We start from the raw sequence: 55719 nt of genomic DNA on the forward strand, positions 1-55719 counted from the left end.
AACGCAGCCGCCAGTTGCACTGACACGAGCAACAACACCCTGGCCTGGACCGTATTCTGAGGAGCCCCCATGAGTCGGATCACTGAGGCAGACTTCGTCGACCTCTACCTGGGCGAAGGCTTCAGCGACGTTAAAGGGTTGGACGGAGCTGAGACCAAAAGGGTCGAGGCTCCAGCGGACTGGACCGAAGACCTCGCTCGTTTGAAAGCTCAATGCTCCGCTTACTTTGCTGAGTTTCAGGATCCGGAGTTTTCGCTGATCGAGGATGGTGTGGTGCTACGTGTCACACAGATCGTAGATTCGATGGGTAAGGAGGTGTTTGCGATATCGAAAGCAAAACCGACAATCCTGCGATTTGACTTACTTGGCTTCCCTGACGATTTGGTCGCCACTTTGTTGAATGATACTTCCAGGGGGTTAGTTATTTTCTGCGGTGAAATGGGCGCCGGTAAAACATCTAGCGCCGCTTCCCTAGTGGTGGCGCGATTGGTGGAGTGTGGTGGGATCGCGTTCGCTATCGAGGATCCACACGAAACCAACCTCAACGGCAAGCATGGCCAGGGACGATGTATTCAAATACAGGTTTCCCGGCGTACAGGTGGTTATGAAGAAGCCTTCCTCCGTGCATTACGTACTCGCGCCGATTTGCTGTTTGTCGGAGAGATTCGTGATGCACATACCGCTGCCTTGGTTGTGCAAGCCTCAATCAACGGTCATTTCATCGTCACGACTACGCATTCCGGGTCACCCTCACAGGCAATTGAGTACATTGCAGCTCTCGCTCAGCCGAAAATCAGTAATGCCCGGGAGATTCTTGCTCAGGGATTGCTGGCCGTTGTTTTTCAGACCCTAGAAAAGGATCGTGGAAGATCGACGCTCAAGGTCAGAAGCCTACTGTTCACAGGTGAGGACGGCCCGGGAATTCGCGAAAAAATCCGAACGGGACACGTAAATCAAGTGGACCAGGACGTGGCGAACCAATCTCAGAGGGGGGTATGGGGATGAACACCAAGCTGAGCTGGCAGAAACAGCAACGGGGTTACGTTGCGATTGAGTTTCTATTCGCGATCATCGTTTTCAGCCTGATGAGTGCGATCGGCGCCAATCTACTCAGTCAGCGGATGGACTCGCAGAACTACCAGATCGCGGCTCAGCAGCAACAGGCAGTGGCCGACGCTGCCGCGAAATACCTGAAGGACAACTTCAGCGCAGTGCTTGCCTTGGCCACCCCCACCGTCCCGGCCCAAATCACCGTCGCAATGCTACGCAGCACGAACTACCTGCCAGCAGGCTTCAGCGACACCAACGCTTTCGGGCAGACCCTCCTTGTGCTCGCTCGTGCCCCAGCGCCTAACCAGCTCGAGTCAATCGTGATCACCACAGGTGGCGAAACGATCGATGAAATCGGCACTCGTGAGATCGCTGAAAATCTGGGAGGAACGGGAGGATTCATCCCCGTCAGCAACGCGAGCATCGTCCAGGGTGTGCGAGGAGGATGGCAGATCACGCTCAGCAACTACGGTATGAACCCGGGCGTCGGGCACACCGCGAGTGCACTGTTCCTACAGGACGGCTCGCTGGCCAACGACTATCTCTACCGCAATGCGGTACCTGGTAAGCCCGAGCTCAACCGGATGAAAACCGCGCTGGACATGGGAACCAACGACATCAACAACGCTGCAAACGTTACAGCCTCCGGGACTGTGACTGCCGGTGGAGACGTCAACGCTGCCGGCACCGTAACGGGGGCCACTGCGAGGATCTCGGGAGAAACCTACACAGGAAATTGGTTTCGCACTCAAGGAGACACGGGCTGGTACAGCGAAAAGTGGGGAGGTGGCTGGTACATGTCGGACTCAAACTGGATCCGTGCATACGGCAACAAAGGGGTCTACACACCTGGTCAACTCCGCGGGGGAACGGTCACGTCCGAAGGGCGGACGGAGGTTGGCGAATATCTGCAGTTAGACGGCGTCGCCGTCGAGGGCACCCCTTGCGGCGATATACGCCTCATGGCCAAGAACGCCGTTGGTACACCACTGTCTTGCGAACCTGGAGGATGGACGGCCGGCAGCGGATTTGGCGGTACCTTTGCAACCAACATTTACACGGGTTGTTTTATTTCTAACACAAAGACCGGCGGGTGCTCTTGCCCTGGCGGAACAACGGCAAGGCCTACTGGGCAGTTCTCGGCATTTACAGGATCTGACTCTAACGGATACATCTGCTGGTAACTATCACACCTACCAAAACCTAAAAATCCGAACTAGGGGAAACCAAACCTTGTGTGACTTAAACAGCAAAATCACCCTGGGAGTTTCAGCAGCCGCAATCTTAATTTCTATTTTTGCACTTCTGAAACGGGTCTCAAACAGCACCAAGGCAGAGGACGGTTACAGCTGTGACTGCGTTAACTGCAAGAGACTGCGAAAGCAATCAGCCTGAACTAAATCCCCATCGCATTTGAGGTATTCACCATGCCCCTTCTCTGGGTCATATTGCTGGTAGCAGGCTTCGTATTAGGCACATCGAATGATCTTTTATACCGAGCCGAAGAGTCCTCCCAGCAAGCTGAGGAAACCTCAATTGCATACAACCTGCTAGCGTACAGGAATGCGTTGGCAAACTACGCTCAAGCCAACACTGGAATCACTGGCCGAGTTGCCGACGCCTCTCTATCACTCCCTTCGTGGTTCATACATCTACCGGGCGTCGATGGCTACATCGTCGCCGGCAACAGCTACGCATTCTATGCATCACCGCCTGCCGGCCTGGTTGCAGAGCTTGCAGTGCTGACAGATGCCTCAACCTCTGTGGGCTATGTTTCGGCAGGGCGCTTGATCAGCCCCGCTGCCGGGGCCACGGCGATCATGATTCCACCCACCATCCCCGACGGTGCGGCAGTGGCCTACAGATAGCTGCGTCATCGCCTTGCTCGGGCTCTCTGGCAGCGCGTAACACGTTGTGCCACAATGTCTACAGTAACAGTTCCACCCCGCTGGCTACTGACGGTCATCAGTAGTGCCCGGTGATGCGGTTCGCCCATCACCAACCCAATAAGCACGCATAGCTCCGGGAAGGGCGTGCGGACCTGGTTGAGGATCTTCCCTGTGTCTCCCTGTTCCAGCCAGACACGCAGCCGTCAACTCGTGAATAGCGAGCTCAAAGGCACATAGGGTTCTCTTGAGGTTCGAAGCATCGTAATCCAAGGGCCACACCGGTGTTGTGGCCCACACTTTTTAAAGCTCACACAATGGGTAGCCTGATGGTCTTGTTCCAGGATCATCAGGCTACCTTTTGGTAGCCGCTTTTCCCTGCCGGTGGCCCACCGGCGATAAAAAGGGCTCCCTTTGTGCGCGGATGCGTGCCTTATGTTTGCTGGCCTCAGCCACGATAATCGGCCAGGTGAAGAAAATGAGACGTCCAGATCACAGCCCAGGGATCAATGACGCTTCAACCTCTCACAGGTGGCATTATTCTCTACATTTTTAATATCACCAAAGCCGAGAGTGACTGCTGACCCAGTTGCCTCGGTAGATTCTCCTTTTGGCTTATTTCTGCATCATCCCCCCGTAATTCCCCTCCCCTGCTTGACACATCCCATTCCCTATTTGAGTATATGGACGTGCCCTGCTGACGTCGTCAGCAACATGCCCAGACAGTCAGGACCTTAAAGACTGTGACACGATGTTTGTGTTTGATCCGCCCAAGGCCGCTTAGCTTCTGGTAGCGCGACCAGTCGACAACCGTCGATAGAAGCATCTGACGCAACTCACCTCGCGGGGAATCACTTCCCCGACAGGGCCAGTGCTTTCTCCGCATCTCAACCTGCAGGAGAAACACCATGTCCAAAGTCACCTTCAACATCGGTTACGCAATCGGCACCGTCGCCCGGGAATTCCTGCGTACACTGAAAACAACCAGCGCATCGCCCGTCCCCCAGGCCAAGGCTGTTCCTTGCGTTCAACTACCGCCGCCCTGTGTTCCAGACAACGTCCTGCGTGACATGGATCGCCAGCCGGCAATGCTTCGGGCATATGACGGTATCGATCTAAATCTCTGGTATGAGGCGAACACCCGAGTGGTCCAAAAGGCCCCCCGTAAACGCCGTTCCAGGAAAACAGATGCTGACCAAGTAAATACAGCTCTCGTTGGCTCACTGACACCAGCTGCTTGCTGAGTTGGTGCCACTCACCCCAGCCGGGAACCTTCCCGCTGGGGAGGCTTCCCTGGCAGTTTTTTTGCTGCAAAGGCTTGACAATCGATAGCGGCATTTCCATTCTGTGTACATGTATCGCTGACGTCGTCAGCAACATGCCCAGGTAGTCAGGATCCTCAAGACTACGATGCGGTTTACCGCATTGATCTCCCCTTAGATCGCCACAGCTTCCGGTAGCGCGATCAGTCGACTTCAGTCGATGGAAGCACCTTATCCCACCCACGACGGGCCTTTCCCGTCTGGGCAGGCCTCTCAGATTTTTTGGAGGTCTGATGAAAACCGAACTGGCTCTCTACCAAGCATTGATCTCGATCAATGTTCCGGAGCAGAAAGCTAACGCAGTCATTGATGCTTTGGAGAACGACATGCATTCGCTACTCGCGACCAAGGCTGATATTGCGAACCTTCGTACTGAAATCAAGACTGATATTTCGGCACTCGAAGTCAAACTGACTCTGCGTATGGGCGTCATGCTGTCAGCTGCCGTTGGCGTGCTGATCGCTGCAATGAAGCTCGTACACTAAGCAACACATTCAAGCTCTACCCACCCTCGCGGGGAATACTTTCCCCCAAGGGCGAAGTGTTTCTCCGCTTTCTGCTTTTTCGAAATTGGAGATTCACCATGAGCAACCAAACCAACGAAACCAAGTTCTTCGACCTGCACACTACTGGCATCGGTTACCTCAACCGGATTCGTGAAGTGTCGGTTCGAAAAGGTAAGCCATTTATGGCTGTCACTGTTGCAGCCTTGCGGGGTTCCTCTGATGAAGTGGAATATACCTATATTGACTGCAACGTGGTCGGTGAAGAAGCAGAAAGGCTAATTCGCCGTTGCCAAGATGCAGTTACTAATAAAGGCCAAAAGGTCCTCGTGAGCTTTCGTATCGGCGATATCTGGCCTGACACCTTCACTTACGACAAGGGCGATAAAAAAGGACAAACAGGAATATCCCTCAAGGGGCGCCTCCTTTTTATCGGCTGGATCAAAGTAGATGGAAAAACAGTCTACGAAGCCAAACCTCGTGAAGTAGCACCAGTTACTGATCAAGGTCAGGACCAAGTCCCTCTTGAAGCACCACTCGAAAGCAGCGATGCTCCCGAGCCGGTCGTAGAAGAACAGGTCAAGCCAGCGCCTGCCAAACGGCAGCGGAGAGCTTCCTAATTTACTTAAACAAACTGCAAGGCACCTTCGGGTGCCTTTCATCATTATTTACAAAAGGACTTTCACTCAGCGACGGAGTGGTTGGCTGACAACAGGCATCGAGTTATTGCCTGGGAACTCATCGATGAGGCCACTGACGACGTCGTAGCTAATGGTCGTAACCGACCTATTGGTTAGACCAAAGCCCAACTGAAAGATTCTCGTCTAAAAAAGACATACATGAAGGGAACACCACCCTTCGGGAGCTGGTGACTTCCGTTATTTGGAGACTCACCATGCTGCATAACCCACATCGCTTGCCGTTGATTATTAATATCGGCCTCTTAACTGCACAAGCAAACGTTCACAGAAGGTTGGACGCAAAATTTCCTATCATCGGAGATTCCTCTCATGAACACCCACACTACTGTCTGCAAGAGGATCTTTGGGCGTCAGTTCATGATTTGCTCACTGACCTGGCGTTGATGGATCACCAAAACGGTTTTTCTCCCGATGCCAGCGCCAGCCCGCTCTTAACCGAGTACGGCTTGTTGCAGGAGTACTGGGACATACGAAACCGCTACGAACCTGCACTCGAAGATTACGATTGGCCTTGATAGCGTAATTTTCTAACACCTGTCGTCTTGGATGAAAGGCAACAACAACCACATAACTGACAAACCGTATCGGGAAACCACCTCCCGGACGGGCCAGGTGTTTCCCATACCTGGAGAACACTCATGTCGAACACACCTAAGCAGTCCGCAAGCTACTACAAGTTCCCTGTCGTTTTGACCCCTGCTGCATGGCTCGAATCGGTACACGTCGAAGAGCCGCGACACGACTCTGAAAGCAGCAGTCGGCTCGCAGAGGTGGTCATGGCTGCTTACAAGGAACTGCACTTACAGCCCGATGCCGAACATATCAATTTCGGCCTGTATCGGTTTCCCCCCAAAGGCGACCGTTTTGAAAGGGTCTGGCTGGATCTCACTCTGCGCTTGGTCGTCGCAACGACGGGCATGATCTACATACACATCGCTCTCAAAGATGAAAAGTCAGAACTCTGGATCTGACGCCACACCCCACCATCCTCTCTGAGCCCGACATCGTCGGGCTCTTTTTCTCCCTGCGAATACCCGCCTCACGGCGGTTACTCGCTGCGATACGGAGTACCCCATGATCAATATCCCGGGCCAGCTGGCCATCCGGACCATTACCGGTCGCAACGGAGACTTCAACGTCGGGCGCCTCTCAACCTCTATCGGCGAGTTCGTGATCAAAGACGCACTCTTGGAACAATACAGCGAAGGCAAGTACCGGGGCGATTTCGCGATTAGGGGAATTCAGCCTGCACACTACTCAGCAGGCGGTCGCCTAGTTGTCGAGATACGAGCAGTGCTTGCAGGTATGTCACTTGACGATGTGGACAAGCTGACGATTGAAGACACTGCTCGACTGACCACCAATGAACCGGACCCACTGGACGAAGAAACACCGCGTTCCAGCACAACACAACAGCCTCGAAAACACCGCCCGGCCGCACCGGCCACAAGCATTCAACCATCTGCTGATGACGCGCCATTCGGCATTGAGTCGTCAAGCACGACCGCCATCGACGATGACACCGAACTCTTCGGCACCATCTGGCCGCTCGGAAAAACCGTCAGGCTGGACACCACCGTCGATCGTCAGCGCCTGCGCGCCCAATGCACCCGCCTGGGTGAGCTGGGCTACGTCCACGACTTCAAGCAGCAATCCTGGAACTGCCAATCTCCGACATAGAGGAAACCTCATGAATAACCGCTACCACACCCCTGATGTATCTGATGCACTCTTGCTGACCTGCTCTGCTCTGAGGGAAGTTGGATTTGACGAAGTTGCCGATCTTTTCCGAGAGGCACTCTTTGATCGTCAACTCGTAGATCTGGCGCTGGAGGCACTGCAAACGCTCGTTAAGAACGCCTCAAACGCTGATGACGGCCAGTTCGCAAATGAAACAGCCTACCGGCTGTATCAAAGACTTAACCGTCAGGGGCTCTCTGCACAGAAGCCCCAGCACCAAGGAAGTACTCCATGAATCTGATCTTCTCCGATATCGGCGAGCACATCCTGCTGACCGTCGAAGACCAACTGACCAACAACGAAGTGTCCGATGATGATGAGATGCGCGAGCACTTTATCGAAATCGGGCTGACCGAAGCACAGGCTGACGCGGCCTTGCAACTGCGCTCCCTGTATCAGGTCAACCTCTACATGATTGGTCAGTCACCTCTGTTCCAGGGTGACACAACCACTTGCTTTGACCCACACACCCGCTCATTCAAGCGCGATCGATAACCGACCATCTATTCACCCCGAGGGGCAGCCTCCTGCCCTTCCGGGGCGGGGCTGCCCTCCGATCCGGAGACTGCTCAATGCCCACCCCATCACCCACACGGCTGTATCAGGTCGACGAATGTCCTGACCTGTACGTCGATGCATGCGTCTGCGATGAACAGCGCAACCTGGTCTTCTTCTCCGCCTGGGGCCGCGACACGGCCCTGCAGGAGTTCCTGGCCAGGCTGACACTCGGCTCAGCCGAAAACGGTCTGGATCAGTTCCACATCGTTGTCGACGACCGAAGCCTTCCGGTCTTTCCCAACACCGATCTGCTGGAAAAACGCACCACTCGCCAATTCCGCGGAACGTTGTTCGGCAGCCTCCTGCATCTATGGCTATTCGACCGGCGCTGCGCCCAGCCCGATCGTGCCAATCACTTCGCCTACGCCCTCCTCGAGGATGGCCAGGCACCTCAACAACGGCTCTGGCCACTGGTCACCGAAACTTGCCCGTTACCTCTACTCCAACACTGGCGCGAGCCCGTGCTGGACGCCCTGACTCGACACGGCATGTTGCAACCACTACCCAAAGGACAGGGCTCGATCAGGGCCTGGCGTCTGTCACTGCAACTCGACGTGCTCGAACCCGCCTTGGGCGATCTGATTCGCCAAGGGCAACTCACCACCGAAGCCCGGAATTAATCCCGGGCCACACCTAACTCAAGGAGGTCTCAATGGCTTTGATGTTCCCACGCCTGGCGCGCAACTTCGCCCGCAATGGCTACTACCCCACCGACGAAGTCACCCTGGAGCGAACGCTGCAGGCCCTGGCCCCCTCTTCCACCGGCAGAATGCGGATCTTCGATCCCTGTGCCGGCGAAGGTGTGGCCCTGGCCGAAGCTGCGCATGCCCTCGGGCGTGACAACGTGGAGACCTACGCTATCGAATACGACCGAGAGCGTGCCGATCACTCCAGGACACTGCTCGATCGCGTGCTGCACAGCGATCTGATGGACACCATGATCTCGCGCCAGGCCTTCGGCCTGCTCTGGCTCAATCCACCCTATGGAGATCTGGTGGCCGACCACTCCGGTGCTTCGCAGTATCAGGGCAACGGTCGTCGTCGACTAGAGAAGGCCTTCTACCAACGGGCACTTCCTCTGCTGCAGTACGGAGGCGTCCTGGTATTCATCGTTCCGCACTATGTCCTGGACGAGGAACTCTGTGGCTGGCTGTGCAATCACTTCACTGAACTGCGGATCTACGCTGGATCAGACCCGACCTTCAAGCAGGTGGTGATCTTCGGTATCCGTGTCCGACGCCAGGATCTGGCCCGGCCGCGGGAGGTTACCCTGGTGCGTGAACGTCTTCTGACGATCGGCGCCGACCTGCGGAACGCCGAGACGCTCCCGGTCATTTGGCCATGGGAACCGTATCGGGTGCTGCCGGCATCGACCGACCTCGAGCACTTCTACCGAATGACGCTCGAACCGGACCAATTCCAGCAGGAGGTCACACGGTTGAAAGGCCTTTGGCCCGACTTCACCTTGCATTTCGGTCAAAACGGAGTCCCATCAAGGCCTCCCGTACGAGCCCTATCACGTTGGCACCTGGCCTTAGCGCTGGCTGCCGGCGCGATATCCGGTGTAGTGCGATCGAAGTCCGGACGTACCTTGGTACTGAAGGGCGACACCTACAAGGATAAGGTCCGCAAGACCGAGTTCACCGAGGACGAGGACGGTAACGTCTCTGAGGTACGGATCCTGACCGACCGCTTTGTGCCCATCATTCGGGCATGGGATATGACGCCAGGCTCCTGCAACCATGGCCATGTACTGACCATCAGCTCGTCCCCGAGCACCGTGGCCGATCCAGATACGCCTGCAGCGATTCCAGAACCTCCAGCCTACACAGGCTCGCTGTTCGCCCCAGGCCAACTGGCACTGGCTCGGTCCGTGCAACACCTGGTGGAGCACGGTGCACTCGACCCTACTTCCTACCTTCGGCGTCATTTGACGGGGGATTGGGGGGAATTAAGCGACGAAGACTGGAACAGCAACCAACAAGCACTGAACACAGGCGATCGACTGTTCTCCGCCTATGACATCGACACCGCCGATGAAAACAGGCTCTGGATCATCACCGAATCAGATCGCAGCGTGACCACCATCCTGCTGCCTTCCGACTACTAACTCACCCATACGCCACCCAGGCGTTTCCTCTACCAACCCGCAGGGTATGCACATACCCGCCGGGGTGTCGTGCATGCCCTGTTTCCGCCTCCCAGGAGAAACACCATGAACGATCTGTCCCAAGGCTCTCAAGCCCCTCTTTCACCCCTGACCATTGGCCTGACTGAATTCATTGATGAATTCGGCGACGAGCTGCTGGACTCCCTCAACCGCTCCAATCCACCGGTTTATGCCGGGAACCTAAACGCCAATCGCCAGCTGGTGATGGACGGACTCAAACGCCGTCCCTTCCCGGCCCAAGCTGATGTCGTGCAAGCGGTCTCCGCGTTACTGCTCGATCGCAACGAACAGGCCGCCATCATCAACGCCGAGATGGGCACCGGGAAAACCATGATGGCCATCGCCGTGGCGGCGGTCATGCACAACGCCGGCTACCGCAGAACCTTGGTCATATCACCGCCACATTTGGGCTACAAATGGCGACGGGAGATCCTCGAAACCCTACCGAACGCCCGTGTCTGGGTGCTCAACGGACCTGACACCCTGGTCAAACTGCTGAAGCTGCGTGACCAACTGGGCGATGCCTATGACGGACGACCGGAATTCTTCATCCTTGGGCGCGTGCGGATGCGGATGGGGTTTCACTGGCGCCTGGCATGCTGGCCACGTCGGTCTACCGGCGGACGCCTGCTGGCCGGCTGCCCCGATTGCGGCCAGGTCCTGGAGGACCTGGAGGGCAATCTGATCACACTGGATGAATTTCACCGAGAAGAACGCCGGCGAACCTGCCCACGCTGCGCCGGCCCACTCTGGACACTGATACGCCCCGGGAAAGCGGACACCGGTTCCCGGCGCTCCATCATCCTGAAGTCAATGTGTCGGATCCCGACCATCGGCCCAGTGCGTGCAGAACGGTTGCTGAGCGACTTCGGGGAGGACTTCCTCGCATCGATGCTGATGGATAACGTCAGCGAGTTCATCAACCTTATGGACGCCAAGGGCAACTTCATCTTCACCGACCGCCAAGCCAAGCGCATGGAGCGCGCGATGGCCAACATCGAGTTTGGCTTTGGCGAAGGGGGTTACCAACCGACGGAATTCATCAAACGCTACCTGCCTGATGGATTTTTCGACCTGCTGGTAGTGGACGAAGGGCATGAGTACAAGAACAGCGGATCGGCCCAGGGCCAGGCCATGGGGGTGTTGGCAGCGAAAGCGCGGAAAACCGTGCTGCTGACCGGCACCTTGATGGGCGGTTACGCCGATGATCTGTTTTATCTCCTGTTCCGGATCCTCACCCGAAGCATGATCGAGGATGGCTACCGACCGAACGCCCGGGGCAGCATGGCTCCAGCGGCCATGTCGTTCATGCGTGATCACGGCGTGCTGAAGGACATTTACACCGAGCGGGACAACGAGTCGCACAAGACCGCCAAGGGCAAGAAGCTCTCGGTTCGAACGGTGAAAGCTCCGGGCTTCGGCCCGAAAGGTATTCATCGTTTCGTGCTGCCTTACACCGTATTCCTGAAACTGAAGGATATCGGCGGCAACGTGTTGCCGGCATACCAGGAAGAGTTCGTCGACATCACCATGTCTGCAGAGCAGGCCTCGGCCTATCAGCAACTGGCCGGAAAGCTGACACAGGCGCTTCGCCAGGCTTTGGCCCGACGAGACACCACGCTGATGGGCGTGGTGCTCAACGTGCTGCTGGCATGGCCGGACTGCTGCTTCCGGCCGGAGATGGTCAAACATCCGCGCTCCAGGGAGACATTGGCGCTCGTCCCTCCGATTTTCGGGGATGACGATCTGATGCCCAAAGAACAGGCGCTGGTTGACCTGTGCCTTGCGGAGAAAGCCAAAGGCCGCAAGGTGTTGGCCTACACGGTTTACAGCGGAACACGCGACACCACCTCTCGGCTGAAACGGCTGCTGGACCAGACCGGTTTGAAGGTGGTGGTGTTGAGGGCTTCAGTGGACACCATGCGGCGCGAGGATTGGATTCTCGACCAGGTTGACCGTGGGATCGATGTGCTGATCACCAACCCGGAGCTGGTAAAGACCGGGCTGGATCTGCTCGACTTTCCGACCATTGTGTTCCTACAGACGGGGTACAACGTGTACACCCTTCAGCAAGCAGCGCGGCGGTCGTGGCGGATTGGACAGAAGCAGCCGGTTCGGGTGGTGTTCTTCGGCTATGCAGGCAGCTCGCAGATTACCTGCCTGCAGCTTATGGCCGCGAAGATCGCGGTGGCTCAAAGCACGTCAGGAGACGTACCGGAGTCTGGGCTTGATTCGTTGAACCAGGATGGGGATTCGGTTGAGATGGCGCTGGCAAGGCAACTCATAGCTGCATGACATAGAGGCCACCTGACGGTGGCCTCTTCTCAATTAATTGTTTCTGATGGTATACCTGGCGCTCATCAAGAAAGAGCAACTGCTAAAGGCTCACTAATTTCACTCAAACGACGCACAGTCATGATTGAAAAATATCGTCGAAATAGAACCAAAGTATCTTTAGATAAATCACCGGCGGCCTGGACCCCTGAAACAAACCCGTCAGCAATGGCACCAGCAATTTTGACTTCTAGATCGTTCGAAGCCATATAGATGGCGCTTTCACGCAAGTCTGCTTCTGCACGCACCGATGCGGGAAGAGAAAGATTATCCAAACTACCTGGATCATCCTCTGCATGAAGATTCTCTGCTGCGTTAAAAGAGGACCATACATTAGCCGACTCAGGTAGAAGACTCATTTACATTGACTTCCCACTACAAAAAAATGATTGACCTAAAACCATCCAACTAGAAGAAACATACATTTCAAAAGCCAACACTAGATACTCTGGGAGACATGGCTTTAAGTGCCTTTAGAAAAACCAAGCAGCTCGAGTACGAAGATGGTCGAATGAAACACTGAAACGGTAGCAACCCTCGGCGCTTTGGATGACCCAGTCTTGATACCCAGCAGGACTATCCTCCTATCAGACTACTCACCCCATGACGCCATCCTTGAAAATCGGTCGTGTCTGCAAAGTATTTTTCAGATGGTGGCAAAATGCAAGCATAGATTAGCCTGAACCAGGCTCTAACCACCTTAAAAAAAACACATCGATTGGAAAAAGTATTTCCTACTGCACCATTTAAAACGATTTGAGAGGGTGTCCATGTTTCCGCGCGAGGACGCCCATGAACCTACCACGCCCTACTCGTACCACCCTGATTCTCAGTCTCTGCCTCATCGTCCTGGCAGGCCTGCTGGGCTACGAGCACCATCAACTATCCAAACTCAACAACAGCCTGGCCGCCACCGCCGACAAGGATTCGCTCGATGCCATCCTGACACGACTGGGCAAGGTCGACGAACGACTGGACACCGTTGACGGCAAGCACCTGGTCTCCAACGATGACTTTCGTTCGGGTCAACAGGCGCTCTCCAACCGCATCGACGCCGCTCAGGCCTATGCAAAACAAGCGACTGAGACAGCCCAGGACCTCTCTCGTAACGCGGCATCTGCGGGCGAGCTCGTAATGCTCAAGGCCAGCATCGAAACCGTCGATAGCCGCCTCCAGGAACTGAGCAAATCCCAGATAAAGCCTCCCCCTGATGCTGCCCTCAAACCGAAGGCCGTTGCTCGGAAAGCACCTCCAGCGCCAAAGCCCAGCTCCAGCGCCGTCACGCCACAGGCTCCGCCTTTCACCGTGGTCGGCATCGAATACAGGGGCGGTGAAAGATTTCTGTCCGTAGCCCCACCAGGTAGCACGCAGTTGAGTCAGATCTACCTGATCCGGCCAGGCGATGCCGTGGCGGGTACTTCCTGGCGGCTCAACGCTCTGGATGGAAAATCCGCACGCTTCGACGTCGCCGGCACTCCGCAAACTGTAACCGTTGCGCAATAGGACCTCGACATGCACATCGCCATCACTCTCCGCAGAAATATGAATCCTCTGACCGCAACACGATTCCTTACCGGTTTGGCTGCTCTCGCATTTGCCTATGGCTGCCATGCTGCTCCAGCCCCTGCGACATCAACCGTACAGGCCTCCATCGAGTCCAAGAGCACACTCGAAAGCCCCCACCAGACAGAACTGGCCCGCGAATGGGGTCTGACACCTCAGGAGTGGAGCCGCTACCAGACCGTCATGGAGGGCCCGCGCGGCATCTATTCGCCAGGCCTCGACCCGCTGACAGCACTCGGTATAGAAGCCTCCAGCGCTGAAGAGCGCCGACGATATGCCGAACTGCAGGTACGGGCAGAGCGTCAGCGTATCGACAAGGAGTTGGCCTATCAGCGGGCCTATGACCAAGCATTCGCACGGCTGTACCCCAGCGAGAAGGTCATCCAGATCTCCTCGCTCCCAAAAGCGTCTCCTGCAGGTGGTCAGCCGGTACTGAAGAGCGATGGGCGCCTGGCGATATTTGTGCAGGAAAACTGCACAAGCTGTATCGCACGAGTGAAAGATCTCCAGGCACAGAAGCAGTCCTTCGACCTCTACTTCGTCGGCAGTCAGGGCGATGACGAGAGGATTCGCCGCTGGGCGATCCTCGCCGGCGTCGAACCCACCAACGTCCGCAATCGGCAGATCACCCTGAACCACGATGCCGGTCGTTGGCTCGGTCTCGGCCTCGGCGGCGATCTTCCGGCAGTCGTTCGCGAGGTGAATGGACAATGGCAACGACAGTAGCCCGGACAGCTATGGCCGGCAGCCTACTGCTGGCCAGCGCACTCGCCAGTGCGTTCGAAATACCACCACCGGCCTATCAGCTGATAGCCCGGCCTGCTGGCGTCCCATCTGAGGTTTTGTATTCGGTCGCGCTCCAGGAAAGCGGCACTCGTATCCGTGGCCAGATTGTCCCCTGGCCTTGGACACTGAACGTCGCCGGCGCCGGATACCGCTTCGCCACCCGGAGCGATGCCTGCCGGGCGTTGATCATTGCAATCCAGACCGCCGGCCCCAGCCGGGTCGACGTCGGTCTGGGGCAAACCAACGTCGGAGCCAACGGCCACCGCTACAGCAGCCCCTGCGAGGGGCTCGATCCATACAAAAACCTTTCAGTGACCGCGCAGATCCTCGCCGAGCAGAAATCCAAAGGCGGCGACTGGATCACTGCGGCCGGACGCTATCACCGCCCTGCCGGCGGCGAGCCAGCAGCACGGTATCGCCGTGAATTTGCCAAACACCTCAGCCGCGTTACCGGCATCAACCTAATGGCGAACAACCCATGAAGCGACTGCTGAACGTCACAATTTTGCTATGTCTGACCTCGCCCTTGGCAGCTAATGCGGGCTCTCTGACCGTTGTCGAAGATCGAGGCGGTGTTTCCGCGCTGCCCTATTACCAGGATCTGGTGCCAGAACCCGATACCCAATCCGCGCCACCACCGAACCCTGGCGTCCGCGGTGCAGGCGCCTTTCCCGTGCGCTCCCCTCAACTGACACCCGGCGAAGCGCAGGGACGCGTGATCAATGCACCAGGGCTTCAACCTATGTTTCTTGTAGGGGATGACGAGCGCTCCAAGGCTTGGCTGTCGCAACGTCACAATCAACTGCAGCAAATGCAGGCCGTGGGCCTGGTAGTCAACGTAGAGAGCGCTAAGCGCTTTAACGAAGTACGGCGCTGGGCAGGTGATCTCCAGGTAGTGCCAACGCCGGCGGATGACCTGGCTGGACGCCTCGGCATCCACCACTACCCATTGCTGATCACTGCCACAGCCATTCAGCAGTAGGAGCGCCTGATGCCACCTCGGAGTCTCACCATGGTGATCCGACAGCCTGAAGATCCGCGAGCTTGCCAGCTTCTCCTGGAGCAAGTGGCTCACGTGGTCTGGCTCTACGGTGGCCGCGTGACCTCGACTGAGCACGGAGACGCCATCGCGCTCCGTCTGAAGCTGGCAGAGAAGCTACCAGCTCATGAGGCCGAACAGGCCAGGCAGGAGCTGGCCAACCAGTTCCCTAAACGAATTCGACAACCGTAAGGATATGGAACCATGGCCAGCACCTTCACCATCGAAGCGCTGCTTAGACCCGCCGTTGAGCTCTACACGGTACTTGTCTGCGTTACTGCAGCCCTGCTGTGTGTCTTCGCTCCCTGGACAATTGCCCTGACGCCGTTGTTCGGAGCGGTCGCCGCCGCGGGCTTCCTGCTACTTGGCTATATCCGTCTGAGACAGGCCCTGCTTGTGCTGCGCTATCGAAGAAACATCCGTCGCCTGCCGCACTACAAGATGACAAGCAAGGACATACCGGTCAGCAACGAGCGCCTGTTCATCGGGAAGGGCTTCCGCTGGACGCAGAAACATACCCAGCGCTTGATGGACACCTATCTGCCCAAATACGCCGAGTACGTAGAACCGACACCGCTGTACCAGATGGCTCGTCGTATTGAAGAGCGGCTTGAGTTCGCGCCCTTCCCACTCAAGCTGCTGAGCAAGGCCACCGCCTGGGATGTTGCGCTGAACCCTGTCCGCCCGCTCCCGCAGGTTGGCGGATTGCCCCGCCTGCACGGTATTGAACCCTACGAAGCAGACGTCAGCCTGCCTCTGGGCGAACGTGTCGGGCATTCCCTCGTGCTGGGCACTACACGGGTGGGTAAAACCCGTCTGGCGGAACTCTTCATCACTCAGGACATTCGACGCACTCGGCAGCGATCAAGACCACGAGTCCGGATGGGACGCCGCGTACAGCCTGTTCATCGCAGAACGAAGCAGAACACGGAAATGAACCTCGATCGTGAGGTGGTTATTGTCTTCGATCCCAAGGGCGATGCCGATCTCCTGAAACGCATGTACATCGAGTGCAAGCGCGCTGGCCGACTGGACGAGTTCTACGTGTTCCACCTCGGATGGCCGGATCACTCCGCGCGCTACAACGCCGTCGGCCGCTTCGGCCGAATTTCCGAAGTTGCGACACGAATCGCTGGCCAGCTCTCCGGAGAAGGTAACTCAGCAGCTTTCCGCGAATTCGCATGGCGGTTCGTGAACATCATCGCCCGCGCCTTGGTGGCCCTCGGTCGCCGGCCGGACTACGAGCAGATCCGCCAGCACGTAATCAATATCGACGCGTTGTTCGAAGAGTACGCCCAGCAATACTTCGCTGAGCACGATCCCAAAGCCTGGGAAACCATTGTTGCGCTTGAGGGAAAGATCGATCGCAAGCAACTCAGCTTCGCAATGAAAGATCGGCCGCTGCGCGTGATTGCGATCGACATGTACGTCACACAAAAGCGCATCGCCGACCCGGTTATGGAAGGCCTGCGCTCGGCAGTTCGGTACGACAAGACATACTTCGACAAGATCGTCGCGAGTCTGCTCCCTCTCTTGGAGAAGCTGACCACGGGCCGTATCGCGGAACTGCTCTCTCCCGACTACATGGACCTGGAGGACCCGCGCCCGATCTTCGATTGGATGCAGGTCATCCGAAAACGCGCAGTGGTCTATATCGGCCTGGACGCTCTCTCCGACACCGAAGTGGCCGCTGCCGTGGGCAACTCCATGTTCAGTGACCTGGTGTCGGTCGCTGGCCACATCTACAAATTCGGTATCGACGACGGCCTGCCCGGGGCCACGAGCGGCAAGGTGGCGATCAACGTCCATGCAGATGAGTTCAACGAGCTCATGGGCGAGGAATTCATCCCGATGATTAACAAGGGCGGGGGTGCCGGCATGCAGGTCACCGCGTACACCCAGACCATGAGCGACATCGAGGCGAAGATCGGCAGCCGCGCGAAAGCTGGCCAGGTGATCGGTAACTTTAACAACCTGTTCATGCTCAGGGTCAGGGAGACCGCAACCGCCGAGCTGCTGACCAATCAGTTGCCGAAAGTTCAGGTGTTCACCAGCACGCTGGCGAGCAGCGCCAATGACGCGATCAACGGGAAGGCAGCATTCACTTCAAACACACACGACCAGGTCCAGAGCGTCAGCGTTCCGATGCTCGAGCCCGCGCACGTCGTCGGGCTGCCCAAGGGGCAATGCTTTGCGCTCATCGAAGGTGGCAACCTTTGGAAGATTCGCATGCCGTTGCCGGCGAACGACCCTGATGAGGTCATGCCCAAGGACCTCCAGGCCTTGGTCGAGGGCATGCGCAACAAAGGGGCAGGAACAAATAGCGAATGGTGGCAAGCACCAGGCTATCAGTCGCTGAGCGAGTCGCTACCCGATGATCTGGTGGACGACTTCCGGCAGATGGCCAACGGTGAACGAGCCGCATAAGCAAGCAAACGACTCTTGGAGAAACGCGATGAAATTGACGTTTTGGGATGTAGTGTTCGGATGCCTGTTCGCAACACTGAGCGTCGGAGGATGGAATCTGTACCACGATGTGGCCCTTGATGTGGTTGCCAAACAGGAAGGAGCATGGGTGCTGTTGTGCGCTGTTTGCCTCGGTCTGTGGGCCACCTTCAAAGCACGCATGACCCACCAACAAGTAGCACCGACCGATACTAAACCCGATCACCTGACCCGGCCGCTGCGCGCCTACTCGGTCGGCGAGGAGGATATATGGGCCGCCGAAGATGAGGCTCAGGCGCTGCGCTTGGCCAACGACCTGCAAACACGCTTGCAGGAGAGGGAGGGTCGGATCAATGAATTGCAGGCTCGTTTGCTTGATTCGGAATTAGCCCTGCACAACTTTGTGAATGCACACCGGAGCAAGCTTGAGGCGGCCTCTGTCTTCTGTTCGGCTGGGGAGGCTGCATATGCTCATACGGTTGATTTTGAAGAGTCCAGCCAGGATTGGGCTAATGCCAATCAGGATCTATGGGAAGAGGCGGCTTGCGGGGCGATCCTTTACGGCAATCAGTATGCCGCACATGCGCAAATCGCCTTCTTCAAACAAGGAGCGCGTGTTCCCTACTACATAGGTGAAGGTGAAGCAGAAGGGAAAGTCTTCACAGCACATCTCACTTCCCCTGATTCAGGAGGCGTGACTATCAGCGTCGATGGGGAAGAAGTGAGGCATCTCCAGACTGAAAATCTAGAGCATGCAATTCGCTGGTTCACGAACGTCGTTAAAGCCCCTCCCGGATGGATCATTTTTTGATCCGTCTGACCATCACGAAAAAAAAGTCGCGACCGGCCAGAGTGGCCATCCGTAGTGTTTAAAGGACAACGCCATGGCCGACATCGCCGAGAAAGCCCAACAGCAGCAGGAAGGTCAGAAAACAGTCCTGGGCATGTTGTTCTCGTTGCCCTTCCAGTTCATCGGGGTCATGTTCGGCTCATTGATGGGAGCGATCCTGGTCGAGTGGATATGCCTCTACTTATTCTGGCCAGATGCAGGCTGGCAGCATGCCCAGCAGATGTTCGAGCACGAACTGAGCTGGCTGTCCCAGGACTTGCTGCACAGCGTCGTCGTCCAAGAGCCTGGCCGAACCGCAACCTGGCTGGCTCAACGGGTGTATGACTGGTTGATGGTGAAAACGGGGCTGCAGGACAACATCAATGCGCTGACACAGTATGCCCGCACCACTTCTTCACAGAAGGTGGGCTACTTCGACCTCCGCTACGAAATCGGCTGGGCGATGATCAAGTTTCAGGACTACGGCCTCGCAGCGCTTTATACCGTGCTGACCTTCTGCATTCGCATGGTGATCCTGACGCTTACGATCCCGCTCTTTTTAATGGCCGCGTTCACCGGCCTGGTAGACGGGCTGGTCAGGCGGGATCTGCGTAAATTCGGCTCAGGGCGAGAGTCCAGTTACCTCTATCACAAAGCACGCGGAACGATCATCCCGATGGCCATCGTGCCGTGGACGATGTACCTAGCCATCCCCGTTAGCATCAGCCCACTGCTGATCCTGTTGCCGTGCGCCGTCCTACTTGGCGTGTCCATCTACATCACTGTTTCAAGCTTCAAGAAATACCTTTAGGAGTTGCAAATGCAGTGGACTCAAGAGCAGCAGCCCATTATCCATTCGAACAGCGACAAGCTGCTGGTCCAGGCATTTGCCGGTACCGGGAAAACCACCACGTTGGTGGGCTACGCCAATCACCATGCGTCAGTGAAAATGCTGTACCTCTGCTACAACAAGTCCGTCGAGTTGGCAGCCAAAGGGCGCTTTCCACGCAACGTCATCTGCAAGACAGCCCATGGCCTGGCCTATGCGGTCTACGGCAGCCAATACGCCGCCAAACAGGCGAATAACCTGCGCCTCACTGATATTGCCCGGGCAATCAACAGCCAGGACTGGGAATTGGTCCGCGACGTGCTCAGCACGCTGAACAACTTTATGGCCAGCGCCGACATGGAACTGAGCAGCGCACACTTCCCTCGATTCCAAGAACAACGAATGCTGACCAGCGCCCAGCAACGTTTCCTGACCAGCGCCCTGGGCGTTGCCCAGTCCATCTGGAGCCGGATGATTGACCTACAGGACACAAGCGTCGCGATTACACATGACGGTTACCTGAAGCTGTACCAGTTGAGCAAACCGGACCTAAGTGAACGCTTTCAGGCAGTGCTCCTGGATGAAGGCCAGGACGTGAACCCGGTGATTGCGGACCTCGTGAAAACGCAGCGCATCCGCAAAGTGACGGTTGGAGATCCTCATCAGCAGATCTACCGTTTCCGCGGCGCCGAGGACGCGCTCAACAGCGACTGGATGGCCGACGCGGAACGCCATTACCTGACCCAGAGCTTCCGCTTCGGCCCTGGGGTTGCCCACGTGGCCAACGTCATCCTCTCTTATAAGGGGGAAGCCCGGAAACTGGAGGGCCTTGGCCCCAACACGCGAGTCAAACGCGCACTGCCGGAGGATCTCCCCCACCGCACCTTCATCCATCGCACTGTCACTGGCGTAATCGAGAACGCGTTACGGCTGGTCACCAGCCAGCCGAAAATCTTCTGGGTCGGGGGAATCAACAGCTACTCGCTACGCGACCTCGAGGACCTGTACTTCTTCAGCCGAGGCCGCAATCAGGACGTCCAGAACAAGAAACTGTTGCGTGATTACCGGGACTTCACCCAGTACGAAGAGATCGCGGAGGTCAGCCAAGACAGCGAGATGCTCCGATCGATCAAGATCATCGCTGCTTACCCGGACCTGCCTCAGCGCATCCAGACCCTGCGTTCCCGCTCAGTGGATAACGAACTGGACGCGACCGTGACCCTCACCACCGGGCACAAGGCCAAGGGCCTCGAATGGGACTTCGTCAGCCTCTACGACGACTTCACGGCGGACCCGCTCGCCCCCGATATCGATCGGGGCCGTCGGGATGACGAACTTAATCTGCTGTATGTTGCCGTGACCCGAGGAATGAAGATCCTGGCATTGAACTCCATGGTCTTGTCGATCATGCAGCGCTACGTCGATGCTCGTGCCACTCCGCAGAAATCCAGGGCATAGCGACCACCTATTTTCGATTGCCCGCACGCCCACCGCGCTGAAAGTCTGTCGACTCCGAACATTGAGGTTGTTGACATGAGCCACCAGGCATTCGAATACCACTCTGAATTCGCTCCCCTTCTCTACCGCGTGCATACCAAAAGCTTCCTGATGTTCAAAACTGAAGAGCCGACAACCGAGCCAGACATCCAGGCCTTTCTGCAAGACTCGGAGCACAAGGAACGTCTTACCCGACTGGGTCGCGAGGGCTGGGAGCTGGTCAGCGTCCAGCCGGTGGTCAAGGGAGAAATCAAGATCGGCAACCACAATGCGCAAGGGTGGGCATATGGGATCGCCCTGCCCACCGGCTACCTGCTGTTCTTCAAACGCCCAATTCATGGAGATTGAGAGACTCGACACCGCATGAAGAAATACATGACGAGCCGGTTATGTATTTCTTGCGGCTAGCGCCTGGCTGAACCCGGCAAGCTGTTGGCAACAGGAATTACCAGAGCCCAGCCGTGAACCCGTATCAGTCCCTCACTGCACTCACTAACCGCCTTGCCCGGGCAGGCCTGATCGTACTGTTTAGCTACGGCTTGCATATGCCCCAGGCGTCTGCAGCCTCTGCGTCAGAACAGGCCAACCTGGAAGTGATGATCCGCCAGCTGAATGCGCTGGAGGACACTGCCCGCCGAAGCGCTCAAGTCGCCGATGAACCTGGCAAGCGCTACTTCTTCGATTACCAGCGCTTCGCCGGTGACATTGAGCACATCCGCCACGGCCTGGAAGGCTACTTGACCCCAAGTCGAGCCCAGCCACGTGACCCTGCCGAGCTTTCTGGCAATTACACGAAGCAAGGACGTAAGCCATGAGCATGAGCGGCGCCCAGTCCTCGGCCTTTCAGGCTGCCGGCGGCTTCTCGGCATCTACCAGCTACACCCTTTTCGTTGGCGTTGCTGTGGCCGCTACGTTTCTTTGGGGCGCCTGGGCGATCTACAGCTGCTACCGAGGCTGGGCCACCAACAACCTCGATAGATCAATCGCAGCCCCCTCAGTGATCCGCATCCTCGTGCTCTGCATGCTCATCACTGTTTTCGTACTCAGCTAACCCCCAACTGGAGTTCAACCATGTCTCGACTCAAACAACCCTTCTGCGCCGTTGCAGGGATGATCACGCTCCCGCAACTGGCCGTGGCGGCGCTTCCGCAAGCTCAGACGCCCACTCGTGGTGAGGGCAACAATATTCTTCAAACCATCCAGAACTGGGGCTTCGACGGTTTCATGCTGATGGGTTTGATCATTTTGGCAATGATGTTCCTGGGCGTAGCCTGGCACGCTTTCGGCGTGTATCACGAGATTCACGATGGCAAGAAGAAATGGCGAGATCTCGGGGGCACAGCCACTGCCGGGGTAGCCATCATCGGTGTCGGGATCTATCTGGTCACCAAAGCCACCGGCATCTTGTAACGGGAGCTGGATATGGCAGACGTACTTGATGACGGGACCTTGAGTTTCCTGCCAGTCCGGCTGAACAACCAGCCGGTGGTGATGGGTGGACTCACAGCCGACGAAATGTGGGCAACCATTTTGTTCAGTGGTATCGCCGGATTAGTCCTTGGCATTCCCATGGCGATCCTGACCCATGTTTGGGCACTCATCATCGCCGGGGCTCTCGTCGGAGGAGTGCTCGGCCTGACCGTCGCCAGTCGCATCTTGCGCCGCATTAAGCGCGGTCGACCAGAGACGTGGGTATATCGCCAGCTCCAATTGAACATCGCCCGACACTTCCCGACCTGGAACGCCGCCCGCCTCATCACACGCACAGGTGCGTGGACCTGCCATCGCACGGAGGGTGCATGAGCTATCGCAAGAAAGTGGATTCGCAGCAGGCTCATATCTACAGCTTGCGCCTGATCATTGGGATGCTGGTGCTGCTGTGCATCTATATGGCGTATGGATGGCAAACCGCACCGCGCGACCTGACCATCCACGTCCCACCGGATCTCCGATCGGGCAGCACCAGGAAATGGTGGGATATCCCACCGGAGTCGGTTTACTCGTTCGCTCTGTACATTTTTCAGCAGATGAACCGCTGGCCAACTGACGGTGAAACGGACTACGAGGACAACATCGTTCGTCTGACCGGTTATCTGACGCCCACTTGCAAGGCCTATCTACAGAAAGACTTCGAGTTGCGCCGCAACAGTGGTGAGTTGCGCAAACGCGAGCGCGGTGTTTTCGAGATTCCAGGGCGTGGAATCGACGATCAGCAGGAGCAACATATTGAGCAACACAGCATCAACGATTGGACGATAAACCTGGATATCACCGCCGATGAGCATTATGGCGGAGAACGCGTGAAGCGGGCCTTTGCACGTTACCCCCTGCATATCATCCGGTCGGACGTCGATCCCGAGAAAAACCCCTTTGGCCTTTCCTGGGACTGCTACAGCAGCAACCCACAACGCATCGAAGCCTCCGTCGAATCAGCCACAGGGGGACGCAAATGATTATGCGACCCTTACTGATCGCCGGAGTCCTGATTGCCAGCCTGGCGGGATATGCACAGGCAGTGGAAATTCTGCGCTGGGAGCGTATCCCACTGGCCGTGCCACTGATAGTCGGCCAAGAACGGATCATCTTCGTCGATCAGAATGTCCGCGTCGGGCTCCCACGCAACCTGGTCGACAAACTGCGGGTGCAAAGTACCGGGGGAGCCCTGTATTTACTTGCCAAGGAGCCGATCGAGCCCACCCGTCTGCAACTGCAGAACATGGCCTCGGGAGAGATCATGCTGGTCGATATCGCCGCGACCACGGGACGCGCAAATCAACCGGCTCTGGAGCCGGCCAAAATCATCGCCGGCGAGAGTCCAGCCATCCGCTATGGACAAGGCAGCGCCCCGGCCAAGCCTGCGGGCAATCGCACCGCCCCACCTCCTGCTGCCAGCGAGCAGGATACGAGCGAGGATCCTCCACCCGTCCGCCGCGAGACACCAATACCCGTGGTGATCACTCGATACGCCGCCCAGATGCTGTACGCCCCGCTGCGCACGGTAGAAGCCGTGGAAGGCATATCCCAGGTCAACATTAATCGACGCCTGGATCTCGTCACCCTGCTACCCACGCTGCCCGTCGAAGCGACAGCCTTGGGCGCATGGCGGTTGGACGGTTACTGGGTGACAGCCGTGAAGCTGCGCAACACCAGCGCCCAGCACCTGACGTTGGATCCCCGGGATTTCATGGGAAACTTCGTGACAGCCACCTTCCAACATCCCTATCTGGGCGCAAAGGGTGACGCCAGCGATACGACGACGGCTTATCTGGTCACCCGTGGGCATGGGTTAGCGGAGTCTTTGTTGCCATCGGCTATCGGGCAAATCGACCCGAAAGGAGGCCGCCGTGAAGAATAATCCGCTCATCAAATTTCTGGTCATTCCGTTCGCAATCTTGGCCATCGTCATCGTGATCAAGATGTTCAGCGGCGGAAGCCCCAAGGCGGAAGGACAAGACCAAAGCAATCCGAAGTTGACCTCAGGCCAAGCCAAGACACTGGGCGTCGACGGCGATACCCCAACTGACACGCTGCGGACAATTGTCGCCGAGAGCCGGCAGCTCAAAGACCAGGTCACCAAAGCCCTCAAGAACAATGACGATTTGAAGCAACAGAACGAGGACCTTCAAAAACGCCTGCAGGGCATCGACAAGAATATGGACACCAAGCTGCGGATCGCTCAGGACTCGCTGAAGCAGGAGTCTCAGCAACAAAACCAGACCATCCTGGATACGTTGCAAAAGCAATACAACACACTGAGTAACAAGCAAAACATCGGGGCCTCCTCTGGGTCAGACCTGCCCATCGGTTTCGGGGTACAACCTGGTGATGGCCAAGGCTTCCAAGGGGCACCCGGTCTCGACATCGTCTGGATCGATCCTCAGGACGCCAGTCCGGTCGACGTCAACGGCAAACCGATTCCAAAGGGCTCGAATCAGGCAGCCAATGGATTCAACTTCCCCACATCATTCGGCCCAACCCTCGACCGAGGTCAGAATGCCCTGAGCACCGGAGCACAGAACGTGGCGAACGAGATCTCGCCACAGGATGCCCGCAAGCAGGTCCGCAAGGTCTATACCCTGCCCCAAAACTCAACCCTAATGGGTTCGGTGGCCATGTCCGCCTTGATCGGCCGGGTACCGATTGACGGCACCGTCAACGATCCCTATCCATTCAAAGTGCTGATCGGCCCGGACAACCTGACAGCTAACGGAATCGACCTACCCGATGTTGCCGGTGCCGTGGCCAGCGGTACTGCATCCGGCGACTGGACACTCTCTTGCGTGCGCGGGCAGATCCGGAGCCTGACCTTCGTTTTCAACGATGGCACCGTTCGCACGTTGCCGGCGCCGCCCGAAGAGACCAATAGCAACCAGAACGGCAACCAGAACAACGGCAATCAGCAATCAATCCAGGGCGGTCTGGGCTGGATCAGCGATGCGTATGGTATTCCCTGCATCAGCGGTGAACGTAAAAGCAACGCCACCCAGTACATCGGATCTCAAGTACTGATCACCGCCGCCGGCGCCGGTGCCGCGTCTCTGATCAAGTCGGACCCTAGTGGCAGCACATTCACCAACACCCAAACCGGGACAGTAGGGACCGTTGGACTGTCCGGCAGCGAGGCCATGGGCAAGATCATCGGCCAGGGCGTCAACGACGTATCCAGTTGGGTGAACAAGCTCTACGGCCAGGCCTTCGCCGCCGTGTACGTCCAGCCCGGGGCCAAGGTCGCGGTGCACCTGGATCAGCAGTTGGCTATCGACTACGAACTCAAGGGCCGCAAGGTCAATTACAACACTGGAGCCAGCCATGTCTCTGAAAATCTCGACTGAGTGCTGTCTGAGGGTTTGCGCCTGCCTGGTCTTTGTCTTGGCCGCTTCAGGGTGCTCCACCAGCAAGGAAGAACTGCTCCCTCACGGAGACAACAACATGCTTGATGTTTGGAACCAGGGCAGTAACGGGTCAGGAGGCAGTGCCGGGAATCGTCAGTTGCTCGATGCACGTCAGTCCCTGCGCAGACCGTTGGACATCAACCAGGCGCACCCGCAGGAAGACAACGCCACGTTCACCCGCACAGCGCAGAACGAGATCTACAGCCAGTTCAAGCGCCTGCCGAATCCCGACCTGGTGATGTATGTATTCCCCCATCTCGCCGGTTCAGACCCGGCCCCAGTGCCGGGTTACACCACTGTGTTTCCACTTTACCAGCGCGTGCAGTACGCCATGCCAGGCGAACGGACGGAGGAATACTGAATGGGGCTGTTTGAACGCTTCAAAGCACGCCAGGGCCACGACCGAGTAGAGCCTGGCCTTCAATCGAGTGACACAAACAACCGTGAGATCCCATTCGACGTCAATAAAGAGGCCGTTCGCGAGACACCTTCGAAGGAGTCGTTCGAAGCCGCCACCGAGCGCTACTTTGATCGTCTCTCCGCTCTTGGCATCCCATCTCCAGATGACTGGCGGAATCCGAAAAAAAAGCCGGCGACAACCTCAGATGTGGCTCGCATGTATGAGGTCAATCCCTCGTTCGTGGACCTGCTGCCCTGGGTCGACTACCTGCCTGAGGAAAAAGCCATGCTCCTCGAGGACGGTGTTTCCCGTGCCGCGTTCTTCGAGCTGACGCCCATCGGAACCGAAGGACGAGATCCCGCATGGTTACGCAAGGCCCGTGATGCGCTGGAGAACGCCCTGCAGGACTCATTCGATGAGCTGGAGACCTCACCGTGGGTCGTGCAGCTCTACGCCCAGGACGAGACCACTTGGGACGATTACCTGCAGCAATTACACGACTACATTCATCCACGGGCCAAGGGCAGCGCATTTACTGAACTCTACTTGAAGCTGATGAAGCAGCACCTGGAGGCCATTTCCAAGCCTGGTGGTCTTTTCGAGGACACAAAGGTCAGCCAACTGCCCTGGAGAGGCCAGCAGCGCCGCGTGCGGCTCGTCGTCTATCGACGCACCAAGGGTAACAACGCGGACGTTCGTGGCCAGGCTCCTGGTCCTTACCTGAAGGTGATTTGCGATCGTCTGGTGGGCGGTCTGGCGAACGCCGGCATCAGGACCAAACGCATGGATGGTCATGCCATCCGCCATTGGCTTATCCACTGGTTCAACCCCCATCCGGACCATCTTGGCCCCTCAGACGCAGACATTCGTCGGTTCTACGAGACAGTATGCAAAGAGGCCCCGGCGACAGAGGAAGACGAACTGCCGCTGGCCAGCGGCACAGACTTCTCGCAAAACCTGTGCTACCGAGAACCACTCTCGGACACAGACACGGGGCTCTGGTACTTCGACGGTCTCCCACACCGGGTAGTCATGCTTGATCGATTGAGAGAGCCCCCCAAGACCGGCCACATCACCGGCGAAACCCGTAAGGGTGGCGACGCACTCAATGCGCTGTTCGACAAGATGCCGGAAGACACAATCCTCTGCATCACTCTGGTCATCACCCCTCAGGACACATTGGAGAGCCATCTGGAAAATTTGGCGCGCAAGGCCGTCGGTGATACTCAAGCATCGAGCCTGACCCGCGATGACGTGAGAACCGCTCGAGAGTTCCTTGGGCGAAAGCACAAGCTGTACCGTGGCAGCGTAGCCTTCTATCTGCGGGGGCAGGATCACGCTCAACTGCAAGAGCGGAGCCTGCAGCTCAGCAACGCACTACTGGGTGCAGGCATGGAGCCGGTGGACCCGAGCAATGAAGTCGCCCCCCTGAACTCCTATCTGCGGTGGCTTCCAGGAAATTTTGACCCGAATGAACGCCGAGCCCTCCAGTGGTATGCCCAACTGATGTTTGCCCAACACATCGCCAACCTGGCGCCAGTGTGGGGGAGATCGACAGGTACAGGGCATCCTGGGCAAACATTTTTCAACCGCGGCGGAGCCCCACTGACTTTCGATCCGCTGAACAAGCTCGATCGGCAGATGAACGCGCACCTATTCGTGTTCGGCCCGACCGGCTCTGGCAAGTCCGCCAGTTTGAATAATTTGATCAACCAGTTGATCGCTATTTACCGACCGCGTCTTTTCATCGTTGAAGCCGGCAACAGCTTCGGATTGACCGGTGAGTTCGCACAGCGCCTGGGCCTGACCGTCAATCGCATCAAGCTATCGCCTGGCTCTGGCGTCAGTCTGGCTCCTTTTGCGGATGCAGCGCGCCTGGTTCAAGCACCGGATCAGGTCAAAGTCCTCGACGCGGATGATGTGGACTCCTCAGACGCACACACCATCGACCAAGACGGAAGCCAGGAGGATGATCAACGCGACATCTTGGGTGAACTGGAGATTGCAGCGCGGCTGATGATTACCGGCGGGGAAGAAAAGGAAGAGGCACGCCTCACCCGAGCGGATCGAAGCGCTATCCGCCACTGTATCCTCGCGGCTGCGAAAACTTGTGTGGAAGCTGAGCGTACGGTTTTAACGCAAGATATTCGCGATGCGCTGCAGGCGGCGGGTATGGCAGAGGGGATGCCTGAAGCGCGCCGGAACCGCATGTTGGAAATGGCCGAGGCCATGGACATGTTCTGTATGGGTGCCGACGGTGAAATTTTCAACCGAGAGGGCACACCTTGGCCCGAGGCAGATATCACCATTGTCGACCTGGCCACCTACGCCCGAGAGGGCTACAACGCGCAGTTGTCGATCGCCTACATCTCACTACTGAATACAGTGAATAACATCGCCGAACGTGATCAGTACAAGGGGCGTCCGATCGTCAAACTCACTGATGAAGGACACATCATCACCAAGAACCCACTGCTATCACCCTACGCCGTTAAGATCACTAAGATGTGGCGAAAGCTCGGTGCCTGGTTCTGGCTCGCTACACAGAACGTCGACGACCTTCCTCCAGCAGCGGCGCCGATGCTGAACATGATCGAATGGTGGATCTGCTTGAACATGCCTCCGGATGAGGTGGAGAAGATCGCCAAGTTCCGCGAACTGACCCCCTCTCAGAAGGCCCTGATGTTGTCGGCCCGCAAGGAGAGCGGCAAATACACCGAAGGCGTGATCCTGTCCAAGTCGATGGAAGTGCTATTCCGAGCGGTTCCTCCGAGCCTTTACCTCGCTCTGGCAATGACCGAACCCGAAGAGAAAAAACAACGATATGACGTAATGCTGGAGCTGGGCGTCGACGAGCTGGGCGCCGCCATCAAGATCGCAGCCGATCTAGATCGGCTTCGCGGTATCGAGCCCCACATCATCACCTTCCCTAAACAAACGACGGCAACGACGGCCTTGGAGCGCCTGGTATGAGAACACTGAATACCCTGACTCAGAACTTGATTGAAAGCCTGACCCAGTTACTTAAAACACCCGGGGAGGACGCTCTGCAGTCCCTGAAGGTGTGTGCCCCTGTGCTGATTGAGCAACTGGAACAGGTATTGGTGAGGGCCGTGGACCGGCGTGATATCGAAGCACAACTGCGTACCGTCCTGGACGAATGGTTTAGACTACATCCCCAACCCGAGGCAGAAACCTCGCTGATAGAAGCTTTGCGCAAACACTCGCTGCTGCCAGCGAAATGCGCCAGGGCTCCGGCATGACGCGTCCTAACAAACGTTGGGTGATCTTGGGAGCACTTCTTACCAGCCTTGTCATTGCGACCTTGGCCTGTTCAGGCTTTGTCATTGCGACCATGAACTTTCTTTCTCATATCCAAGATCAGAGTCTACCCCGAAACCATATCGGACCATGGGTACTCGGCCCGCCTAATGCGCGGTGGACGATCACCGAATTCGCGGATCTGGAATGTCCCTTCTGCAAGACCTACACCCCGGCGCTGAAATCATGGGTGCAGCAGCAGAAGGACGTGAACCTCCAGTGGCACCACCTGCCGCTGGGGGTTCACGGTTCTGCTGCCGTACACGAGGCACGACGTGCCGAATGCGCCGGCAAGTTGGGTGGATCAGGTGCATTCTGGCAGGCCGTGGATCAGACCTTCGAACGGACACGTAGCAATGGCCTGGGATTCACCGGCCATCTTGACGTCGCCGGTATCGATAGCAGCGAACTGGAGTCCTGCACAGTGAACGACATGCAGGTCGCGTCACACGTTGGCCAGCAAGCCCAAGAAGCAACCTCACTCGGTGTAGAGGCGACCCCAAGCCTGGTCATCAGGGACAACACAACCGGCAAGTCAGTGAAGCTTGAAGGGCCGGCTGATGGGGTTACACTGCTGTCCGCTATTGATTGGCTAGCCAGCAATAGTAATAGCGTTACAACTCAGCGCTGAAGGTCCACAAGTGTGCTAGCCCAAGTACGCGCACGGGACGGATAGATAGAATGCCGCGGCGTCCCCAACCTGCCCGGTAAAGCTCTCACGCACCGCTTGCTGGCTGACCGAGGCTTAAGTTTTGGGGATTGTTTAAAACCTCAAGAATGTTATGGTTGCTAGCGAGCCGCGAGTTGGCCAAAAGCTTACTCACAGTGAAAAAATCCGCCCCAGAGGAAAAAAACATGACTGACATTTTGCTCGTGATTATAACCATTCTCTTGGGGGTTATATGCATCCTTGGTTTTGGAATACTCTTCAATGTTTCCCAAGCCAAGATCGGTATCTCCTCACTTATTCGGATCATCGGTGATCTCCACGACACCAATGCTAACCAATGCAAGGAGCGGTTTGAGTTGACCATTACTCAACTTGAGCAGTTGGTCGAGACTTCCATCAGCACCGAGCAAAATATTTCGGACATCAAGAAGGTTACTGATGTGATTTATCGGTACAAATTACCAAACGCTGCAGAAAGGGAATTTTTGGATCAGATTGATATCTGACAATGAGGTGTCGAATGGTGTTCTGAAGTCCGGCTGATAGCAGCCGTAAGTTGATTTAGTAGGCGCGGAAGCCTACAACGAAATCAACTGACCACGGAAAAATCGCTACCCCACCTGCAGGAAGAGGCAAAATACAACACCGACCGAAATCCTATTTTTTGCTGCGTCCGATGCCCCCATCCGGTTTCCTGCACCTGAACCCATTTCAGGTACGGCGTCATGACCCGGCATCCATCTCTACAACGCAACTCAAGGCGCAGGCTTCTGCCTCTCGCCCTGATGCTCATATCAGCTCTTGCACAAGCTGAGACCTGGGTAATCACCGACCGGGGACATCCGGTCACGGCTCCTGCGGGAACCCGCATTATCCTCGTGGATGAGCAGCGACGCATCGAGGAACAACTCTCGCACGAGCTCCCCGCAGATCCGCGCCAAGCTGCGACATCCATTCAACGCTATCTGGCCACCCCGGCCGGGAAGCAACTCCAGAAAGATCTCGCCAGTGCCCAGCAAGGCGTTACGGACGCCTGGAGCCTGGGAATCAAGAAAATCCCAGCAGTTGTTGTCGATCGCAGCTACGTCGTATATGGCGAGCCCGATGTGGCAAAAGCGGTGGGGCTGATTGATCGAGCACGGAGCATACAACGATGAGACGCCACCTGCTCCGGCCCCTATCGATGGCCATCACCTTGAGCCTGTCGTTCACCGCATCAGCCGCGATCAACACAGCCTCTATCGTCGCCTCGACACTCTCCCCCACCTGTCTTGAGTACCAGGTAGTTGGCATCTGTTACTGGTTGCTCTGCACCCCTTTTGGATGCACGGTCAAAACCTCGACGAAAGTCCGCCACTACGTTCCTGACGCCGTGGTGTCCGCCTACTCGAACACAGGAATGAACCCCTGGATAGAGATGTCCCCTCTTGGCTCGCCGAACCCGATGGCCCAGGCCGGCAACGACGGCACCACGAACCACGTTGCTGAAAACAACATCACGAAGTTTAAAGAGGCCGATGTCATCGGCCACCCAGGTGGTGCCACATTCAGCCAGTTCGCCAGCGCCTCGGGCTATGTCTGCAAGGGAGCGACCTTGCCGCTTGTCCCCTACTTCCTCAGTACCCTCGACCCCATTGCCTGGCGATATGGTGTACCCGAGGCCGTATACCCCGAAGCACTCATTCCGGGGATGCGTGAAGTCGGCAGCCTGTTCACCGCAAGTACCTGGGGAAGTGTCTACCCGCGTAGTGGCTTTCTCCATCAAGTGGACGACTACAAGACTGGTGCCGTCATCGCGCAACGCGCCGGCGACGTCACCACCCGCCTTGGTCAGGTTCACGTCTACCTACCCATGCTCGCCCTCCCCCAGCCCGGTTACTGGCCGGCAGGCGAACTGCGAGAAGGCGATGCTTCCACCGGAAAGTGGCAGGAGCTGACCCCGATCCTCAACCCCACCTGCGCAACCTTTCCCAGTTTTGGCCCCAACATCGATGCACAGGATGGTGGATACGCCTGGGCACTCTGGCGCCCGTACTCCTGCTGCGAACGGCGCGGGCAGGACTTTCTCGGCAGCACGGACTTCCTATGAACTCTAGCGATCGGAGCACGACATGAAATCCACATCTTGGGCGATCGGACTCGTCTGCAGTCTCGCCAGTGCAGCAGCTTTTGCTGCTGGGCCCATCAACGCTACGTCCTCAGGTAGCGTCATTGGTGACAACGTGCTGTACAGCATCGGTGGCGGTAATGCCGTGACAATGGGCAGCGCCGGCAATATGGACAGCATTTCCGTCGGCGGCGGTTGGAACAACAACCTGATCTGCGGAAACATGAACCTGAGCAACACGCTGGAAAACCAATTGAACGGAGCCACCTCCGGATTCCAGAACATCATGACCTCGGTGGTACAGAACGCCACTGGTGCAGTTGGCTCCCTGCCGGCGCTGATTCTCCAACGGGCGAACCCGGCGCTCTACAACCTGATCACCAACGGAATCTTGCAGGCCAGGCTGGATTTCGATCGGTCGAAAGGCACTTGCCGAGCAATCGGCGAAAAGATGGCAGACATCGCTGGAGGTCAAATGGGCTGGGGCAAAATCGCCGAAGGTCAGGCAATGAGCCAGACGCTGACATCGAATACCGATGCGGTATCCGCCGTCGAGCAGGTTGAGCAGAAAAGTGGTAACGATGGTGTCACCTGGGTCGGCGGTGACCGAGCTGGCGGCTCTGGCCAGCAACCGATCCGCATTGTTGGGGACGTCACCAAGGCGGGTTACAACCTGCTGAACAAACGTGCAGCGACCGACACCTCCTCAATCAGTAAGGACACCTGCAACAACGGCCTGGTGTGTAATGTCTGGTCCTCCCCCCAGGAGGCCAGTACTTTCGCCAACCGTGTCCTGGGCGAGCAGCAACAACAGACCTGTGACAGTTGCCCTAAAACCGTCACCGCCGCCGGCGTAGGTCTCACCCCACTGATCCAGGAAACCTACGACACCAAGCTGCAGGCGCTGCAGGATCTGCTGACCGGCAACAAGAGCCCATCCGCGGAGAATCTTGACGCTGCGAGCAGCAACTCGCTACCGATCACTCGCGGCGTCGTTGCCGCGTTAAAGGATGAACGTGATCAGGACGTCCTGGCCCGCCGGCTGGCCTCGGAGGTCGCGCTCTCCGACGTCCTGGAGAAGGCCCTGGTTCTACAACGCACACTGTCGGCCGGTAGCAAAGAGCCCAATGTCGCAGCCAATGACCTTGCCGTTCAGGCAGTCAATCAGCAGAGTTCATCGCTGCAACAGGAGATCGGCAACCTGAAGATCGAGCTGGACATGCGTCAGCAGCTCGCGAAGAACTCCCCAATGACAATCATCGAGCGTGGCAACGCGCGGGCTGAAAACTCGCGTGGGGTATTCCAGGGAGATCCGGAGACGGGTCGGCTGATTCAGCTGCAGGCACCTGCGAAGAGCAAGCAATGAGGATCCGGTCATGACCGATATTCAGGCGTCTTCAGAAACTTCGAGCCGCTCCCTCACCCGTAGGATTGGCCTGGGCATGCTGATCTGCGTGGCCGTTCTGGTCTTCCTCACTGCGATGGCGCTCCTGCTGAACGCTGTCTTTCTACGCTTCTTCGACAATATTCAGCAATGGCAGGAGTGGCGTGCGGATCACTACTGGCACCTTCTGGCATGGCGGCTGACGCTTTACACCGTACTGGCAGTGACCTGGTTCAAGTTGAAGTCCCGTTTGTCCGAGTCTGAGCTGCAACAGAGCCACAAGCGCCTGTTGAAGGTCGAGATCATGGTGGTTCTGCTGGTACTGCTGATCGAGGTGAGCAAAGTGCTGCTTCATCCCGGAGGTCTGCTGTGACCCTCTATACAAACGACTATCTGGAGTATTACCTGACCCTGGTCGGCTGGATCATCAACAACGGCATCTGGGACATGATCCAGGACACGGGACTGTTCGCCCTGCCCTTCGCCATCATCGTGATACGAGAATGGCTCAAGGTCCGTGGCGAAGGGGCAGACGAAGGCAACAAGGGCGTGCTCTCTCTGGCAAGGATCGAGACAAGTATCTATGTCGGATACGTGGTCGTTGCCTTGTGCGGGGTTCCTGCTGTGAACGTGAGCTTCGATACGCTGCAGTTTGACCAGACCCGGGCACAGCAATGTCAGTACAACCTGCCGGCGCCGGCGGACACGGGATGGAACACGTCATTCAGCTCTCTGGCCGGCAAGAGTGCCCAGATGCCAGTCTGGTGGGCTTTTATGCATGCGCTGTCCAAGGCGTTCACCAACGGGGCCGTAGCAGCGATTCCGTGCGGTACCGACCTCAGGCAGATGCGTATGGAGGTCGACAGCACCCGGATCAATAACCCGCTGCTCGCCCAGGAGGTCGCGGACTTCACTCACGACTGCTACGGCCCTTCTCGTGCACGCCTGTTTATGCGACAGCCAGACTTAGGTTCGGCAGCGAGCAACTCCGACACGCTCAAGGATCTTAGTTGGATCGGCTCGCACTTCTTCCTGAACACAGCCGGTTACTACGACACCGATTATTCCAAGACGCCAAGAACCTCATGGCCCTACAACGCGACACGTGATGCTGGGCTTCCTGAGGTCACTGGTGGTGGCGGTTATCCGACATGTAAACAGTGGTGGTCGGATGGCAGCATTGGTTTGAAAGATCGGCTGCAGGCCCAGGTAGATCCAGACCTAATGACAAAACTACTCGGCTGGGCGAAGTGGATGTCGTCCGATCAAGTCAACGAGGCTGTCATTCGGCAACTGGTGTCCCCCACCAGCCAGGTCCAAGGCGACGTGTATACCGACTATGGTGGACAGATCGGAGGGACAGTATGGAACGGTGCTGCTCGTGCAGGTGGAACGTTTGGCGTTGCGCTGGGTTCACTCGGTTACTTTCCGGCCATGGATATGGTTCGACAAGCGCTACCAATGATCATGGCCTTCTTGAAAATGGCAATGGTGATTTGCATTCCGATAGTCCTAATTATCGGTGCGTATCAATTGAAGATAGCCATGACGATGAGCGTGGTCTTCTTCTCACTCATATTCGTCGACTTTTGGTTCCAACTGGCTCGATGGGTCGACAGCACGATCCTGGACGCACTTTACGGCTCAGGCTCACCACACCTTAGTTTCGACCCTGTTATGGGATTGAACACCGCAACGCAGGACGCGATTCTCAATTTCGTCATGGGGGCAATGTTCATCATCCTTCCCGTTTTCTGGGTTACTGCGCTTGGATGGACTGGATTGAACGTTGGCAGCTATCTGGGTGGTCTGGAGAAAGGAAGCGCTGGAGTACGTAGCGCAGGAGGGAAAGGTGGAGAAATGATAGAAGGGGCGGTCAAGAAGTAGAACTTGATGAGCCTCTGGATAGAGGCTCTAAATTACTGATCAGGCCATTCACCCTCAACGTTCCCCCAGCAATCAAGCTCCCGACCGAAAACATCGCGGCCATGGGGAGCTTTGATTGCTTCGGAATTGGATATGCCGCGCAGAACAGAGGTATCGCCTTTCACTGCCGCGAACAGAATAAGTCCAAAGCTCACGATCGTCATGACCGCGCCGGCAAGCCAGTGAAAAGTGAATGTCGAAACAAACAGAATGGCTGCAAAAAGCACCAGCCTCTTTGTCCACCGCAGAACCACGTTTTCATCCTGCAGGAAAAAACGCACACCCCGACCGAGGCCGTAGCCCAAGCGGTTTGCAAGTCCCTGAGAGGTATGTGCAGTCATGGTGGTGTCTCCTTTGCCCTTTCTCATAGAGGCGTCTTGACATCAGATATACGCCAGATTTGGTGAACTTGCAAGCCTACTGGCATAATATGCCAACATCGAAAAACATCTCTTCCTCCCTCCACTGGAGCACACCATGGCCACTCGAAATGTCGTCCTAACCGACCACCTGGAACAGGTCGTCAACAACCTGGTGCTCTCTGGCCGTTACCAGAACGCCAGTGAGGTACTGCGCGAGGGCCTCCGTCTTCTGGAGCAGCGCGAAGCGGAAGAAGCCGCCAAAGTGGAAGCCCTGAGACATGCCACCTCGATCGGACTGATGGATCTGGAACAAGGTCGATTTGTGGAAGTTGATGGCGAGGAGCTGGGCAAGCTGCTGGCGGACATCGGTGAAACCGCCGCTCTCTCCGTCGCCGAGAAACACTGAGCATGATGCAGTATCGAATTACGGACACCGCTTTAGCGGACATAGCCGATATCCTAAAGCACTCACAGGTGCAGTTCGGCACAACAGCTCGGCTCAGGTACCAGGAGCTCATCCGCACAGCGATAGTGGACCTTGCTACCGCGCCGAATAGGATCGGTAGCAGTCTGAGAGATGAGATCACTCCCGGCCTGAGGAGTTTTCACCTGTACTACTCCCGCAAGCGCGCAGCTACATCCAATGGCATGGTCCAGAAACCTCGGCACGTCATGTTCTACCGACTGGCCGACGACCAGGTCATTGAGGTTGTTCGGCTGCTACATGACGCAATGGAGGCCAGGCTGCATCTTCCCGAGGATTGATGGGGCAAATGGTCCAAAAGGGAAAGGGTTCTTGAAAAGCGAATGGAATGGTCCAGAAGGGTAAAAGCCCTACCTGAAAGGGCTTGGAGCAAAGGGTATGCACTCTCATGAACGGAAATGAAATGTCCGTACTCCGCTCGTGCATGTGGCTCAGTCACTTCGCATTCCGTGAGCCGAATAGCAACACACGCACAGACTACGAAACAGAAACTGGTAAAATCAGCTCAGCTCCCTGATTTCTGGCATTGCCAACAGCCTTTCCAACCGGAAACCATTCAAAGTCGGTCGTCGGCAGGCACAAGTCCTTGGCTATCTCCTCTGCTCGCGCTGGTGCGAGTTCGGGGTTGATCCACTCCCTGGCGTGTTCTGGCGCCAGCACCAAGGGGCGCCGGTCGTGGATGTCGAGCATGCCCTGGTCACTGGCGGCGGTGATAATCACGAATCCGTCGCCTTCGTGGGGTTCAAGCCCGGGGTGAACCTGGGCCAGGGCTGCGAAGAACATCGGTGCCTGGCTCTTCAACCGAATGAAGTACGGCTGTTTCTTCTTCGGGTCATCGAGATCTTTCACCCACTCGTACCAACCGTCGGCCACCACCAGTGCTCGTCCGTTTGGCCAGAGCTGTTTGAAGAACTTGCCGGTGGTGACCGTTTCGACGCGGGCATTGATGGGATCAGGTCGTTTGCCCTTGGCCCAGAAGGGCGCCCAGCCCCAGTGCACGGGATCGATTCGCAGACCTTCCTCAACGCTGTGCAGAATCAACACCCGAGTGGTGGGAGCAATGTTGTAGCGGGCGATCGGTTCATTGTCGTAGCCGCCGATGACGTCCTGCTCGGCCTCAAGCTCGCGCAAGTAATCCGCCATGCCCTGGTACTGCGCAAATCGTCCGCACATGCTGAGCACCTCCGCTTGTCGCAATCCCCCTCAATGGAATTGACCGCAAGGCTCCTACAAAGTTAACTGTATATTCGTACAGTTATATCGGAAGTCGTGCGTCATGAGCTTTACCATTCTAGGCCCTCTCGCAGAAGGCGGTGTCGCGCTGCCTCTGTGTTCCTTCAAGGTGCCGGCGGGTTTCCCGTCGCCGGCGGCTGACCATATCGAGCAACAGATCTCACTGGACGAGCTTTTGAACATACGAGCACCCCATGTGTACCTGGTGTCGATTGAGGGGGACAGCATGCAGGGCGCTGGGATTTTCGACGGCGACCTGGCCGTCGTGGACCGGTCTATGGAGCCGCTGCATGGGCATATCGTCGTTGCACTGCTGAACAACGACCCGGTCTGCAAGCGGCTGTGCAAACAGGGACCCGAGGTGATCCTGAGGTCGGAGAACCCACGGTACCCGGCCCGTTACGTCATGGAAGGCGATGAGCTGTCGATCTGGGGGGTAATTACCTTCAGTGTGCGCAACCATGCCCATTAACCCCCATGAACCGGTCTTTTCGCTGATCGACTGCAACAGCTTCTATGCCAGTTGCGAGCGGGTGTTTCGACCAGACCTTGCGCATACGCCCATCGTGGTGCTGAGCAACAACGACGGCTGTGTGATTGCCCGCTCCGCGGATGCCAAGCCGCACATCAAGATGGGCGAGCCGTATTTCCAGATCCGGGACAAGCTCCGTCAGCACGGCATAGTGCCGTTCTCCTCAAACTATGCGCTGTACGGAGACATGAGCCAGCGGGTCATGACCGTGATCGAGTCCATGGTGCCGGCCGTGGAGGTCTACAGCATCGATGAGGCGTTTGCTGAGCTCACCGGCATGACCGAGGACCTGGAGCTGCTGGGACGCCGTATACGGGCCCAGGTGCTCAGGAGCACGGGCATTCCGGTGGGGGTGGGCATTGCCGGTACCAAGACCCTCAGCAAGCTGGCCAACCACGGCGCGAAGAAGTGGCAGGCGCAGTTGGGTGGTGTCCTGGATATCCGGGCACCGAACCGCCGGGAGAAGTTGCTCAAGGCCTGCGACGTCTCGGATGTCTGGGGCATTGGCCGCAAGATGACGGCGCACCTGGAAGGAATGGGCATCCGAACAGCCTGGCAGCTCTCACAGGCCGATCCCTGGGTACTGCGCAAGCACTTCAGTGTGGTGATCGAAAAGACGGCCCGTGAGCTGGCAGGGACCCAGTGCCTGGAACTGGATGAGCCCGATGCACCCAAGCAGGAGATCTGCTGCAGCCGGATGTTCGGTCAACGGCTGAAGACATTGCCGCCGATCAAGGAAGCCGTGGCCACCTACATGATGAGGGCCTCGGAAAAGCTCAGGGCTCAACAGTCCATGTGTAAGAAGATCCGCGTCAGCATTCGGACGGGGATGTTCAACCCGGAAGAGGCTAAATACGCCAATGGGGTAGTGATCGATCTGCCTTACCCCACGGACGACGTACGCCTGCTGACGAAAATGGCGGTTGATGCCCTAGACCAACTCTTTCGGCCTGGCTTCAAGTACAGCAAGGCCGAAGTGATGCTGTTGAACCTCTGCCAGAGGGGCGAGTACACCGATGATCTATTCGCGGCCTATCAACCGGCAGAGGCCTCGAAAGTGATGGCAGTGCTGGATCAGATCAATGGCAGATGGGGACGCGGGACACTAAGAACTGCCGGAGTTCCCGCAAATCCAGACTGGGGGATGCGCCGAGAAATGATGAGCCAGAGCTATACAACAAGGCTGGATCAGCTTTGGCAAGTTCACTGCAATTAGACTTGGGGGCCTGAGCGGCTACGCCCTGAACTCCGTAACTCGTTGAAAAACCTTGTGACCTTGCTCTTTTCATCGTCCATGAGCGCCATAGCTGTCAATACGTAGCTGACGTTAGGTGGTTCTTGAGCAAGAACCAACACATTTTTCCGTTGTTGTGGAGCTGAGACTTATCCTGGCTATCGGTGGTACTGAATGAGCTGTTCAATGTAGGGGGGAAGTGCCCCCCCCAAATCCTCATTTCCATGAAAATAGTCTTCCCATGCTTGGCACGTTTTGAAGAAGAACGTCGTCAGATCAACCAGATCACCTCCTGGGCGGCGAATTTGGTAGACGTCTTTCATCGCCAACGACCCCTCAATGGGTTGACCATCGAGTCCTATGGCCACCACAACCTCTTGCGCCGCATCAATACGGGCCTCTATAACCAGCAGGTGCTTTGACGCGTTGGCGATATCGGCGCAATCCCCGAATAAGCCATCAGCCATGGCTCGCCAAGCAGAATTGAATGCATGGTCCCCCTTCGGAACCTGCTTGGTCTTCATGACCCAGTCACGCAAGGATGAATTGGTGACACAGAAATTGAACAGGTGATCAGCCATGGACTCGAGATCGGTCGCTTTCCAGGTGCGGCCTGCCTCTCGGAAAAGCTTCAGAGCAATATCTCTGGGAACGCGGTAAACGGGGATCATGGACATATCCTTTCTATTTAACTGCTTCCTGGATGTGATACCTGTCGATATCATTTAGCCACCAAAAATACTATTCGATGCTAATGATGTTTTCTCATTGAGCAACACCCACCAGATAGAGGAAAAGCCCGCTCCATGATTCTTTCGTGGAGTTGGCTATGTTCTCAATCTTCCGGCGCGGCAAATCCCAAGCTACCGCGGCCTCCTCCCCTAGCGGCTACATACAACCCGCCCAAGGCCTGGACCTACTAGCGACTCCGCGTCGTCAAAAACTACTGGAAAACATCTGGCAGCGCGCATCGTTATCCCGCCAGCAGTTTGTCGAGCTTTACCGTCGTCCACTTGAGCGCTACGCAGAATTGGTCCAGCAGCTCCCCGCCTCGGAGAACCACCACCATGCACACCCTGGTGGCATGCTTGACCACGGGCTGGAAATCGTAGCCTATGCGCTGAAGATCCGACAGACCTACCTACTGCCGATCGGCGCACCACCTGAGTCGCAATCGGCACAAGCCGAAGCCTGGACTGCGGCGGCGGCATATGGGGCACTGATTCACGACCTGGGGAAAATCGCCGTCGATGTTCACATCGAGCTGCAGGGAGGTAAAACCTGGCATCCGTGGCATGGTCCCATCACCCGCCCCTACCGATTCCGCTATGTGAAGGGACGCAATTACCAGCTCCACGGCGCAGCGGCCGCTCTGATCTATGCACAGGTGCTCACACCGGACATCTTGGACTGGCTCAGTGACTTCCCGGAAGTGTGGTCGCAGTTGATCTTCATCCTGGCCGGTCAATACGAGAACGCCGGCATTCTGGGTGAAATCGTAGTGCAGGCCGACCAGGCGTCGGTCGCCCAGGAACTCGGTGGCAATCCTGCCCGAGCACTCGCGGCCCCCAAGCAATCCCTGCAACGGCAATTGGCAGATGGCCTGCGGTATCTGGTGCGTGACAAATTCAAGCTGAACCAGCCTGACGGACCTTCAGATGGATGGCTGGCTCAGGATGCCTTGTGGCTGGTCAGCAAACCGATCGCGGATCAGCTACGTGCCTATCTGCTGACACAGGGTGTCGATGGAGTCCCTACCTCGAATGCACCTTTTTTCAACATGCTCCAGGATCAGGGCGTCATCCAGACCAATGCCCAAGACAAGGCGATCTGGAGGGCCACAATCGACAACGGGAATGGCTGGCGCAACACATTCACCTTACTCAAGCTCTCGCCGGCACTGATTTGGAATGATGCGAGCGACCGTCCTCCGGTTTATTCGGGCACCCTGGAAGTCGATGCTGGCTCACCCGCCGAAGAGCCACAGGAGATCAAACAACCCTTTGAGCCGAGCCCGCCCAAAAGCAACAGCATTGGTCCAGCTCTCCACGCTACAAACGTTTCAGCCCCTGTACTAGAGCCTTCAGAACAGCCCACCAACGACCCTGCCGAAATTGACGCGCTTATGGCTCTCCTGGGTAATATCACAACGCCACTAGAAGGCCACCCAGAAGATCCACCCTCAGCGGCGCAGACCGCACCTTCGAGATTGGAGGAAATCCAGTCCATCGAGCCTTCAGTAGCGGGAAGTGAACCTGTAGCGAGCACCGAAAATATGGCTCCGATGCCGAGCCATAAGACCGAGCTGGGTCAGGGATTTGTTGAATGGCTTAGGAATGGCCTCGTCTCCCGGCGAATCATCATCAACGACACCAAGGCACTGGTGCATACCGTATCGGGAACCGCAATGCTGGTAACACCTGGAATTTTCAAACGTTTCGTACAGGAGTTCCCTGCCGTCGAAGCACAGGCTAAGGCTCTGAAAGTGGAAGCCTGGCAGTTGGTGCAGCGAAGCTTTGAAAAACAGAAACTTCATCGGAAAACAGCGAAGAGCCTCAATATCTGGACTTGCAACGTCATCGGTCCGCGCAGCACGAAAAAGCTGAAGGGGTATCTGCTGATTGACCCGCTGACCGTGTTCAGCGAAGTGCCATTCGACAACGCGAGTCTGAGCCTGATCACTGAATCAGTGGAGGGTGTTGAATGATCGCGCCAATGGAACTGGCACAAGACTACATTTTCACTCACGACCTCAGGAAATCGAGTGGAAAGATCTATCTGGCGGCCACCAGAGCTTTACTCAGACACTTCGGTACGGACATCTCAGCTACCGCGATTGATCACCGTGGCATCCTGGGGTGGAGAAGAGCGGTATTGGAGAGCGGCCTCTCCAAGCAAAGCTGGAACACCTACTCCAACCACCTGCGCACCGTATGGGGTTACGCACTGGAACAGGGAACGCTGACACACACGACAGCCAATCCGTTCAAGAAGACTACAGTGATCCCGCCAAAGCGACCGAGTAAGACGATCGCGCGTGACGCGATTAAAAGTGCACGCGACTGGCTCAGAGCAATGGTTTCAGAAGAGCGCTGCTCAAAAAAACGCAGCAAAGTGACGCCGGCATGGTTCTGGCTCACCGCCTTCGAGATGTTCTACTACACGGGCATTCGACTCAATGCGCTACTAACGCTTCGCTACCAGGACATCGACTGGCTCAACAAGTTGATTCGGGTACAGGCCGACACGGAGAAGACCCACCGTGAATTTTCCATACCGATAATGTCGGGCCTGGAGCCTCATCTACGACGTTTGCTGGATGCAGCGAACGAAATCGGGTTCGCCCCCACCGATCAGTTGTTCAACGTAAACCGATTTTCAAAGCACTACCGCTCCAAGGTCATGAACATCGACCAGGTGGAAGGTATGTATCGCAAGCTGACCAGTGCACTTGGGGTACGCATGACCCCTCATCGATTCAGACATACGCTGGCCACGGACCTGATGAGGCAGCCGGAGCGCAATATCCACCTGACCAAGAACCTGTTGAACCATTCGAATATCGCGACCACCTTGAGCTACATCGAGGTCGACTACGATCACATGCGCACCGTGCTACATGAGCGCAGCCTGGTTCAGGGAGCAATCGCGTTCGAAAGGCGTGTCGACGAACACATTCCCGCCGCCCCTGTCGCCACTTTGCCAGCTCCTGATGAGTGCGCGCGGATCCCTCTCATTCCAGAGATCTCGCCGGCGCCGGTGAACGTTGAAGCGGTCGAGATCTGTACCAATCTCCCACAACTACCCCCTGGCTCACCGCCGGCATCGAAGCTACTAACTCATGTCGAAAGTATCCGCTCAGAGCGTTACTCACTGGAACAAGCAATCCTTCCGGTAGGTACCGGACTCAGCCACGAGCTCACATGGGATGGACCAGGAACCTGGTGGGAGGACCTCGGCATACCTCAGCCCCCATCCCAGGATGAGGGGCATGAGTCTTCCGTGTTGTTCACGCTGATGATCAGCAGAGTGGGTATCAAGAGCTACAGCTGGGGCTGAAGCAGCTCTTCATCAAGAGAGCTGTTACAGCTACTGTGTGAAAGAGAACCGGCATCATCTGTCCGGGCGTGCGCTGCTGCCTCAAGGAAAGCAAATGTGCCTTAAGAATGGGCCTTCAGGCCTTTAGGAAGCGTCCCAACCTAAGCGGTGGTGTCATCGAGCAGACAAGCAACCGATTGACAAACCCCTCTAGCCTCGCTCCTGAAAGTCGGCTATTCCATATTGACATCACGTCAACTCGAAACTAATGTTCGAGCCAGACGGCTGCATGTCAGCAAGTAAGTGTTGTGCCCTTTACGACTTCAGAACCGCTCAACGTGCCATTTTGTAGGCAAAAAAAATCCGGAAATCCTCACTTTCGTGGGCGTTCCGGATTTTCTTCTACAACAAATATGGTGGGTCGTGTGGGATTCGAACCTACGACCAATTGGTTAAAAGCCAACTGCTCTACCAACTGAGCTAACGACCCGCTGTGTGGTGGCGCGTATAATACTGATTTCTAACGGGAATTCAACACCTTAAATGAAAAAAATCAAAAATAACGTGTCGGATCACTGATTCCAGCCGCGGCGAAGCCTTCAGCACGCAGCCGGCAGCTGTCACATTTCCCACATGCAAAGCCGTTAGCATCCGCTTGATAGCAGGATACCGTCAGTGAATAGTCGACTCCCAGCTTGATCCCGGCCTGGACGATATCGCCCTTGCTGAGGTTCTGCAGCGGGGCCTGGATACGGAAACCATTGCCCTCGACACCGGCTTTGGTCGCCAGGTTAGCCAGGGTTTCAAAAGCCTCGATAAACTCGGGACGGCAATCCGGATAACCGGAATAGTCCACCGCGTTAACGCCGATAAAGATGTCATGGGCGCCGAGCACCTCGGCCCAGCCCAGGGCCAACGACAGGAACACCGTGTTGCGCGCCGGCACATAGGTCACCGGAATGCCTTCGCTCGGCGCCTCGGGCACATCGATGCTGCTGTCGGTCAAAGCCGAGCCACCGATACCGTTGAGATTCAGGCCGATAACCTTGTGCTCGATCACCCCGAGATCACGTGCCACCCGCTCGGCCGCCTGCAACTCGGCACGGTGCCGCTGGCCGTAGTCGAAGCTCATGGTGTAGCAGCTGTAGCCCTCGGCACGCGCCATGGCCACTACGGTGGCCGAGTCCAGGCCGCCGGAGAGAAGGATTACCGCTTTCTTGTCAGTACTTGCTTGGGTGGTCATATCAGCGCCCCGGCTCGTCATTCCATAGATATTTGTGCAACTGCAGCTGCAGGCGCACCGGCAGATTGTCCGCGACGATCCAGTCGGCCAGCTCACGAGCCGACAGATCATGGTGGCTCGGCGAGAACAGCACTTCACCCGCGCGCTTTTCCAGACCGTACTGAATCAGCTTGGACACCGCCCAGTCATAGTCCTCCCGCGAGCAGATCACAAACTTGACCTGATCGTTGGCGGTCAGCAACTCGATATTCTCGTTGCGGTTGCGGTGCGATTCCTTGGAGCCCGGCGTCTTCAAATCGAGCACGCGGCTGACCCGGGTATCCACTGCCGAGATATCCAACGCCCCACTGGTTTCCAGGGATACGCTGTAACCGGCATCACAGAGCCGCTTGAGCAAGGGAATGGCATTGGGCTGGGCCAGCGGTTCGCCGCCCGTCACGCAGACATAACGCGGACGGTAATCGGCGACCTGCTTCAGCAGGCTGTCCAGGGTCATGAGGGTGCCGCCGCTGAAGGCGTAGGCACTGTCGCAGTACTGGCAGCGCAGCGGGCAGCCGGTCAGGCGTACGAAAACGGTGGGCAGCCCAGCCGTTCGCGTTTCACCCTGCAACGAGTAAAAAACTTCGGTGATTCTCAATGTGTCTTGCATAGTCGCCACGGGCGTAACAGCTAAACAGGCCGTCCGCCTCAGTCAGGCACTGCAATGAACCTGCAATCGCACAGTCCAGAACAGCGTGTTTCATAAAAAAGGGGATGAATTCTAACGAAAAAACCCGCGACAAGCGCGGGTTTCTTCAAGCAGGCCATCGGCCGTCACATGCGCTGCAGATCACGCTGTGCCAACTGCGCGGCGGAAGTCCCCGGATATTGGGAAACCACCTGCTGCAGAATGCCTTTGACCTTGTCGGTATGACCCAGGCGACGCTCGACATCCGCCAGCTTGTACAGCGAATCCGGCACTTTGGCGTGCTTGGGATAGAGCTGGCTGACCTTGGCAAACGCCTGACCGGCACCTTGCAGGTCGCCTTTGGCCAGGTTCACTTCGCCCAACCAGTACTGTGCGTTACCGGCGTACTGGCTATTGGGGTACTTGCGCAGGAAAGCGCTAAACGCCTGACTGGCCTTGTCGAAGTCCTTGGCCTTGATCAGGTCGAAGGCTGCATCGTAGTAGAGCTTTTCCTTGGCCGGATCACCCGGTTCGCTGCTGGCCGCGGGGGCCTGGGCAGCAGGTGCAGCACCGGCGGCGGCATTGACATTGCCACCGGCTGAAGAATTATCAGGAGCCGCAGCCGCCGGAGCGCCGCCACTGCCTATACGCCGATCAAGATCCTGGTATCGTTCCAGGTTTTCCTGCTTCATGCGCGCAATATCATTTTGCAGAACTTCGATCACGCCTTGTTGCTGCGCGAGTTGTTCCTGCATGCGTTGCAATTGATTGAACAGCTCGCCCTGTGCCGAGACAGGGGCCGAAACCCCTCCCCCGGCATAGGCGCCGTTCGTACCGTAACCCGCAGGCGGATAACTCCCACCGTTATTGCCGGAGTTGTCATCGACCACAGGAACCGCAGCCCACGCCGCAAGCGGCATAAGGCTGAGAGCCAGAACAGTTACAGCACGACGGCACGTTCGCATGACGAATTACTTACGCAGTTCGACGCGACGGTTTTGAGCCCAGGACTGCTCGTCGTGGCCAGTAGCTACTGGACGCTCTTTACCGTAGGAAACCAGTTCCAGCTGAGCTGGGGCAACACCTTGCAGTACCAGGTAGCGTTGAACGGCTTTCGCACGACGCTCGCCCAGTGCCATGTTGTACTCGCGAGTACCACGTTCGTCGGTGTTACCTTCCAGAACGACTTTAGTGCCGTTAGCTTTCAGGTCCTTGGCATGAACGTCCAGGGAGCGCATGGCTTCTGGCTTCAGGTCCGAACTGTCGTATTCGAAGTAGAAAGTAGTGATAGCGCGCAGAGCAGCTTCTTCGCTCAGGGAGCCGTCAACTGCGCCAGTGTTAGCGCCGTAACCAGCGTTTGGGTCTACAGCGCCTTGACCGGCATTGTCGCCGCCTTTGGACGAGCAACCTACAGCTACAGCCATGGCCAGAGCCAGCGCAGCAAATTTACCAAACTTCAGCATTTCCATCGTAAAACTCCTAATGAACCCCAGTGTGTTAAGCAAAATCGTAAAGCGCCGCGTCAGTTCAGGTAAGGGGACCAGGAAGGTTCTCTGACTTCGCCTTGAGCGGTAGGAAGCGGGAGCCTTACGCGTCCATTGATGGACACGAGCATCAAGACTCCCCGGCCCTGCTGGGCGGTGGCGTAGATTACCATGGTGCCGTTGGGTGCGACAGTGGCTGACTCATCAAGGTTGGTGTCTGTCAGTATTTTTACTGTCCCACGCTGCAAATCCTGAGCGGCCACACGGAAATTGGTGAAGCCATCCTGGCGGTGAATCATCACCAGAGTCTTCTCATCCGCCGACAGTTTCGGGTTGGCGTTGTAGTTACCGATGAAGGTCACTCGCTCCGCACCGCCGCCATTGACGTTGGTCTTGTAGATCTGTGGCTTGCCGCCGCGATCGGAGGTGAAGTAGATGGTCGAGCCATCCTTGCCCCAGAACGGTTCGGTGTTGATGCCCGGGCCGCTGGTGACGCGACTCATCTGGCGCGTGGCCATGTTCATCACGTAGATGTCCGGATTGCCGTCCTTGGACAGCACGAATGCCAGGCGGTTACCGTCCGGCGACCAGGCCGGCGCACCGTTGAGGCCTTCGAAGTTGGTGATCTGCTCACGGCGACCGGTGTCGATGTGCTGGACGAAGATGCGTGGGCGCTTCTGTTCGAACGACACATAGGCGATACGCTTGCCATCCGGGGCGAAACGCGGCGACAGGATCGGCTCGCGCGACTGCAGCAGGGTCACCGCGCGGGCACCGTCATAGTCCGAGCGTTGCAGGGTGTAACGGGTATTGTTCACCGAGAAGCGTTCAGCCGTGACATAGAGCATGCGCGTGGAGAACGCACCCTTGATGCCGGTGAGTTTTTCAAACGACTGGTCGGCAATGTAGTGCGACATGTCGCGCAACTGCTCGACCGTGCCCGAGACGCTGCCGGTCAGCACTTGCTGCTCGGTGGAGACGTTGAACAGCGCGTACTGCACCTGCAGGCGACCGCCCGAAGGAACGATGCTACCGACCATGATGTACTGGGCGCCCAGGGCTTTCCAGTCACGGTAGATGACTTCGCTGGCCTGGGTCGGCAGGCTGATCATGTTCTGTTTCGGAATCGGCGAGTAGTAACCGGAGTTACGCAGGTCGTCGCCGATGATCTGGCCCATGTCGTCCGGCAGGACGCTACCGCCCTGCCAGCCGAACGGAACGACCGCGATGGGCGTGGCCCGATCGCTGCCACTGGTGACCAGAATGTTCTTTTCATCCGCCATCGCCATCCCTGCCAGGCAGCAGATCACGACAAGCATTGTTCGAAGAAGGTTTCTCACAAGGCTAGATCCTCAGGTGTGAATGTCATCTTGAAGGAACGATAGGGCGCAAAGTCGCTCGGTTTCATTCCCTGCATTTCCGTCAAACGACCAATATTCTTGACCGCAGCTACCGCCGAGGCATCAAACGGGCCGTCGCCACTGGTCTTGGCCACCGAGACCGTGGTCACGGTACCGTCCGGCAACATGCCGATTTGCAGCACCACCGTCATGCCTTTACGCGCCGAAGGAGGACGTGCCCAGCCTTCCGCCGCCCGCGAACGAATCAGATCATCGAAACTGCCCGCCGTTTCATCACCCTGCTCATCGGCCAGGGCTTGTTGGCGTTGCGGCGTATCGGAAAGCAAGTCTGCCAGGGCCTGGGCCTTTTTATCTTCGGCGGACTTACGCGCCGCATCCTGCGATTTCTTCTTCGCAGCATCGGCAGCGGCTTTCTTCTTCGCGTCTTCGGCGACTTTCTTCTTCGCCTCGTCCGCTTCGGATTTCTTCTTCGCGTCTTCCGCGGCTTTCTTCTTGGCGTCTTCGACGATTTTTTTCTTCGCGTCTTCAGCGGCCTTCTTGGCCTCTTCTTCAGCGGCCTTCTTGACTTCGTCGTCGGCTTTCTTCTTGGCTATATCAGCCAATTCCTTTTTCGCCTCGGCAGCCTTCTTCGCGTCGTCGGCTTTCTTGGCCTCTTCGGCCTTTTTCGCCTCGTCCGCTTTCTTGGCTTCGTCTGACTTCTTGGCTTCGTCGGCCTTTTGAGCCGCTTCCTCTTTCTTTTGTTCCGCAGCCTTTATCGCTTCCTGCTCGACCTTTTTCTGTTCCATCTGTTCGACTTCGGTCTGGCGCGCGGCGGATTTCTTCGCCTCACCCGCAATCTTCTGATTGGTCTGGGTGGTCGCCTGACTTTTCGATTTCAGCTGATACAGGGTCGCCTGGACAATCGGCTTGGCCTCCGGCAATTCCGGCGTCATGGCAAAACTGACGAACAGCATGCCAAAGATCAGGATATGCAGGCCAATCGCCCAGACGCTGGGCCAGAAGTAGCTTTCCGAAGCGGACGGCTCTCGCTGTTGGTGCATCAGGGGGCCTCGGTAATCAAGCCAACATTACCGACGCCGGCCTTCTGCAGACCGCCCATGGCACCCATGACGGAGCCATAGTCGACGGTCTTGTCACCCCGAATGAACACTTGGGTACGCTTGCCGCTGTCGGTGCCGGCGCGAATGATCTTGGTCACCGCGTCGGTCATCTGCGGCAGAGTCATGGCCCTGTCCTGCTGTTTTTCGGTGTCGACTTCGCTGCCAAGGTTCCAGTAGTAGGTCTTGTCAGCCTTGATCGAAATGGTCAGGACCTGGGTGTTGTTGTCCTGCGGCAAGGCTTCACTGGAAACCTTGGGCAGATCAACCTTCACGCCCTGATTGAGCATCGGCGCGGTCACCATGAAGATAACCAGCAGCACCAACATCACGTCGATGTAGGGCACCACGTTCATCTCGGCGACCGGCTTGCGTTTGTGGCGAACTCGGGCCATGGGGATTTACCTGCTCACTCTTCGCTGGTGTGCACTTTACGGTGCAGGATCGCCTGGAACTCATCGGCGAAGGTGTAGTAACGGCTGATCAGGGTCTCGCCACGGGCCGCAAAACGGTTGTAGGCGATAACCGCAGGAATCGCCGCGAACAGGCCGATGGCGGTGGCCACCAGGGCTTCGGAAATACCCGGGGCCACGGTGGCCAGGGTCGCCTGCTGGGCGGTGGCCAGGCCACGGAACGAGTTCATGATCCCCCAGACGGTACCGAACAGGCCGATATACGGGCTGACGGAACCGACGGTGGCGAGGAAGGGTAGGCTCTGCTCGAGCTTTTCTTCTTCACGAGAGATGGCCACGCGCATGGCACGGGATACCCCCTCCATGACCGCTTCCGGGTCAACGCCCGGTTGCTGGCGCAGACGGGAGAACTCCTTGAAGCCTGCGCGGAAAATCTGCTCCACGCCCGAGTCCGGGTCCGGGTTGCTGCCGGCCTGACGGTAGAGCTTGGACAGGTCGATACCCGACCAGAAGCGCTCTTCGAAGCTCTCCAGGGCGCGGCGACCGGCGCGCAGCAGGTTGCTGCGCTGAAAAATCATGATCCACGAGGTGACCGAGGCGGCCACCAGGATCAGCATGACCAATTGCACCACGATGCTGGCATTGCTGACCAAGCTCCACATGGAGGAATGGTCGACGACGTTAGCTTCCACGCTTTATCTCCTGCTCTAAGTGAGTACCCGCGCCGCTTGTGTCGGCAAAGGCCGAACGCAAGGCTTCTGGAATGGCCCGGGGTTTTAAACTATCGGCGCGCACACAGGCCACCAGGAACCGCCCTTCACAGAGCAGCGTTTCATCATCAGCCCGCCTGACCTGCTGCTTGAAGCGCAGGCTCGCACGGTTCAGCTCAATCACCTCGGCGCTGATCAGCAGTTCGTCGTCCAACCGCGCCGGCACGTGGTAACGCGCTTCGCTGGAATGCACGACGAACAACAGGTTCTCCCCTGCCAGCGACGATTGAGCAAAGCCCAACTCCCGCAGCCGCTCGGTTCGAGCCCGCTCCATGAACTTAAGGTAATTGACGTAATACACGATGCCGCCGGCATCGGTGTCCTCGTAATAAACGCGACAGCGATGTGCGAACGACTGAACCCCGTTTTGCGCGCGCATACTCTAGTGCTTACTCCTCAGGTTGCCAATCCGGCCAGGCAACTGTTTTTCATCCTTCGACGACTTTTTGCATGAAGATTCGTGACACGTGCCCATCGGACAACGCAAACCGCGAATAAATCAGCCCCAATCCTGCTTTTACTCGTCCAGCGCATCCAGAAACTCGTCTACCACGGGCATTTCACCCAAGCGCGACGGAATGTTCAAACCGAAGTGCAGATAGGCATGCCGGGTTACCACCCGTCCACGCGGGGTGCGCATGATGTAGCCCTGTTGGATCAGGTAAGGCTCGAGCACATCTTCAATGGTGTGCCGCTCCTCGCTGATCGCCGCCGCCAGGCTGTCCACGCCCACCGGACCGCCGTCGAATTTCTCGATCATGGTCAAGAGCAGGCGCCGGTCCTGGTGGTCGAAACCGTGTTCGTCGACATCCAGCAGGTTCAAGGCCAGGTCCGCCACGGCCTTGGTGATATGGCCCTTGGCCCGCACTTCGGCGAAATCACGTACCCGGCGCAGCAGCCGGTTGGCGATCCGCGGCGTGCCGCGGGCCCGCCGGGCAATCTCGAATGCGCCTTCCGGGTCCAGCGGCAAGCCGAGAATCCCCGCCGAACGGGTGACGATGGTCGCCAGGTCCGCGGTGTTATAAAACTCAAGACGCTGGACGATACCGAAGCGGTCACGCAATGGGTTGGTCAACATGCCGGCGCGGGTCGTCGCACCGACCAGGGTGAAAGGTGGCAGGTCGAGTTTGATCGAGCGCGCCGCCGGTCCCTCGCCGATCATGATATCGAGCTGGAAGTCCTCCATCGCCGGGTACAGGACTTCTTCGACGACGGGCGACAGACGGTGGATTTCATCGATAAACAGCACATCGTGGGGCTCGAGATTGGTCAGCAGCGCCGCCAGGTCTCCGGCCCGCTCCAGTACCGGCCCAGAAGTACTCTTGATCGACACGCCCATTTCCTGGGCGATGATATTGGCCAGGGTGGTCTTGCCCAGACCCGGTGGGCCGAAGATCAGGGTGTGATCAAGGGACTCGCCGCGCCCGCGCGCCGCCTGGATAAACAGCTCCATCTGCTCCTTGACCGTCGGCTGGCCGATGTACTCGGCCAGGCTCAACGGGCGGATGGCGCGATCCTGGACTTCCTCGCGGTCACGCCCGCCGGAGGCGGTTATCAAACGATCAGCTTCAATCACTTAGATCATTCCCTTCAGGGCGCGACGAATCATGTCTTCGCTGCTCAGGTCTTTGTCTTTGATTGCCGACACCGCCTTGCTCGCTTCCTGGGGCTTGTAGCCCAGGGAAATCAGCGCACTGACCGCATCGGACTCGGCGCTGGCCAGCGGCAGCGCAGGCGCGCCGTCCGGCTGATTGGGCACCAGGGCAAACATGCTCGGCACGGTTTCCCAGGCCTTGAAGCGGTCCTTGAGCTCCACCAGCAGGCGCTCGGCGGTCTTCTTGCCGACACCGGGCACGCGCACCAGCGCCGAAGTGTCCTGGGCCTGCACGCAACGCACCAGTTCATCGACCTCCAGGCTCGACATCAGCGCCAGGGCCAGCTTCGGCCCGACACCATTGAGCCGGATCAGCTCGCGGAAAAAGTCGCGCTCGCGCCTGCCGACAAAGCCATAGAGTAACTGGGCATCCTCGCGCACGACCAAATGGGTGTGCAGGGTCAGCGGCTCGCCGACCGACGGCAGGCGATAAAGCGTGGTCATCGGCACTTCCAGTTCGTAGCCGAGGCCATTCACATCAAGGATGAGGTGCGGCGGCTGCTTTTCTGCCAGGGTGCCGCGCAAACGTCCAATCACGTATCAAATCCTTATTTCTGGCCAGACCGTTGGCTGACGACTCGGAACGATAGCGCACTACCTTATCCGGCGTGACGCTATCGGCAAGCAAAATTGTTTGAGGCGATGATGCTATCAGAGACGCAGGCGACCACCACGGCTACGTGCAGCGCCCAAGCCATGAGGCAAGAGACTGGAGCGGGTATGTGCGTGGCACAGGGCAATCGCCAGGGCATCCGAGGCGTCGATTTGCGGTTTGGTGGTGAGCTTGAGCAAGTGCATGACCATCATCATCACCTGTTCCTTGTTGGCGCCGCCCGTGCCGGCCACGGCCTGCTTGACCTGGGTCGCGGTGTACTCGGCGATCTCGAGGTTTTCCTCGGCCCCGGCGACAATCGCCGCGCCCCGCGCCTGGCCGAGCTTGAGCGCCGAGTCGGCGTTTTTCGCCATAAACACCTTTTCGATGCCCATGGTCACCGGACCGTAGGTCTGGATCACTTCGCGCACGCTGCGGTAGACAATCTGCAAACGCTCATGCAACTCGCCGCTGCCGGTGCGGATGCAGCCCGAGGCGACGTACACGCAGCCACGCCCGGTATCGCGCACCACGCCATAGCCGGTGATGCGCGAACCGGGGTCGATACCAAGAATTAAAGTCATAGCGCCTGCGTTTGGGTCAGCCGAGCTGTTCGGCTACCGATTCGGGAATATCGGCATTGGAGTAGACGTTCTGCACATCATCCAGGTCCTCGAGCATATCGAGCAGCTTGAGGACCTTTTCCGCGCCCTCCAGATCGAGTTCGGCACTGGTGGTCGGCAACATGACGATTTCCGCGTCAGCCGCCTTGAATCCCGCAGTGTCGAGGGCGTTACGCACCGTATAGAAGCCGGCAAACGAGGTGAACACGTCAATCGAGCCGTCTTCATGGGTGACCACGTCATCGGCGTCGGCTTCCATCGCCGCCTCCATCAGCGCGTCTTCATCGATGCCCGGGGCGAAGGACAACTGCCCCTTGCGTTCGAACAGATAGGCCACGGAACCGTCGGTCCCCAGGTTGCCACCACACTTGCTGAACGCGTGGCGCACGGCCGCCGCGGTGCGGTTGCGGTTGTCGGTCATGCATTCAACCATCACCGCCACGCCACCGGGGCCGTAGCCTTCGTAGCTCAGCTCGACCATATCGTCGGTATCGGCCGCACCGGCACCGCGGGCCACCGCGCGATCAATGATATCGCGGCTCATGTTCGCGCCGAGGGCCTTGTCCAGCGCCAGGCGCAGACGTGGGTTGGAGCCTGGATCACCACCGCCCTGACGAGCGGCGACGGTCAGCTCACGAATCCACTTGGTGAAGATCTTGCCCTTCTTGGCATCCTGACGTTCTTTGCGGTGCTTGATGTTCGCCCACTTGGAATGACCTGCCATAACTCGCTCCGAATTCTCTTTGTGCTCTTTGAAACGTTGCCCGCCCTGCCCTGTGGCAGCGGCCGGCAATAAAAAGTCTCGACCTTGAAAAAGGGCGCATCCAATGGATGCGCCCTTGGGTCAGTCTTACTCTGCCTTCGGGGTTTCGCGCAGGCGGATATGCAGCTCGCGCAGTGCCTTGGCGTCCACCAGCCCTGGCGCCTGGGTCATGACACAGGCCGCGCTCTGGGTTTTCGGGAACGCGATCACTTCACGAATCGACTGGGCGCCGGTCATCAGCATCACCAGGCGATCCAGGCCGAAGGCCAGGCCACCATGGGGCGGAGCACCATATTTCAGCGCATCGAGCAGGAAGCCGAACTTCTCTTCCTGTTCCGCTTCGCTGATTCCCAGCAGACGGAACACCGCCTGTTGCATTTCCTTGCGGTGGATACGGATCGAACCGCCACCCAGCTCGGTACCGTTCAAGACCATGTCGTAGGCGCGGGACAGGGCGGTGGCCGGGTTGGCCGCCAGCTCTTCAGGCGAGCACTTCGGCGCGGTGAACGGGTGATGCAAGGCGGTGAAGCTGCCGTCTTCGTTCTCTTCGAACATCGGGAAGTCGACGACCCACATCGGCGCCCATTCACAGGTCAGCAGCTCGAGGTCGTGACCGACCTTGATCCGCAGCGCGCCCAGGGCCTCGCTGACGATCTTGGACTTGTCGGCACCGAAGAACACGATATCGCCATCGACCGCGCCGACGCGATCGAGGATCACGTTGAGGTTGGCCTCAGGAATGTTCTTGACGATCGGCGACTGCAGGCCTTCGACGCCCTTGGCGCGCTCGTTGACCTTGATGTACGCCAGGCCCTTGGCCCCGTAGATGCTGACGAACTTGGTGTATTCGTCGATCTTGCTGCGCGGCATGCTTGCCGCGCCCGGGACGCGCAAGGCGGCCACACGGCATTTCGGGTCATTGGCCGGGCCGCTGAACACCTTGAATTCAACGTCCTTGAGCTGGTCGGCAACGTCCACCAGTTCCAGCGGAATACGCAGGTCCGGCTTGTCGGAACCGTAACGACGCATGGCCTCGTCCCAGGTCATGTGCGGGAATTCGCCGAATTCCAGATCCAGCACTTCCTTGAACAGGTTGCGGATCATGCCTTCGGTCAGGCCCATGATGTCTTTTTCATCGAGGAAGCTGGTCTCGATGTCGATCTGGGTGAATTCCGGCTGGCGATCGGCCCGCAGGTCTTCGTCGCGGAAGCACTTGG

Annotated in this window: 65 protein-coding genes and 1 tRNA gene (2 of these 66 only partly in view); 47 read left to right on the top strand and 19 right to left on the bottom strand. The window is 57.5% G+C overall.

The features are described 5' to 3' along the window. The 15 genes from AC07VG_RS07815 to AC07VG_RS07885 form a co-directional block, all read left to right on the top strand. Nucleotides 1-60, top strand: the 3' portion of a protein-coding gene (locus AC07VG_RS07815) for a type 4 pilus major pilin (protein ID WP_495020788.1). It extends 459 nt beyond the left edge of the window; the window shows 60 of its 519 coding nt (coding positions 460-519); the start codon falls outside the window, past its left edge; the stop codon is at nucleotides 58-60. Between the two features lie 9 nt (nucleotides 61-69). Further along, nucleotides 70-1005 (top strand): ATPase, T2SS/T4P/T4SS family, encoded by a 936-nt coding sequence (locus tag AC07VG_RS07820; RefSeq protein WP_495020789.1) that lies wholly within the window; start codon nucleotides 70-72, stop codon nucleotides 1003-1005. Beyond that, complete coding sequence (gene pilV / locus AC07VG_RS07825; RefSeq protein ID WP_495020790.1) at nucleotides 1002-2234, top strand: shufflon system plasmid conjugative transfer pilus tip adhesin PilV; 1233 nt, start codon at nucleotides 1002-1004, stop codon at nucleotides 2232-2234. The genes AC07VG_RS07820 and pilV overlap by 4 nt, the downstream gene beginning before the upstream one ends. 243 nt (nucleotides 2235-2477) lie before the next feature. Further along, nucleotides 2478-2918 carry a type IV pilus biogenesis protein PilM gene (gene pilM / locus AC07VG_RS07830; protein WP_495020791.1) on the top strand — a complete coding sequence of 147 codons (441 nt, stop codon included), beginning with the start codon at nucleotides 2478-2480 and terminating at the stop codon, nucleotides 2916-2918. Nucleotides 2919-3844: 926 nt separating this feature from the next. Then, nucleotides 3845-4180 carry a hypothetical protein gene (locus AC07VG_RS07835; RefSeq protein WP_495020792.1) on the top strand — a complete coding sequence of 112 codons (336 nt, stop codon included), beginning with the start codon at nucleotides 3845-3847 and terminating at the stop codon, nucleotides 4178-4180. A 311-nt stretch (nucleotides 4181-4491) separates the two neighbouring features. Continuing rightward, nucleotides 4492-4743, top strand: coding sequence for a hypothetical protein (locus tag AC07VG_RS07840; RefSeq protein WP_495020793.1), 252 nt, complete (start codon nucleotides 4492-4494; stop codon nucleotides 4741-4743). A gap of 98 nt (nucleotides 4744-4841) precedes the next feature. After that, nucleotides 4842-5381: an STY4534 family ICE replication protein gene (locus tag AC07VG_RS07845; RefSeq protein WP_495020794.1), complete on the top strand. Its 540-nt coding sequence runs from the start codon at nucleotides 4842-4844 to the stop codon at nucleotides 5379-5381. Between the two features lie 275 nt (nucleotides 5382-5656). Next, the gene (locus AC07VG_RS07850; RefSeq protein WP_495020795.1) at nucleotides 5657-5977 is read left to right on the top strand and encodes a hypothetical protein; all 321 of its coding nucleotides are present in this window, start codon (nucleotides 5657-5659) and stop codon (nucleotides 5975-5977) included. A gap of 123 nt (nucleotides 5978-6100) precedes the next feature. Then, nucleotides 6101-6433, top strand: a complete 333-nt coding sequence (locus tag AC07VG_RS07855; protein ID WP_495020796.1) for a hypothetical protein — start codon at nucleotides 6101-6103, stop codon at nucleotides 6431-6433. A gap of 103 nt (nucleotides 6434-6536) precedes the next feature. Beyond that, on the top strand, nucleotides 6537-7142 hold the full coding sequence (locus AC07VG_RS07860) for a DUF3275 family protein (protein WP_495020797.1): 606 nt from the start codon (nucleotides 6537-6539) through the stop codon (nucleotides 7140-7142). Nucleotides 7143-7152: 10 nt separating this feature from the next. Beyond that, nucleotides 7153-7437 carry a hypothetical protein gene (locus tag AC07VG_RS07865; RefSeq protein WP_495020798.1) on the top strand — a complete coding sequence of 95 codons (285 nt, stop codon included), beginning with the start codon at nucleotides 7153-7155 and terminating at the stop codon, nucleotides 7435-7437. Next, a complete protein-coding gene (locus AC07VG_RS07870; protein WP_495020799.1) occupies nucleotides 7434-7697 on the top strand; it encodes a hypothetical protein in 264 nt (87 codons plus the stop codon). Before AC07VG_RS07865 ends, AC07VG_RS07870 begins: the two co-directional genes overlap by 4 nt. A gap of 77 nt (nucleotides 7698-7774) precedes the next feature. After that, complete coding sequence (locus AC07VG_RS07875; RefSeq protein ID WP_495020800.1) at nucleotides 7775-8380, top strand: hypothetical protein; 606 nt, start codon at nucleotides 7775-7777, stop codon at nucleotides 8378-8380. A 32-nt stretch (nucleotides 8381-8412) separates the two neighbouring features. Beyond that, the gene (locus AC07VG_RS07880; RefSeq protein WP_495020801.1) at nucleotides 8413-9870 is read left to right on the top strand and encodes a DUF6094 domain-containing protein; all 1458 of its coding nucleotides are present in this window, start codon (nucleotides 8413-8415) and stop codon (nucleotides 9868-9870) included. Between the two features lie 105 nt (nucleotides 9871-9975). Then, the gene (locus tag AC07VG_RS07885) at nucleotides 9976-12225 is read left to right on the top strand and encodes a DEAD/DEAH box helicase family protein (RefSeq protein WP_495020802.1); all 2250 of its coding nucleotides are present in this window, start codon (nucleotides 9976-9978) and stop codon (nucleotides 12223-12225) included. A gap of 65 nt (nucleotides 12226-12290) precedes the next feature. Here the strand turns inward: AC07VG_RS07885 and AC07VG_RS07890 are convergent, their stop codons facing one another. Next, nucleotides 12291-12623, bottom strand: a complete 333-nt coding sequence (locus tag AC07VG_RS07890; protein ID WP_495020803.1) for a hypothetical protein — start codon at nucleotides 12621-12623, stop codon at nucleotides 12291-12293. A 433-nt stretch (nucleotides 12624-13056) separates the two neighbouring features. Between AC07VG_RS07890 and AC07VG_RS07895 the strand changes: the two genes are divergently transcribed. The 26 genes from AC07VG_RS07895 (at nucleotide 13057) to AC07VG_RS08020 (ending at nucleotide 35913) form a co-directional block, all read left to right on the top strand. Beyond that, complete coding sequence (locus AC07VG_RS07895) at nucleotides 13057-13767, top strand: methyl-accepting chemotaxis protein (protein ID WP_495020804.1); 711 nt, start codon at nucleotides 13057-13059, stop codon at nucleotides 13765-13767. Between the two features lie 39 nt (nucleotides 13768-13806). Then, nucleotides 13807-14553, top strand: a complete 747-nt coding sequence (locus AC07VG_RS07900) for a TIGR03759 family integrating conjugative element protein (protein WP_495020905.1) — start codon at nucleotides 13807-13809, stop codon at nucleotides 14551-14553. Next, nucleotides 14538-15095 (top strand): lysozyme family protein, encoded by a 558-nt coding sequence (locus tag AC07VG_RS07905; RefSeq protein ID WP_495020805.1) that lies wholly within the window; start codon nucleotides 14538-14540, stop codon nucleotides 15093-15095. The genes AC07VG_RS07900 and AC07VG_RS07905 overlap by 16 nt, the downstream gene beginning before the upstream one ends. Next, nucleotides 15092-15595, top strand: a complete 504-nt coding sequence (locus tag AC07VG_RS07910) for an integrating conjugative element protein (RefSeq protein WP_495020806.1) — start codon at nucleotides 15092-15094, stop codon at nucleotides 15593-15595. Before AC07VG_RS07905 ends, AC07VG_RS07910 begins: the two co-directional genes overlap by 4 nt. Nucleotides 15596-15856: 261 nt before the next feature. Continuing rightward, nucleotides 15857-18079 (top strand): type IV conjugative transfer system coupling protein TraD, encoded by a 2223-nt coding sequence (gene traD, locus AC07VG_RS07915; protein ID WP_495020807.1) that lies wholly within the window; start codon nucleotides 15857-15859, stop codon nucleotides 18077-18079. Between the two features lie 28 nt (nucleotides 18080-18107). Then, the gene (locus tag AC07VG_RS07920) at nucleotides 18108-18908 is read left to right on the top strand and encodes a hypothetical protein (protein WP_495020808.1); all 801 of its coding nucleotides are present in this window, start codon (nucleotides 18108-18110) and stop codon (nucleotides 18906-18908) included. 73 nt (nucleotides 18909-18981) lie between these two features. After that, entirely contained in the window at nucleotides 18982-19737 is a 756-nt protein-coding gene (locus AC07VG_RS07925) for a TIGR03747 family integrating conjugative element membrane protein (protein WP_495020809.1), read from the top strand. A gap of 9 nt (nucleotides 19738-19746) precedes the next feature. After that, nucleotides 19747-21213, top strand: a complete 1467-nt coding sequence (locus AC07VG_RS07930) for a UvrD-helicase domain-containing protein (RefSeq protein WP_495020810.1) — start codon at nucleotides 19747-19749, stop codon at nucleotides 21211-21213. Nucleotides 21214-21288: 75 nt separating this feature from the next. Further along, on the top strand, nucleotides 21289-21600 hold the full coding sequence (locus tag AC07VG_RS07935; protein WP_495020811.1) for a DUF4177 domain-containing protein: 312 nt from the start codon (nucleotides 21289-21291) through the stop codon (nucleotides 21598-21600). A 113-nt stretch (nucleotides 21601-21713) separates the two neighbouring features. Beyond that, complete coding sequence (locus tag AC07VG_RS07940) at nucleotides 21714-22067, top strand: integrative conjugative element protein, RAQPRD family (RefSeq protein ID WP_495020812.1); 354 nt, start codon at nucleotides 21714-21716, stop codon at nucleotides 22065-22067. After that, the gene (locus AC07VG_RS07945; RefSeq protein WP_495020813.1) at nucleotides 22064-22303 is read left to right on the top strand and encodes a TIGR03758 family integrating conjugative element protein; all 240 of its coding nucleotides are present in this window, start codon (nucleotides 22064-22066) and stop codon (nucleotides 22301-22303) included. Before AC07VG_RS07940 ends, AC07VG_RS07945 begins: the two co-directional genes overlap by 4 nt. 20 nt (nucleotides 22304-22323) lie before the next feature. Further along, nucleotides 22324-22662 carry a TIGR03745 family integrating conjugative element membrane protein gene (locus AC07VG_RS07950; RefSeq protein WP_495020814.1) on the top strand — a complete coding sequence of 113 codons (339 nt, stop codon included), beginning with the start codon at nucleotides 22324-22326 and terminating at the stop codon, nucleotides 22660-22662. A gap of 12 nt (nucleotides 22663-22674) precedes the next feature. Continuing rightward, nucleotides 22675-23055, top strand: coding sequence for a TIGR03750 family conjugal transfer protein (locus AC07VG_RS07955; RefSeq protein ID WP_495020815.1), 381 nt, complete (start codon nucleotides 22675-22677; stop codon nucleotides 23053-23055). Next, complete coding sequence (locus tag AC07VG_RS07960; RefSeq protein ID WP_495020816.1) at nucleotides 23052-23705, top strand: PFL_4703 family integrating conjugative element protein; 654 nt, start codon at nucleotides 23052-23054, stop codon at nucleotides 23703-23705. The genes AC07VG_RS07955 and AC07VG_RS07960 overlap by 4 nt, the downstream gene beginning before the upstream one ends. After that, nucleotides 23705-24607 (top strand): TIGR03749 family integrating conjugative element protein, encoded by a 903-nt coding sequence (locus AC07VG_RS07965; protein ID WP_495020906.1) that lies wholly within the window; start codon nucleotides 23705-23707, stop codon nucleotides 24605-24607. The genes AC07VG_RS07960 and AC07VG_RS07965 overlap by 1 nt, the downstream gene beginning before the upstream one ends. Next, nucleotides 24597-26084 (top strand): TIGR03752 family integrating conjugative element protein, encoded by a 1488-nt coding sequence (locus AC07VG_RS07970; protein ID WP_495020817.1) that lies wholly within the window; start codon nucleotides 24597-24599, stop codon nucleotides 26082-26084. The genes AC07VG_RS07965 and AC07VG_RS07970 overlap by 11 nt, the downstream gene beginning before the upstream one ends. Continuing rightward, a complete protein-coding gene (locus AC07VG_RS07975; protein ID WP_495020818.1) occupies nucleotides 26062-26505 on the top strand; it encodes a TIGR03751 family conjugal transfer lipoprotein in 444 nt (147 codons plus the stop codon). The genes AC07VG_RS07970 and AC07VG_RS07975 overlap by 23 nt, the downstream gene beginning before the upstream one ends. Continuing rightward, nucleotides 26506-29517 (top strand): conjugative transfer ATPase, encoded by a 3012-nt coding sequence (locus AC07VG_RS07980; RefSeq protein ID WP_495020819.1) that lies wholly within the window; start codon nucleotides 26506-26508, stop codon nucleotides 29515-29517. Further along, nucleotides 29514-29807 (top strand): hypothetical protein, encoded by a 294-nt coding sequence (locus AC07VG_RS07985; RefSeq protein ID WP_495020820.1) that lies wholly within the window; start codon nucleotides 29514-29516, stop codon nucleotides 29805-29807. The genes AC07VG_RS07980 and AC07VG_RS07985 overlap by 4 nt, the downstream gene beginning before the upstream one ends. After that, the gene (locus AC07VG_RS07990; RefSeq protein ID WP_495020821.1) at nucleotides 29804-30496 is read left to right on the top strand and encodes a DsbA family protein; all 693 of its coding nucleotides are present in this window, start codon (nucleotides 29804-29806) and stop codon (nucleotides 30494-30496) included. Before AC07VG_RS07985 ends, AC07VG_RS07990 begins: the two co-directional genes overlap by 4 nt. A gap of 224 nt (nucleotides 30497-30720) precedes the next feature. After that, a complete protein-coding gene (locus AC07VG_RS07995; protein ID WP_495020822.1) occupies nucleotides 30721-31041 on the top strand; it encodes a hypothetical protein in 321 nt (106 codons plus the stop codon). Nucleotides 31042-31260: 219 nt separating this feature from the next. Next, on the top strand, nucleotides 31261-31692 hold the full coding sequence (locus AC07VG_RS08000) for a TIGR03757 family integrating conjugative element protein (protein WP_495020823.1): 432 nt from the start codon (nucleotides 31261-31263) through the stop codon (nucleotides 31690-31692). A 26-nt stretch (nucleotides 31693-31718) separates the two neighbouring features. Continuing rightward, complete coding sequence (locus AC07VG_RS08005) at nucleotides 31719-32624, top strand: TIGR03756 family integrating conjugative element protein (protein WP_495020824.1); 906 nt, start codon at nucleotides 31719-31721, stop codon at nucleotides 32622-32624. 22 nt (nucleotides 32625-32646) lie between these two features. Next, a complete protein-coding gene (locus tag AC07VG_RS08010) occupies nucleotides 32647-34008 on the top strand; it encodes an integrating conjugative element protein (protein WP_495020825.1) in 1362 nt (453 codons plus the stop codon). Between the two features lie 10 nt (nucleotides 34009-34018). Further along, nucleotides 34019-34399, top strand: coding sequence for a hypothetical protein (locus tag AC07VG_RS08015; protein ID WP_495020826.1), 381 nt, complete (start codon nucleotides 34019-34021; stop codon nucleotides 34397-34399). Then, complete coding sequence (locus AC07VG_RS08020; RefSeq protein ID WP_495020827.1) at nucleotides 34396-35913, top strand: conjugal transfer protein TraG N-terminal domain-containing protein; 1518 nt, start codon at nucleotides 34396-34398, stop codon at nucleotides 35911-35913. The genes AC07VG_RS08015 and AC07VG_RS08020 overlap by 4 nt, the downstream gene beginning before the upstream one ends. Nucleotides 35914-35945: 32 nt before the next feature. On the opposite strand, the gene AC07VG_RS08025 is transcribed toward AC07VG_RS08020, so the two are convergent. Continuing rightward, complete coding sequence (locus AC07VG_RS08025) at nucleotides 35946-36293, bottom strand: hypothetical protein (RefSeq protein ID WP_495020828.1); 348 nt, start codon at nucleotides 36291-36293, stop codon at nucleotides 35946-35948. Nucleotides 36294-36429: 136 nt separating this feature from the next. Here AC07VG_RS08025 and AC07VG_RS08030 point away from each other — a divergent pair, with 136 nt between their 5' ends. After that, nucleotides 36430-36720: a type II toxin-antitoxin system ParD family antitoxin gene (locus AC07VG_RS08030; RefSeq protein WP_495020829.1), complete on the top strand. Its 291-nt coding sequence runs from the start codon at nucleotides 36430-36432 to the stop codon at nucleotides 36718-36720. A gap of 2 nt (nucleotides 36721-36722) precedes the next feature. Beyond that, complete coding sequence (locus AC07VG_RS08035; RefSeq protein WP_495020830.1) at nucleotides 36723-37079, top strand: type II toxin-antitoxin system RelE/ParE family toxin; 357 nt, start codon at nucleotides 36723-36725, stop codon at nucleotides 37077-37079. 196 nt (nucleotides 37080-37275) lie between these two features. Here AC07VG_RS08035 and AC07VG_RS08040 read toward each other — a convergent pair whose 3' ends face one another. Next, on the bottom strand, nucleotides 37276-37971 hold the full coding sequence (locus AC07VG_RS08040) for an SOS response-associated peptidase family protein (RefSeq protein ID WP_495020907.1): 696 nt from the start codon (nucleotides 37969-37971) through the stop codon (nucleotides 37276-37278). Nucleotides 37972-38074: 103 nt separating this feature from the next. Here AC07VG_RS08040 and AC07VG_RS08045 point away from each other — a divergent pair, with 103 nt between their 5' ends. Both AC07VG_RS08045 and umuC read left to right on the top strand, forming a co-directional pair. Further along, nucleotides 38075-38503 (top strand): LexA family protein, encoded by a 429-nt coding sequence (locus AC07VG_RS08045; protein ID WP_495020831.1) that lies wholly within the window; start codon nucleotides 38075-38077, stop codon nucleotides 38501-38503. After that, nucleotides 38493-39779 carry a translesion error-prone DNA polymerase V subunit UmuC gene (gene umuC, locus AC07VG_RS08050; protein WP_495020832.1) on the top strand — a complete coding sequence of 429 codons (1287 nt, stop codon included), beginning with the start codon at nucleotides 38493-38495 and terminating at the stop codon, nucleotides 39777-39779. The genes AC07VG_RS08045 and umuC overlap by 11 nt, the downstream gene beginning before the upstream one ends. 176 nt (nucleotides 39780-39955) lie before the next feature. On the opposite strand, the gene AC07VG_RS08055 is transcribed toward umuC, so the two are convergent. Continuing rightward, nucleotides 39956-40468: a hypothetical protein gene (locus AC07VG_RS08055; RefSeq protein ID WP_495020833.1), complete on the bottom strand. Its 513-nt coding sequence runs from the start codon at nucleotides 40466-40468 to the stop codon at nucleotides 39956-39958. A gap of 158 nt (nucleotides 40469-40626) precedes the next feature. On the opposite strand from AC07VG_RS08055, the gene mobH reads away from it, so the two are divergent. Both mobH and AC07VG_RS08065 read left to right on the top strand, forming a co-directional pair. Further along, a complete protein-coding gene (gene mobH, locus AC07VG_RS08060) occupies nucleotides 40627-42504 on the top strand; it encodes a MobH family relaxase (RefSeq protein WP_495020834.1) in 1878 nt (625 codons plus the stop codon). Then, nucleotides 42504-43856 carry a site-specific integrase gene (locus AC07VG_RS08065; protein ID WP_495020908.1) on the top strand — a complete coding sequence of 451 codons (1353 nt, stop codon included), beginning with the start codon at nucleotides 42504-42506 and terminating at the stop codon, nucleotides 43854-43856. Before mobH ends, AC07VG_RS08065 begins: the two co-directional genes overlap by 1 nt. Nucleotides 43857-44249: 393 nt before the next feature. Here the strand turns inward: AC07VG_RS08065 and AC07VG_RS08070 are convergent. The 15 genes from AC07VG_RS08070 to aspS form a co-directional block, all read right to left on the bottom strand. Continuing rightward, nucleotides 44250-44325, bottom strand: a tRNA-Lys gene (locus AC07VG_RS08070). Between the two features lie 63 nt (nucleotides 44326-44388). Then, complete coding sequence (gene queC / locus AC07VG_RS08075; protein ID WP_494999629.1) at nucleotides 44389-45078, bottom strand: 7-cyano-7-deazaguanine synthase QueC; 690 nt, start codon at nucleotides 45076-45078, stop codon at nucleotides 44389-44391. Between the two features lies 1 nt (nucleotide 45079). Next, on the bottom strand, nucleotides 45080-45727 hold the full coding sequence (gene queE, locus AC07VG_RS08080; protein ID WP_495020835.1) for a 7-carboxy-7-deazaguanine synthase QueE: 648 nt from the start codon (nucleotides 45725-45727) through the stop codon (nucleotides 45080-45082). A 164-nt stretch (nucleotides 45728-45891) separates the two neighbouring features. After that, on the bottom strand, nucleotides 45892-46710 hold the full coding sequence (gene ybgF / locus AC07VG_RS08085) for a tol-pal system protein YbgF (RefSeq protein ID WP_494999627.1): 819 nt from the start codon (nucleotides 46708-46710) through the stop codon (nucleotides 45892-45894). A 6-nt stretch (nucleotides 46711-46716) separates the two neighbouring features. Continuing rightward, complete coding sequence (gene pal, locus AC07VG_RS08090; protein ID WP_494999626.1) at nucleotides 46717-47214, bottom strand: peptidoglycan-associated lipoprotein Pal; 498 nt, start codon at nucleotides 47212-47214, stop codon at nucleotides 46717-46719. A 53-nt stretch (nucleotides 47215-47267) separates the two neighbouring features. Next, a complete protein-coding gene (gene tolB / locus AC07VG_RS08095; protein ID WP_494999874.1) occupies nucleotides 47268-48518 on the bottom strand; it encodes a Tol-Pal system beta propeller repeat protein TolB in 1251 nt (416 codons plus the stop codon). A 47-nt stretch (nucleotides 48519-48565) separates the two neighbouring features. After that, nucleotides 48566-49630 carry a cell envelope integrity protein TolA gene (tolA, locus tag AC07VG_RS08100; protein ID WP_495020836.1) on the bottom strand — a complete coding sequence of 355 codons (1065 nt, stop codon included), beginning with the start codon at nucleotides 49628-49630 and terminating at the stop codon, nucleotides 48566-48568. Beyond that, nucleotides 49630-50082: a protein TolR gene (gene tolR / locus AC07VG_RS08105; protein WP_248799847.1), complete on the bottom strand. Its 453-nt coding sequence runs from the start codon at nucleotides 50080-50082 to the stop codon at nucleotides 49630-49632. Before tolR ends, tolA begins: the two co-directional genes overlap by 1 nt. Before the next feature lie 14 nt (nucleotides 50083-50096). Beyond that, a complete protein-coding gene (gene tolQ, locus AC07VG_RS08110; RefSeq protein WP_103033137.1) occupies nucleotides 50097-50792 on the bottom strand; it encodes a protein TolQ in 696 nt (231 codons plus the stop codon). After that, nucleotides 50782-51249: a tol-pal system-associated acyl-CoA thioesterase gene (ybgC, locus tag AC07VG_RS08115; RefSeq protein ID WP_494999624.1), complete on the bottom strand. Its 468-nt coding sequence runs from the start codon at nucleotides 51247-51249 to the stop codon at nucleotides 50782-50784. Before ybgC ends, tolQ begins: the two co-directional genes overlap by 11 nt. Before the next feature lie 138 nt (nucleotides 51250-51387). Next, complete coding sequence (ruvB, locus tag AC07VG_RS08120) at nucleotides 51388-52446, bottom strand: Holliday junction branch migration DNA helicase RuvB (RefSeq protein WP_121137597.1); 1059 nt, start codon at nucleotides 52444-52446, stop codon at nucleotides 51388-51390. After that, nucleotides 52447-53061 (bottom strand): Holliday junction branch migration protein RuvA, encoded by a 615-nt coding sequence (ruvA, locus tag AC07VG_RS08125; RefSeq protein WP_494999623.1) that lies wholly within the window; start codon nucleotides 53059-53061, stop codon nucleotides 52447-52449. 114 nt (nucleotides 53062-53175) lie between these two features. Then, a complete protein-coding gene (ruvC, locus tag AC07VG_RS08130) occupies nucleotides 53176-53700 on the bottom strand; it encodes a crossover junction endodeoxyribonuclease RuvC (RefSeq protein ID WP_100938827.1) in 525 nt (174 codons plus the stop codon). Between the two features lie 16 nt (nucleotides 53701-53716). Then, nucleotides 53717-54463, bottom strand: coding sequence for a YebC/PmpR family DNA-binding transcriptional regulator (locus AC07VG_RS08135; protein ID WP_495020837.1), 747 nt, complete (start codon nucleotides 54461-54463; stop codon nucleotides 53717-53719). A gap of 126 nt (nucleotides 54464-54589) precedes the next feature. Next, on the bottom strand, nucleotides 54590-55719 hold the 3' portion of the coding sequence (gene aspS / locus AC07VG_RS08140) for an aspartate--tRNA ligase (protein ID WP_495020838.1). The gene runs 646 nt beyond the window's last position; only the last 1130 of its 1776 coding nucleotides appear in the window; the start codon falls outside the window, past its right edge; it ends in the stop codon at nucleotides 54590-54592.

Source organism: Pseudomonas sp. GW821-FHT03C07, from assembly GCF_059420925.1.

Coding starts and splice junctions, on each gene's coding strand:
- AC07VG_RS07820 (WP_495020789.1), top strand. CDS start 70: ATGAGTCGGATCACTGAGGCAGACTTCGTCGACCTCTACCTGGGCGAA.
- pilV (WP_495020790.1), top strand. CDS start 1,002: ATGAACACCAAGCTGAGCTGGCAGAAACAGCAACGGGGTTACGTTGCG.
- pilM (WP_495020791.1), top strand. CDS start 2,478: ATGCCCCTTCTCTGGGTCATATTGCTGGTAGCAGGCTTCGTATTAGGC.
- AC07VG_RS07835 (WP_495020792.1), top strand. CDS start 3,845: ATGTCCAAAGTCACCTTCAACATCGGTTACGCAATCGGCACCGTCGCC.
- AC07VG_RS07840 (WP_495020793.1), top strand. CDS start 4,492: ATGAAAACCGAACTGGCTCTCTACCAAGCATTGATCTCGATCAATGTT.
- AC07VG_RS07845 (WP_495020794.1), top strand. CDS start 4,842: ATGAGCAACCAAACCAACGAAACCAAGTTCTTCGACCTGCACACTACT.
- AC07VG_RS07850 (WP_495020795.1), top strand. CDS start 5,657: ATGCTGCATAACCCACATCGCTTGCCGTTGATTATTAATATCGGCCTC.
- AC07VG_RS07855 (WP_495020796.1), top strand. CDS start 6,101: ATGTCGAACACACCTAAGCAGTCCGCAAGCTACTACAAGTTCCCTGTC.
- AC07VG_RS07860 (WP_495020797.1), top strand. CDS start 6,537: ATGATCAATATCCCGGGCCAGCTGGCCATCCGGACCATTACCGGTCGC.
- AC07VG_RS07865 (WP_495020798.1), top strand. CDS start 7,153: ATGAATAACCGCTACCACACCCCTGATGTATCTGATGCACTCTTGCTG.
- AC07VG_RS07870 (WP_495020799.1), top strand. CDS start 7,434: ATGAATCTGATCTTCTCCGATATCGGCGAGCACATCCTGCTGACCGTC.
- AC07VG_RS07875 (WP_495020800.1), top strand. CDS start 7,775: ATGCCCACCCCATCACCCACACGGCTGTATCAGGTCGACGAATGTCCT.
- AC07VG_RS07880 (WP_495020801.1), top strand. CDS start 8,413: ATGGCTTTGATGTTCCCACGCCTGGCGCGCAACTTCGCCCGCAATGGC.
- AC07VG_RS07885 (WP_495020802.1), top strand. CDS start 9,976: ATGAACGATCTGTCCCAAGGCTCTCAAGCCCCTCTTTCACCCCTGACC.
- AC07VG_RS07890 (WP_495020803.1), bottom strand. CDS start 12,623: ATGAGTCTTCTACCTGAGTCGGCTAATGTATGGTCCTCTTTTAACGCA.
- AC07VG_RS07895 (WP_495020804.1), top strand. CDS start 13,057: ATGAACCTACCACGCCCTACTCGTACCACCCTGATTCTCAGTCTCTGC.
- AC07VG_RS07900 (WP_495020905.1), top strand. CDS start 13,807: ATGAATCCTCTGACCGCAACACGATTCCTTACCGGTTTGGCTGCTCTC.
- AC07VG_RS07905 (WP_495020805.1), top strand. CDS start 14,538: ATGGCAACGACAGTAGCCCGGACAGCTATGGCCGGCAGCCTACTGCTG.
- AC07VG_RS07910 (WP_495020806.1), top strand. CDS start 15,092: ATGAAGCGACTGCTGAACGTCACAATTTTGCTATGTCTGACCTCGCCC.
- traD (WP_495020807.1), top strand. CDS start 15,857: ATGGCCAGCACCTTCACCATCGAAGCGCTGCTTAGACCCGCCGTTGAG.
- AC07VG_RS07920 (WP_495020808.1), top strand. CDS start 18,108: ATGAAATTGACGTTTTGGGATGTAGTGTTCGGATGCCTGTTCGCAACA.
- AC07VG_RS07925 (WP_495020809.1), top strand. CDS start 18,982: ATGGCCGACATCGCCGAGAAAGCCCAACAGCAGCAGGAAGGTCAGAAA.
- AC07VG_RS07930 (WP_495020810.1), top strand. CDS start 19,747: ATGCAGTGGACTCAAGAGCAGCAGCCCATTATCCATTCGAACAGCGAC.
- AC07VG_RS07935 (WP_495020811.1), top strand. CDS start 21,289: ATGAGCCACCAGGCATTCGAATACCACTCTGAATTCGCTCCCCTTCTC.
- AC07VG_RS07945 (WP_495020813.1), top strand. CDS start 22,064: ATGAGCATGAGCGGCGCCCAGTCCTCGGCCTTTCAGGCTGCCGGCGGC.
- AC07VG_RS07950 (WP_495020814.1), top strand. CDS start 22,324: ATGTCTCGACTCAAACAACCCTTCTGCGCCGTTGCAGGGATGATCACG.
- AC07VG_RS07955 (WP_495020815.1), top strand. CDS start 22,675: ATGGCAGACGTACTTGATGACGGGACCTTGAGTTTCCTGCCAGTCCGG.
- AC07VG_RS07960 (WP_495020816.1), top strand. CDS start 23,052: ATGAGCTATCGCAAGAAAGTGGATTCGCAGCAGGCTCATATCTACAGC.
- AC07VG_RS07975 (WP_495020818.1), top strand. CDS start 26,062: ATGTCTCTGAAAATCTCGACTGAGTGCTGTCTGAGGGTTTGCGCCTGC.
- AC07VG_RS07980 (WP_495020819.1), top strand. CDS start 26,506: ATGGGGCTGTTTGAACGCTTCAAAGCACGCCAGGGCCACGACCGAGTA.
- AC07VG_RS07985 (WP_495020820.1), top strand. CDS start 29,514: ATGAGAACACTGAATACCCTGACTCAGAACTTGATTGAAAGCCTGACC.
- AC07VG_RS07990 (WP_495020821.1), top strand. CDS start 29,804: ATGACGCGTCCTAACAAACGTTGGGTGATCTTGGGAGCACTTCTTACC.
- AC07VG_RS07995 (WP_495020822.1), top strand. CDS start 30,721: ATGACTGACATTTTGCTCGTGATTATAACCATTCTCTTGGGGGTTATA.
- AC07VG_RS08000 (WP_495020823.1), top strand. CDS start 31,261: ATGACCCGGCATCCATCTCTACAACGCAACTCAAGGCGCAGGCTTCTG.
- AC07VG_RS08005 (WP_495020824.1), top strand. CDS start 31,719: ATGGCCATCACCTTGAGCCTGTCGTTCACCGCATCAGCCGCGATCAAC.
- AC07VG_RS08010 (WP_495020825.1), top strand. CDS start 32,647: ATGAAATCCACATCTTGGGCGATCGGACTCGTCTGCAGTCTCGCCAGT.
- AC07VG_RS08015 (WP_495020826.1), top strand. CDS start 34,019: ATGACCGATATTCAGGCGTCTTCAGAAACTTCGAGCCGCTCCCTCACC.
- AC07VG_RS08025 (WP_495020828.1), bottom strand. CDS start 36,293: ATGACTGCACATACCTCTCAGGGACTTGCAAACCGCTTGGGCTACGGC.
- AC07VG_RS08030 (WP_495020829.1), top strand. CDS start 36,430: ATGGCCACTCGAAATGTCGTCCTAACCGACCACCTGGAACAGGTCGTC.
- AC07VG_RS08035 (WP_495020830.1), top strand. CDS start 36,723: ATGATGCAGTATCGAATTACGGACACCGCTTTAGCGGACATAGCCGAT.
- AC07VG_RS08040 (WP_495020907.1), bottom strand. CDS start 37,971: ATGTGCGGACGATTTGCGCAGTACCAGGGCATGGCGGATTACTTGCGC.
- AC07VG_RS08045 (WP_495020831.1), top strand. CDS start 38,075: ATGAGCTTTACCATTCTAGGCCCTCTCGCAGAAGGCGGTGTCGCGCTG.
- umuC (WP_495020832.1), top strand. CDS start 38,493: ATGCCCATTAACCCCCATGAACCGGTCTTTTCGCTGATCGACTGCAAC.
- AC07VG_RS08055 (WP_495020833.1), bottom strand. CDS start 40,468: ATGATCCCCGTTTACCGCGTTCCCAGAGATATTGCTCTGAAGCTTTTC.
- mobH (WP_495020834.1), top strand. CDS start 40,627: ATGTTCTCAATCTTCCGGCGCGGCAAATCCCAAGCTACCGCGGCCTCC.
- queC (WP_494999629.1), bottom strand. CDS start 45,078: ATGACCACCCAAGCAAGTACTGACAAGAAAGCGGTAATCCTTCTCTCC.
- queE (WP_495020835.1), bottom strand. CDS start 45,727: ATGCAAGACACATTGAGAATCACCGAAGTTTTTTACTCGTTGCAGGGT.
- ybgF (WP_494999627.1), bottom strand. CDS start 46,710: ATGCGAACGTGCCGTCGTGCTGTAACTGTTCTGGCTCTCAGCCTTATG.
- pal (WP_494999626.1), bottom strand. CDS start 47,214: ATGGAAATGCTGAAGTTTGGTAAATTTGCTGCGCTGGCTCTGGCCATG.
- tolB (WP_494999874.1), bottom strand. CDS start 48,518: ATGGCGATGGCGGATGAAAAGAACATTCTGGTCACCAGTGGCAGCGAT.
- tolA (WP_495020836.1), bottom strand. CDS start 49,630: ATGCACCAACAGCGAGAGCCGTCCGCTTCGGAAAGCTACTTCTGGCCC.
- tolR (WP_248799847.1), bottom strand. CDS start 50,082: ATGGCCCGAGTTCGCCACAAACGCAAGCCGGTCGCCGAGATGAACGTG.
- ybgC (WP_494999624.1), bottom strand. CDS start 51,249: ATGCGCGCGCAAAACGGGGTTCAGTCGTTCGCACATCGCTGTCGCGTT.
- ruvC (WP_100938827.1), bottom strand. CDS start 53,700: ATGACTTTAATTCTTGGTATCGACCCCGGTTCGCGCATCACCGGCTAT.
- AC07VG_RS08135 (WP_495020837.1), bottom strand. CDS start 54,463: ATGGCAGGTCATTCCAAGTGGGCGAACATCAAGCACCGCAAAGAACGT.